This window comes from Tenacibaculum salmonis (assembly GCF_041053065.1).
Lineage (GTDB): Bacteria > Bacteroidota > Bacteroidia > Flavobacteriales > Flavobacteriaceae > Polaribacter > Polaribacter pacificus_A.
Genome location: NZ_JBFCVV010000001.1, coordinates 173015 through 230685, shown reverse-complemented (window position 1 = coordinate 230685; position 57671 = coordinate 173015). Strand labels below are relative to the sequence as shown.

Sequence of the window (57671 nt, the reverse complement as noted above, 5' to 3'; positions counted from 1 at the left end):
TAAATTTTTCTAAAAAAAATGTTAAAATAATGAGTATAATATTTTACTTCCTTCCTTATTAATATATAACCAATGATTTTAATGTATAAAATCAAAGCTATTATTAATCAAATATAATTTTATGAAAAAAATTACACTTTTATTATTCGCTACACTATGTAGTGGTATTATGTGGTCTCAATCTAAAATATCAGGAACAATTGTAGATACCAGCAATCAACCACTACCAGGAGCTAATATTATTGAATTAGGAACGGAAAATGGAACAAACTCTGATTTTAATGGGAAATTTAATTTAACTATAAAAAAAGGAGCAGCACTAACTATTAGTTTTTCAGGATTTGAAACACAAAAAATAGCAACAAACGGAAAAACAAAATTTAATATTATATTAAAAGAAGGGTTAGAATTGGATGAAGTAGTTATTACAGGGTCTAGAACTCCTGCCAGATCTAATACAAAAAGTGCTTTACCTATAGATGTAGTATCTTCAAAAGATTTACAATCTACAGGACAAGCTACTTTTGATAAAGCTTTACAATATAAAATTCCTTCTTTCAATACCGTACAAACTCCTGTTAACGATGCTACTTCGTTATTAGATCCGTATGAAATTAGAAATATGGGACCTAGTAGAACGTTAGTATTAATTAACGGTAAACGTAAAAACTTAAGTTCATTATTATATACACAAACTTCTCCGGGACGTGGAGAAACAGGTTCTGATATCTCTGGAATCCCTACAGATGCTATTAAATCCGTAGAAGTATTAAGAGATGGAGCTTCCGCTCAATATGGTTCTGATGCTATTGCTGGAGTTATTAATATCATTTTAAAAGACAGTCCTAAATCTGGTTCTGCTACTTTTAGATCGGGTATTACTGCCGAAGGAGATGGTGAAATGTTAGGTGTAAGTGTTAATAATGGTTCTACAATTGGTGATAATAAAGGTTTTATTAATTATACAATAGATTTTTCTAAAACAGCTTTATCAAACAGACCTGGTACGGTAAATGCTGAAGGTGAAGCTGATCCAGATACTGGTTTTGGAGACAAAGAAAATACACTAGCAGAACAAGCTGCTTTATTATCAAATGTTAAAGAATTTTTAGCTAGAAACCCTGATGCTAATAATATTAATGGATCTCCTAAAACAGCAGCTTCAAAATTTAATGTGAATTTTGGTTTTGATTTAGCAGAAAACACACAACTTTATGCTAATGCTGCATATGTATTTAAAAAAGTACATTCTTTTGCTAATTATAGAACTCCATATTGGAGAACTGTAGAAAGCATGCCTTATTTAGCTAATTTTTTCCCTGGAAACAATCCAAACAACGCTGGTGGATACGATGGTTATGCACCAACTTTTGAAGGTGATTTAAATGATTATAATGGTACTATTGGTATCAAAACTAAAGTTAACGACTGGAATGTTGATTTAAGTTTTACCACAGGAGGAAACAGCCAAACATATAAAGTTAACAATTCTCATAACAGAAATGATATCGCTTCTGACCCTGTTTGGACAGATACTAACAAAAACCATACTGTTGATGATGGTGAAATAAGCTTCACCTCTCTTTACAGAGAAAATAGTCCTAGATCATTTGACCCAGGAGGAACTAGTTTTTCTCATAATGTAGGTAACATTGATATTAGTAGAATTTTATCTGAAAAAGTTAGTATTGGTTTTGGAGCAGAATTCAGAAATGAATTATTCGAAGTTATTGAAGGTACAAAAGCATCTTACGCAGGTGGTGGAGCAGATTCATTTGCTGGAAATCAACCTGAAAACTCTGGTAGCTGGAGCCGTTATAATCTTGGAGGTTATTTTAGTTTAGATTACGATGTTAGTGAAGCTTTTTTATTAAGTGGAACTGTTAGAGCTGAAAACTATTCTGATTTTGGTAGTACTTTTATTTATAAATTAAGTTCTCGTTTAAATTTAAACGACAATTTAACAGCAAGAGGTTCTGTTTCTTCAGGATTCAGAGCTCCAACTTTACATCAAATCTACACACAAAAAGCACAATACAGTTTTAGTGGTGGAGGTATTGTTGTTGGTGGTTTAGTTAATAATGTTTCTCCTGAAGCACATGCATTAGGTATAAAAAAATTAGATGCTGAAACATCTACTAACTTTACATTTGGTTTAGGTGGTAAATTAGATAATGGCATTACTTTTACCCTAGATTATTATAATATTGCTGTAAAAGATAGAATTATTTTAAGTACAGAAATAACAGGAACTGATTTTGATGATGATGGTAATAATATTGGTACAACAGCTTTAGATGATGTTTTAAGAGATGGAGGTATAAAAGACCTTAGTTTCTTTGCCAATGCTATTGACACAAGAACTTCTGGATTAGACGTTGTTGTTAGTAAAAAGAACATCAAATTAGGTTCAGGAAAATTAGGTTTAAATTTATCAGGAAACTACACTATTGAAAACAAGCGTACAGGAAGTGTAAAAAATCCTTCTTTAATTCAAAATGCTGGTCAATCTGTAGTTAATGCTACTCAAGAAGCTTTATTTTTTACGTCACGTCCTCAAACAAAATGGATTTTAGGTGCTAATTATGATATTGGTAAGTTTGGTTTATCTTTAAACAATACTTATTTCGGAAAAACAAAATTTCAACAAGATGGTTTAAACTCTAATATTAGCACTGAATTTACACCGAAAGTTGTTACAGATTTAGGAATAAACTTTAGCGCAACTGATAAAATCACTATTGCTTTAAATGTAAATAATATATTAAATGTATTACCTGAATGGAAGTTTAAAGCAAACAATGCTACTGGACAAGCAATTATGGATGATACTACAATTACCGCATCTGGATTAACACAAATTGAAAATGAATCTAATGCTATAACTTTCAACCAACGTTATTCACAAATGACGTATGATGGATATCACTTTAGCCAATTAGGTACAATGTTTAATTTATCTGTAAATTACCAATTTTAAATAATTAAAAATAAACTATTAATTCTCATTAATCGTTTGTAATTATTTTTATAGAAAGTCGAAATCAATATGATTTCGGCTTTCTTATTTTTAAAAAAGATTATTTTGAAGCAATTTCCCGCTTTCCGCACTCGCTTTTTTTTGAAGAAAAATCAAAAAAAGAGCTCAAACAATTGCTTCAATCGGGGCTAGGAATTTGTACTATTATTTAAATTCATTACACTTATCATAATTAAAACTGCTATTATTAGGTACAAAAAAAATCCTAAGTAAAAACTCAGGATTATATATATCGTTAAAATATATTATTCGTTATGCATAAAGCGTTGTTTTGCTAACAACTCTTCTTCAGTTTCTACATTATCATCATCAGGAACACAACAATCTACTGGGCAAACTGCCGCACATTGAGGTTCTTCATGGAAACCTTTACATTCTGTACACTTATCAGCAACGATAAAATATATTTCATCAGAAATTGGCTCTTGATCCTCTTCTGCATTTGCTTTTGTTCCGTTAGGTAAAACTAAATCTCCCTTCAAATCAGTACCTTCTGAATATTTCCAATCATCTGCACCTTCATAAATTGCTGTGTTAGGACATTCTGGTTCACAAGCCCCACAATTTATACACTCATCTGTTATAATAATTGCCATAATTAATCTGTTTCAGTTTTGTAACTTTGCTTGCAAAAATAGTTCCAAATTAATTTAGAAACAATATAAATGGGTGTAATACAAAACAGAATCAATGCTTTTATAAAGTTAGGAGTTTTTTTAGAGCAATTTTCTCAAAAGAAAATTGAAAAGAAGGAAAACATTGCACATAACGATTTGTTTTTTGATGGTTTTAAGCATCAATTAAAAATAGCTGGCGAAAACAATAAATGGTTTACCAATGAAAACTTATTGTTTGCCATTGAAAGTTGGACAAAAGCCTTATCCGAAGAAAATATTCAAAAATGGATTTCCAAAGAAAACTTAGGAACCAATAACCCTAAAAAAGTTGCCATTATTATGGCAGGTAATATTCCATTAGTTGGGTTTCATGATTTTTTATCTGTTTTAATTTCTGGGCATAGTGCGTTAGTAAAACAATCATCAAACGATAAACATTTATTGCCTTTTTTAGCAAAATATTTAGAGTATGTTGAACCTCAATTAAAAGGAAAAATAACCTTCACTGAAGAAAAATTAACCGATTTTGATGCAGTTATTGCTACAGGAAGTAATAATACTGCACGTTATTTTGAATATTATTTTAAAAACAAACCGAGTATTATTCGAAAAAGCAGAAACTCTGCAGCTGTTTTAACAGGAAAGGAAACTAAAGAAGATTTTGAAAATTTGAGTGATGATATATTTCGTTATTTTGGATTAGGATGTCGTTCAGTTTCAAAATTATTTGTTCCTAGAAATTATGATTTCGAATCGTTTTTTAAAGGAATGTACAATAAACATGAAATAATTAACAACGCCAAATACGCTAATAATTACGATTATAACAAAACAGTCTATTTAATGAGCGAGTTCGATATTTTAGAAAATGGCTTTTTAATGATAAAAGAAGACGAAAGTTACACCTCGCCTATCGCTACTATTTTTTATGAATATTATGATAATGCCGAAGATTTAAAAATAAAACTTTGGGAAGAAAGAGAAAAAATACAATGCATTGTTGCCAATAATTTTATCGAAAATGAAATTTCTTTCGGTCAAACACAGCATCCTGAATTATGGGATTATGCCGATGGCGTAAATACTTTAACTTTTTTATCAGAAATTTAAAGATGAACTTCCTATAAATTTTGCACCTTTGTTATCTATAAAACAACATCAGTAATGAAAAAACATAACTTTAGCGCAGGTCCTTGTATTTTACCTGAAGAAGTTTTACAAAAAGCTTCACAAGCAATTATCAATTTTAATGATGATAATTTATCATTAATTGAAATTTCTCACAGAAGTAAACCTTTTGTTGATGTTATTGAAAATGCGCGTAGTTTAGCATTAGAATTACTAGGTTTAGAAAACAAAGGTTACACCGCTTTATTTTTACAAGGTGGTGCAAGTAATCAATTTTTAATGACTGCTTATAATTTATTAAACAAAAAAGCAGCCTATTTAAATACAGGAACTTGGAGTTCTAAAGCAATAAAAGAAGCAAAATTATTTGGAGAATTAATTGAAGTTGCTTCTTCAAAAGATAAAGACTTTAATTATATTCCTAAAGAATATCAAATTCCTACAGATGTAGATTATTTTCATTGTACAAGTAATAACACCATTTACGGAACACAAATGAACAGTTTTCCTGAAATAGATGTTCCTTTAATATGCGATATGAGTTCTGATATTTTTTCACGTCAGTTAGATTTTTCAAAATTTGATTTAATTTATGCAGGCGCACAAAAAAATATGGGTCCTGCAGGAACAACGCTTGTTATTATCAAAGATGAAATTTTAGGAAAAGTAGAACGCGCTATTCCTTCTATGTTAAGTTATCAAGCTTTTATCGATAAAGAAAGTATGTTTAATACGCCGCCTGTTTTTGCGGTTTATACCTCGATGTTAACATTAGAATGGTTAAAAAACTTAGGCGGAATTCCATTTATTGAAAAAGTAAACAAACAAAAATCAACACTTTTATATGCTGAAATCGATAGAAATTCTCTTTTTAAAGGAAGCGTTATAAAAGAAGATCGTAGCCATATGAATGCTACTTTTAACATTACATCCGAAGCTTTAAAAAACAAATTTGATACGCTTTGGAAACAAGCAGCTATTAATGGTTTAGACGGTCATAGAAGTATTGGCGGATATCGCGCTAGTATGTACAACGCCTTACCTTTGTACAGTGTACAGGCTTTGGTGGATGTGATGCAAGAATTAGAAAGAACAAGTTAATTAGTTACGTACAAAATTATCAATTGAAATTACCAACTAAAAGAATACACTTTTAAATGAAAATATTAGTAAACGACGGAATCTTAGACGGTGGTAAAGCTACCCTAGAAAATGCAGGATTTGAAGTAATAACAACAAAAGTTGCTCAAGAACAATTAGACAATTTTATTAATGAAGAAGAAATTAATGTAATTGTCATCAAAAATAATACAGAAATTCATTCTGAACTTATCGATAATTGTCCTACTTTAAAACTGATTGCAAATGCAAGTACAAGTAATGATAATATCGATGTTATTTATGCTGAAGAATGCGGTGTACAAATAGTTAATGTTTCTGAAGCTAGTTCAAATGCTGTTGCAGAATTGGTTTTTGCTCATTTATTAGGAATGGCTCGTTTTTTACACCAAGCTAATAGAGAAATGCCTTTAGAAGGTGATATGAGTTTTAATGCCTTAAAAAAACAATTTTCTGCAGGTACAGAAGTACGTGGAAAAACTTTAGGTATTATCGGAATGAATATTGAAGGGCAACAAGTAGCAAAAATCGCCTTAGGTTTGGGTATGAAAGTAATTGCTTACGATCTTGAATTTGGTGATTCGATAACAATTCCTGTTGAATTTTACAACGGACAAGTTATTGATATTGAAATAGATTTTACAACTGCTGATGATTTATTAAAAGAATCAGATTTTATTACGGTACATTTAGCATCCGAAGAAAATCATGTAATTGGCGTTAAAGAATTTGAAAAAATGAAAGATGGTGTTGGTTTTATCAACGTTGCTCAGAGTGGTTTAGTTGATGAAATTGCTTTAATAAATGCCATCGAAAGCGGAAAAGTACAATGTGCTGGTTTAGATACTTTTGAAAATCAACCAAGACCTGAAATTCAACTATTAATGAATGCTGAATTATCTTTAAGCCCTAATATTGCTTCTTATACCGTAGAATCACAACATAAAATTGGTACGGAATTAGCAAATAAAATTATTAATTCTTTACAAGCATAAATTAAGTTATTAATGGCAATTGTACAACCGTTTAAAGCTGTTAGAGCTACCAGAGATAAAGTTACATTAGTGTCTTCTAAATCTTATGAAATTTATAGTTCAGAAATGTTAAATGCTAAATTAGCCTTTAATCCATATACTTTTTTGCATGTTATTAACCCTGGTTATAAATATCAGAAACAAGATATTGCAGAAGAACAACGTTTTAAATTGGTTCACAATCGTTATTTAGAATTTAAAGATGATGGAATTTTTAAAAAAGATACGGTAGCTAGTTTTTATATTTATCAAAAAATAACAGATACCGAATCTTTTTGTGGAATTATAGCCACAACATCAGTAGATGACTATCATAATAATGTTATAAAAAAACACGAAGGAACACTTCAAGAAAGAGAATTATTATTTGAAAATTATTTAAAAAATACTGGTTTTAACATTGAGCCTGTACTACTTACTTATCCTGATAATAATATTATTAATTCGATTATTAAAAAATATCAAACAAAAAGAGCAGAATATGAATTTTCAACAACAGATAAAGATAAACACCTATTGTGGGTTGTTGATAATGAAAATGATATACAAAAAATAACAAATGCTTTTTCTGAAATAAGTACCTTATATATTGCTGATGGACATCATCGGTCTACTTCTGCTTGTTTGTTAGCTAAAAACTTAGCTAAAGAAAACCCTGAGCATACAGGAAAAGAAAACTATAATTTCTTTATGAGCTACTTATTACCTGAAAGCCAATTAAGTATTTATGAATTTAATCGATTTATAAAAGATTTAAACGGCTTAACTCCTGAAGAGTTTTTAATAGAATTAGATACTTTTTTCAGAATAGAAAACAGAGGTCAGGAACTATACAGACCTAAGCAAAAGCATCAATTTAGTATGTATTTAAATGGGCAATTTTATGCATTGCATTTACGAATATCAAGATATGAATTTACCAATGCGCTAAGTAAATTAGATGCTCAAATTTTATATTCTACCGTTTTAAAACCTATTTTAGGAATAGAAAATATTCGAAATGCATCTAAAATTTTATATTCACAAGATAAATCGGATGGTTTAGAATTAAAAACAAAAGTTGATCTTGGTGATTTTAAAGTTTCTTTTGGGATGTTACCAACTTCAATTAATGAACTGAAAGAAATTGTAGATGCCGATATGCTTATGCCTCCAAAAACAACGTATATAGAGCCGAAATTAAGAAGTGCTTTAACTATTTATGAATTTTAAGACAAAGAAACAATGACAGGAATTAAAGAAAATCTTGACAAAATAAAAATAACAATTCCAGAAAATGTAACTTTAGTTGCTGTTTCTAAAACAAAACCAATTACTGATATTCAAGAAGCATACGATGCAGGACAACGTGTATTTGGCGAAAATAAAATTCAGGAAATGGTTACCAAATTTGATGCTTTACCAAAAGATATCGAATGGCATATGATTGGGCATTTACAAAGTAATAAAGTGAAATATATGGCTCATTTTGTTGATTTAATTCATGGTGTTGATAGTTTTAAAACCCTGAAAGAAATTAATAAACAAGCTAAAAAACACAATCGTGTAATTAACTGTTTATTACAAGCACGTATTGCAAAAGAAGAAACTAAATTTGGTTTGTCATTTTTAGATATTGATACAATTATTTCATCCGAAGAAATTTTAGCACTACAAAACATAAAAATTGTAGGTTTTATGGGGATGGCTACTTTTACTGATAATCAAACACAATTACAAGATGAATTTACATCTTTAGCTGATTTCTTCAAAAATAAACAAGAAACAGCACTAAAACCAACAATCCTTTCAATGGGAATGAGTGGTGATTATCAATTAGCTATAAAAAATGGTAGTAATATGGTAAGAATTGGTAGCGCTATTTTTGGAGTTCGAAATTATATTGTTTAAATTTACATTAATCACCGCTAAATAGAAAATATTTGTACGCAATTTTAGACATTGAAACAACAGGAGGTAAATTTAATGAAGAAGGTATTACAGAAATTGCGATTCATAAATTTGATGGGCATCAAGTTGTAGACCAATTTATTAGTTTGGTCAACCCTGAACGAGAAATTCAAGAGTTTGTTGTTAAATTAACAGGAATTAATAGTAATATGCTTCGTAATGCACCCAAATTTCATGAGGTAGCAAAACGAATTCTTGAAATTACAGAAGACTGTATTATTATAGCACACAATGCGAGTTTCGATTATCGAATTTTACGTACAGAATTTGACCGATTAGGTTATGATTATCAAAGAAATACACTTTGTACCGTAGCACTTAGTAAAAAACTAATTTCCGAAGCACCTTCTCATAGTTTAGGAAAATTATGTCGATTTATTGGCATACCAATGTCAGACAGACACAGAGCCAATGGAGATGCTTTAGCAACCATACAATTATTCAAATTATTATTAGAAAAAGATGTTGATAAAAATATTATTCAGCAATCAATAAAATACGCAGATAACAGACACGTAAAGCAACGTTATTTAAAAATATTAGATAAATTACCCGAAAAAGAAGGTGTTTTTTATGTACATAATGAACAAGGTAATATTATCTTTATAGGTAGAGGTCAAAATCTTAAAAAAGAAGTTAATAAACTGTTTTTAAAAGAGACTCCAAAAGGATTGAGTATCATTAAAAGAGTACATGATATTACTTATCAAGAAACAGGAAACCTACTTTTTACACGAGTAAAATATCATTTAGAGTTACTTAAATTAAGACCTAAATATAATGTTATTCGTAAGCCAAAAATATCTAATAAAAATTTTAATCACGATAACTTATTAATTATTGATAAAGGAAGAACTCCTGAAGAACATGCTGTTATTTTAATCGAAAACAATATTGTTATTGGCTATACTTATACAAGTTTAGCATTTCAAGAAAATCAATTAGCTATTTTAAAACCGATGTTAACTCCTATTGAAAACAAAGAATTAGCAAAAACAATTATTAAAAACTATTTACTTAGAAATAAAGTAGCAAAAATAGTACGATTACCTCTTGAAAACTAACAAGTAAAATCGACTAAAAAAAAATTTCACTTGAATAAAAACATTAAAAACTGGAAAGATAACCTTCATGAAATAATTTATGAAGCCGATACTCCTGCTGGGAAATTATTTGATATTGTTTTATTAATTGCCATACTTGCCAGTATTTTATTGGTAATGTTAGAAAGTGTAGAAAGTATTAATTCAAAACATGGAGCTCTTTTAAATATTTCAGAATGGGTAATTACAATACTTTTTTCAATAGAATATGTTGTTAGAATTATATCTATAAAAAAACCAACAAAATATATTTTTAGTTTTTATGGAATTATAGACCTCCTTTCTACGCTTCCTAAATACCTTGCTATTTTCTTTACAGGAACTCACAGTTTAGTTGCTTTAAGAGCATTGCGTTTATTACGTGTTTTTAGAATTTTAAAACTAGCTCGTTTTGTTGGAGAATCGAATAATTTTATGAAAGCATTAAAAGCAAGTAGAACTAAAATTACTGTTTTTTTGTTTTTTGTATTGATTTTATGCGTTATTTTAGGAACAATAATGTACTTAATTGAAGGCGGTGAAAACGGCTTTACAAGTATTCCAAGAAGCGTTTATTGGGCAATTGTAACCTTAACAACTGTTGGTTACGGAGATATTGCACCGCATACACCTTTTGGACAATTTGTTGCTAGTATTATTATGATTTTAGGATATGGAATTATTGCTGTTCCTACAGGAATTGTAAGTTCTGAAATGGTAAAAGTAAACGATATTAATTTAAACACACAAGCATGCTTAAACTGTTCTTCTGAAGGACATGATGACAATGCGCTTTTTTGTAATCACTGTGGAAGTAAATTACACAATTAAAATGAAAAATACACTAATAACTATTGTAGGTGCAACCGCTATTGGAAAAACTGCACTAAGCATAAAACTAGCGCAACATTTTGGTTGTGATATTATTTCTTGTGATTCTCGTCAATTTTTTAAAGAAACAACCATCGGAACAGCAGTTCCTGATACTGATGAACTTGCTGCTGCACCACATCATTTTATTCAAAATAGAAGTGTTTTTGAAGAATATTCAGTCGGACAATTTGAAAAAGATGCACTCGCTAAATTAGATGAACTTTTTATTAAAAACCCTGTTCAAATTATGGTTGGCGGTAGCGGATTATATGTTGATGCCGTTTTAAAAGGTTTAGATTATTTTCCTAAAGTAGATGCTTCAATAAGAACAACACTAACAAAGGAATTAGAAGAAAACGGAATTGAACCACTTCAAAAGAAACTAAAAGAATTAGATATTGAAACCTATAACACTATTGCAATTGATAATCCACATAGAATAATGCGTGCATTAGAAATTTGTATTGGTACAGGTAAAACATATGCTTCTTTTAAAAATAAACCTAAAGCACCTCGTAATTTTCAGTCGATAAAAATTGGATTAACTGCCGATAGAGAAATTATGTACAATCGTATTAATAAACGAGTAGGTATTATGATGGAAAACGGCTTGTTAGAAGAAGCTAAAAATATGTATCCTCATAAAGATTTAACAGCATTAAAAACTGTTGGATATCGTGAATTATTCGAATATTTTGACAATAATTTTACCAAAGAATTTGCTATTGAAGAAATTAAAAAGAATACGCGTCGTTTTGCTAAAAGACAAGGAACTTGGTTTCGAAAAGATAAAGAAATAATTTGGTTCGATTTTCAAGAAAATACACAAAAAATTATAGAAACTTTAGACGCTAAAATTTAATATATTTTTATTGATGGATGTTTATTCTAAAGATTTACAATTACAATACGAAGGATTTTTAAAAACACCTTTTCTATGGAATGGAAAAGGTGTTTTTGATTTATATCAATTTGATATAAATACAATTAAAACTAGTATTTTTTCTACTGAAATTACAAAAACACCTCGCTTAGGAAAATTAGTAGAACGTTTTGTTTCTTTTGAACTTCAACAAAATTCAACTATTAAAATACTTACTGAAAACATACAAATTCAAGAAGAAAAAATAACACTTGGCGAACTAGATTGTTTACTTCTAAAAGATGAAAAACCGATTCATTTAGAAATTATTTATAAGTTTTATTTATATGATAATTCAGCAAGTAAAATAGAAATTGAACGCTGGATTGGTCCTAATAAAAAAGATTCTTTAGTTCAAAAATTAACAAAACTAAAAGAAAAACAATTACCACTACTCCATTCTAAACAATGTATTCCTTATTTAAAAAATCTAAATTTAGATGCTGAAAAAATAGCACAACAACTCTATTTTAAAGCACAATTATTTGTTCCGTTAAAAGATTATGGAAAAGAATTTCCTTTAATAAATAACAATTGTATTATCGGTTTTTATGTTACTTTACTTGAATTAAATCAATTTAAAGAATGTAAATTTTATATTCCTAATAAACATAATTGGCTAGTACAACCTCACACCAATATTAATTGGTTGAATTTTAATGATTTCACAACAAACCTTCAACAGTTTTTAAGTGAAGAAAGAACTCCGCTTTGTTGGTTGAAAAAAACAAACGGAGAGCTCATTAAAATTTTTGTAATTTGGTGGTAAATTATTCTTTAAAATATAAAAATATTATTTCTTGCAAAAAAGCCTAGCCCCGATTGAAGCAATTGTTTGAGCTCTTTTTTTGATTTTTCTTCAAAAAAAAGCGAGTGCGGAAAGCGGGAAATTGCTTCAAAAAATATATAATTAGGCTTTTCTAGAAACTGTTTTTACAGATCTTTTTCGTGATGTTATAAAATAAACTCCTGTCAATAAAACGATAGAGGCTATTACAGATTGTTCGGTTAATTGCTCGTTTAACAAACTCCATCCTAAAAACATAGCTATAACAGGGTTTACATAAGCCGATGTAGCTACTTTTTCTGGAGAAACATTTTTTAATAAATAATTAAATGCTGTAAAAGCTACAATACTTCCAAAAATTATTAAAAATAACATAGATCCTTGTGTTTTGTATGACCATTTTAATGGTGATATCCACGTTTCATTAAACACAAAACTTGCTACCGCTAGTAAAAAACCCGCTATTAACATTTGATAACCTGTACTAACTAAATGATTTTTAGGTAAATTTGCCTTAGACACAAAAACACTACCGTAACTCCAACTAAGTACACAGGTTAAAATCATAAAAATACCTAAAACGCTACCTTCTGAAGTAGTAATTTTTTGCTGACTAACCAATAAATACATTCCAAACAAACCTAATAAAACACCTATAATCGATTTTTTCTGCAATCTTTTACCATCTATTAAACGCAATAAAAATAATACAAATAAAGGTTGTGTTGATGCCAATAAAGCAGCAAAACCACTATCAACATATTTTAAAGCCCATACAAAAACACCATTTCCGTAAACTAAAAATAAAAAACCTGCAATAGCTGAATTTATAAACTGATTTTTAGTTATTTTTAAAGGTAACTTCATCAATTTAGCTATTATAATAATTATTAAACCCGCGCTAAAAAAACGAATTGAACCTAAAAATAAAGGTGGAATTTCGGTAACGGCTATTTTATTAAATAAATAAGTTGAACCCCATATTATGTATATCGAAAAAAAAGCTCCGATAACCAATAGTTTAGCATTTTTCATTTCCGTATAATTTTAAAAGTAAATGTACTATAATTAAAATTTATAAATTATTTATAAATTAACCTTTTATAGAACAACTTTTATAAATTTCTTCATACATCGGTAATATTTTTTCCAAAGAAAAAACTTTAATATGTTTTTTTGCATTCTCTTTAAATTCAGCTAAAATAGCTTCGTTTTTTAAAATTTTGATAGCATTTACAGCCATATCATTTATATCTCCAAGATTACTTAAATAACCTGTTTTACCATGAATATTTACCTCAGGTAATCCTCCACAATTTGTAGAAATAACAGCCGTACTAGCTGCCATTGCTTCCAAAGCTGCTAAACCAAAACTTTCTGTTTCTGAAGGCAATAAAAAAACATCTGAATAACATAATATTTTAGCTACTTCATTACTATTTCCTAAAAACAATACTTTATCTTCAATATTTAACTTTTTCGATAAATTTTCTGCTTTTAAACGCTCAGGTCCATCGCCTACCATTAATAATTTTGAAGGAACTTCTTTTTGAATTTTATTGAAAATTTCAATAACATCTTCTGTACGTTTTACAGGACGAAAATTACTAACATGTGTTACTATTTTTTCTTCAGGTGTTGCTAAAGCGATACGTTTACAATCTCCTTGATGCGCTTGATTATACTTTTCACCATCAATAAAATTATAAACTACTTTGATATCTTTTTCAATATTAAACAAACGTAAGGTATCTTCTTTTAAACTATTAGATACTGTAGTTACCTCATCGGATTGATTAATACTAAATTCAACAGCTGTTTTATATGTTGGATGACTTCCTACTAAAGTAATATCAGTACCGTGTAAAGTTGTTACTACTTTTACGTTAATATTTTTTTCTTCCAACATTTTTTTAGCCATATACGCAGCATATGCGTGTGGAATAGCATAATGTACATGTAAAACTTCCAGTTGATGCTTTTCTACAACCTCAACCATTTTACTTGATAAAGCTAATTCATAAGGTTGATATTGAAATAATGGATACTCTTCTAAAACAACTTCATGAAAATGTAATCGATGTGAAAAAAAATCTAATCGAACAGGTTGATTATACGTTATAAAGTGTACTTCATGTCCTTTATCTGCCAAAGCCATTCCTAGCTCTGTCGCTACAACTCCACTTCCTCCAAAAGTCGGATAACATACAATTCCTATTCTCATAATTAAGTTTGATTTAAAAATATTTATCAATGTAAATTTACAATATTACACACGCTTTATTATTAAAAGCATAAAAAAATCCTGCTATAAAGCAGGATTTTAATTTTATATAAAAAAGAAAGATTTAGTAATCTCCTAATGTTTCAGGGTTTTGAGCTAATGATTCTGCTAATTGCTCATCATTAGGTGCTTTACCATGCCAAGCATGTGTGTGCATCATAAAATCAATTCCGTTACCCATTTCTGTATATAATAATACACAAACTGGTTTTCCTTTACCTGTACGAGATTTTGCATCAGCCATTCCACTTAAAATAGCTTCAACATTATTTCCTTCTCTTATTTCTAATACATCCCAACCAAAAGCTTCAAATTTAGCTTTTAAGCTTCCCATTGCTAATACTTGGTCTGTTGTACCGTCAATTTGCTTTTCGTTAACATCAATAGTTGAAATTAAATTATCAACTTTTTTTCCTGATGCATACATTGCAGCTTCCCAGTTCTGACCTTCTTGTAATTCACCATCACCATGTAATGTATATACAATTTTGTCATCTCCGTTTAACTTTTTAGCCTCTGCTGCTCCAATAGCAACACTCATACCTTGTCCTAAAGAACCCGAAGCAATACGAATACCTGGTAAATGGTCATGAGTTGTTGGATGCCCTTGTAAACGTGTGTTTAATTTTCTAAAAGTAGCTAATTCTGCTACTGGAAAAAAACCACTATGTGCTAAAACACTATAGTAAACTGGCGATATATGCCCATTTGATAAAAAGAATAAATCTTCTTTATTACCATCCATCTTAAAATCAGTAGAATAATCCATGATTTCTTGATACAAACATGTTATAAATTCTGCACATCCTAATGAACCACCTGGGTGTCCTGAACTTACTGCATGTACCATTCGAACGATGTCTCTACGAACCTGTTGTGTAAAATCTTGAAGTTGTTGTGTTGTTGGCATTGTTGTTTTGTTTTGTCTTGGCAAAAGTAACGGTTTATAAAACAATTGCCAATTACTTTTTTTAAGTTTTTTTCTTTTTCTTTTTTGCAGCAGGAAAAAGCACATTATTTAAAATTAAACGATATCCAGGTGATGTTGGATGTAAATCTAATTCTGTTTTCGGATCGCCTATTCTATGTTGATAATCTTCAGGATCATGACCTCCATAAAAAGTAAACATTCCTTTTCCTTTTGTGCCGTGTATATATTTTCCTTCTCCATTTGTCGGATTTTCTCCTAAAATCATCACTGTTGATTTTATCGTATTTTCATCAAAAGATGTTGTTTGCCCCATAAACCCTTTGACTAATTGTGTATGATTTTGGGTTAACATAGTAGGAACTTGATCCCATTTTGCAGAAAATTCTTTCAATGTAAAATAATCAACTTCTTTTTTAATTTTACGTTTTCGAGTCATATCAATAGAAGAAAACTCATAAATTGTAGGATTACGAAATAATTCAAAATCTTTAAAAGCAAATGTTTTATTAAAATCTATTTTTGATTGATAATTAACTTCTGAAGCATCTCCATCAAACATTCCTTCACAAATATCAACACCATCGGCGGCTAAAGAAATATCAAAACTATCAGTTGCCGAACACATTGCAAACATAAAACCTCCTCCAATTACATAGTCTCTAATTTTTTTAGCAACAGCACTTTTTTCTTCGGATACTTTAGCATATCCTAATTTTGTTGCCAATGCTTCTGCGTCTTTTTTCTGTTGAATATACCAAGGAGCAGTTCTAAAAGCTCCATAAAAACGTCCATATTGTCCTGTAAAATCTTCGTGATGTAAGTGTAACCACTCGTATAACAACAATTTATCATTTAGTACCTCTTCATCATAAATTACATCAAACGGAATTTCAGCATACGTTAATACCATTGTTACGGCATCATCCCAAGGCATTTTTCCTTTTGGAGAATACACCGCTATTTTAGGTGCTTTTTCAAGCGTAACCGCTTCTTGATTTTTAGAAGGTGATGAAATTTCTTCTAATATTAATTGAGCTTTAGCATCTGAAATAATTTGATAAGAAACTCCTCGAATTTTACATTCTTTTTCTAGCGAATTATTATTTTCTAATAAAAAAGCACCGCCATCATAATTTAATAACCACTTTGATTTTAAACCGTTTTCTAAGGCATAATAAACAATTCCGTAGGCTTTTAAATGGTTTTTCTGATTTTCATTATTCATAGGCACGTAAATAAACGATGCCCAAATAGAATTTGAAATTAATAAAAATAGGACTATGTGTAGTGTTTTTTTCATACTAAAAACTAAAATACACAATTACTAAGTAGCAATTGTGTATTTTATATATTTTTATAAAAAATTATTAGTTCGAATTATTTTTTCTTCAATATCAAGAAAAATAGGAAAGCGAATCCGTCAAACTGAATTTATTTCAGTTTCACATCCTGATTTGCCAAAGTTCTTCGCTTTATGCGATGCTGAAATAAATTCAGCATGTGATGCTAGAAAACTCACTAAAACGGAACATCATCATCACTAGGACCAAAAGCATCTTCAGGTGAAGCAAAACCATTTGAAGGTACTTCATTATTAAACCCATCGGTAATACTAGCATTCATACTCGATTCAAATTCACTGCTAATTCCTTCTTCTAAATCTGAAAACAACGCTAAATGTCCTGTAAATTTTAAACGAATATTATCCATTCCACCGTTACGATGTTTTGCTACAATAAATTCTCCTTGTCCTTCACATGGCGTATGATCATCATCATCCCATTCGGTCATTCCGTAATATTCTGGTCTAAAAATAAACGAAACAATATCGGCATCTTGCTCAATTGCTCCAGATTCACGTAAATCAGAAAGTAATGGACGTTTTGAACCTCCACGAGTTTCCACGGCACGTGATAACTGAGATAAAGCAATTACAGGAATACTTAATTCTTTTGCTAATGCCTTTAAATTTCGTGAAATAGTTGATATTTCTTGTTCTCGATTTCCTCCAGAACCTCCTGCAGTCATTAATTGTAAATAATCGATTACAATTATTTTAACATCGTGTTGCGATACTAAACGTCGTGCTTTTGCACGTAAATCAAAAATTGAAAGTGCTGGTGTATCATCAATAAAAATAGGTGCATCAGAAAGTTTTTTAACCTTTACATTTAACTGTTCCCATTCATGAGGTTCTAAATCTCCTTTACGTAATTTTTCAGATGTTAAGCCTGTTTCCGAAGAAATCATACGGGTAATTAACTGTACTGATGACATTTCTAATGAAAAAATAGCAACGGCATTATTAAACTGAATTGCCATATTTTTAGCCATCGAAATTACAAAAGCCGTTTTTCCCATACCAGGACGCGCTGCAATAATAATTAAATCGGAAGGTTGCCAACCAGATGTTAAAGCATCTAATTTTGTAAATCCTGTTTGCAAACCACTCATTCCTTCTTTACCAGAAATTTCTTGTATTCTGTTAATAGATTGCTGTACTAATGAGTCGGCTTTTTCTGCTCCTTTTTTAAGATTCCCTTGTGTTACTTCAAATAATTTCCCTTCGGCTTCGTCTAATAAATCAAAAACATCAACAGTTTCGTTATAAGAGTTTTCTATTATTTCTGAAGAAATAGTAATTAATCGACGTTGAATATATTTTTCTAAAATAATACGTGAGTGAAACTCAATATGTGCCGAAGAAGCTACTTTTTGAGTTAAACCTATTAAGAAAAAATCACCTCCAGCTACATCTAACTTTCCGCTTTTCTTTAATTGATTAGATACAGAAAGTAAATCAATCGGCTCAGAATTTTGAAAAAGTGTATAAATAGCTTGATATACCTCTTGATGTCTTTTATCATAAAAAGATTCAGGTGTAAGAATATCGATTACCTCATCAATTCCTTTTTTATCAATCATCATAGCACCCAAAACAGCCTCCTCTAGCTCTAAAGCTTGTGGTGGTAATTTTCCTTTTTCAAGACTAACAGTTCTAGCACTATTAGTTTTTGTTCCTCTGAATGATTGAGTTCGTTCCATGGTGCAAAGATAATTTTTTAAGATGAAACTTTTAGTAGCTCTCTTTAACTTTATTTATCGAAAATTTCAACAAATAAAATAGTCATTTTTTTGATGAAAACCTAGTAATTTTAATAGTAACTTGCTTATTTTTGAGGCTATGCAACAGTATAAAAAACAATTCATTTTAGCTCTTAGCTTACCTATTCAATTTTTTATTGTACATTTTATAAGTCAAAAACCACAATGGATAGAACATTATTATAGTAATGGATTTTATCCGTATATTTCAAAAACACTTCGATTTTCTTTAGGATGGATTCCTTTTTCTGTGGGCGATGCATTGGGTTTAGTTTTAATATTTTTACTGATAAAAGGCTGTTACTCTTTAATTAAAAATAAATTTAAAAATAGTCTTTCGAAATTTTTACAGTTTACAAGCGTTTTATCGTTGATTTATTTTTGCTTTTATGCCTTTTGGGGATTGAATTATTTTAGAGAATCATTAGCAAAAAATTTGAATTTACAACAAGCAAATTATACTACAAAACAGCTAGTTGAAACTACCGAAAAAATTGTTTTCGAATTAAATAAAATTCATTTACAAATTACAAATAACGATACCATTAGAGTTCAAGTTCCGTATAGTCAAAAAGAAATTTATGGTTTAGCAACAAACGGTTATCAGAATATATCGAAAAAATATCCGCAGTTAACTTATAAAAATCCATCAATAAAAAACTCTTTGGTAAGTTTATTTCAATCTTATAACGGAACTTCAGGATACATAAATCCGATTACTGGCGAGGCGCAAATAAACGATATGATTCCTAAAACAGGATATCCAGCAACAACTTGTCATGAAATGGCGCATCAAATTGGTTGGGCTGCCGAAAATGATGCGAATTTTGTAGGGTTTTTAGCAGCCGTAGCAAATAACGATTTATATTTTCAATATTCAGGATATAGAATGGCATATATCTATTGTATTAATCAAGTTTATAAACGAGATAAAAAAATAGCTGAATCAATAAAAAACACTGTAAATAAAGGAGTTTATAAAGATTTCGGCAATAGTCGTTTACATTGGAAACAATTTAAAAACCCTATTGAGCCATATTTTAAAAAAGGATATAACTCTTATTTAAAGGCAAACAATCAATCAAAAGGAATAAAATCTTACAGTTATGTAGTAGATTTGTTAATTGCTTACTTTGATCAAAACAAATAAAATTAACAGCTTATCTATGAAATATTTTTCATCAATTTTAGTACTATTTTTAATAATTTCTTGCAATTCATCATCAGAATTAGCTAATGATTTTTCTTGTGAAAATTCTAATTCTTATATCGATTTACAGAAAAACAAAGATGTTAGGAATCTGTTTAGCGTTAAATTTCCAAAAAAATGGAAAGTCAATTTATATTATGATGATGCAAAAACATCTATTTACGCTGCCGATACTACCGTAAGCGTTACTAAAACAATCCTTATTGATGTTACTTTAGTACATAATACTATTTTTATTGATAAAATATTTGCTCAAAAAATTACAGATGATAATAAAAAAATGGGCTTAACAGAACTTAAAACCAAAAACATACAGCTATTTAAAAAACCTTCTTATTACAGTTACGCCGAAGGAAAAAAAGGCAAGTATCCATATCATATTTTAAATACCTTTACAAAAATAAATTCTGATAACTTTTTACACGTTAAAACAGAAATTTATGGTGATTCTTTAGTTGAGCAACGAATTTGTAACGCCATTGAATTAATAGAAAAAATACAACTGAATTAGTTTTTTCAAAAATCCTTAAAACAACAACAAAAATGAACAAACAACACATTATCAACCGATTTATAAAATATGTAACTATTGATACCGAAAGTGATCCTAACAATCCTGCTTTTCCTAGTTCAGAAAATCAATGGGATTTAGCTAAAGTTCTTGAAAAAGAATTGAAAGAAATAGGAATGGAAGACGTTGAATTAGACGAAAACTGTTACATAATGGCTACTTTACCTAGTAATATTGATTACGAAGTGCCAACAATCGGTTTTGTTGCTCATATTGATACAAGTCCTGATTTTACAGGTAAAAATGTAAAACCTCAAATTCATGAGAATTACGACGGAAAAGATATTCTTTTAAATAAAGAAGAGAATATTGTATTATCTCCAGATTATTTTGAAAACTTACTTATATATAAAGGAGATACAATTATTACTACTGATGGAACAACACTTTTAGGTGCTGATGATAAAGCTGGTGTTACAGAAATAGTTTCAGCAATGGAATATTTAATTCAAAATCCTCAAATTAAACATGGTAAAATAAGAATTTGCTTTACTCCTGATGAAGAAGTTGGTAAAGGAGCTCATATGTTTGATGTTGAAAAATTTGGCGCAAAGTGGGCATATACTATGGATGGAAGTCAAATTGGAGAACTTGAATATGAAAGCTTTAATGCTGCAAGTGCTGTAATTACTGTAAACGGTCGTATGGTACACCCTGGTTACGCTAAAGGTAAAATGGTAAACAGTATGTATATTGCTCAAGATATTATTAACTCTTTTCCTAAACAAGAAACTCCTGAAACTACTAGCGGTAGAGAAGGTTTTTATCACCTTAATAGTGTTACTGGTGAAGTTGAAAAAACAGTGTTACAATATATTATTCGTGATTTTGAAAAAGAAGAATTTCAAACTAGAAAAAAATATGTTGCTGATTTAATTAAAGAATTAAATGAAAAACATGGCGGTGGTGATAGAATTACTGTTGAAATAAAAGATCAATATTATAATATGGGTGAAAAAATTAAGCCTATTATGCACATTGTTGATATTGCTGAAGAAGTAATGAATGACATCGGTATAACACCTATAATTAAAGCTATTAGAGGTGGTACTGATGGTTCTCAATTATCTTACAAAGGATTACCATGTCCTAATATTTTTGCTGGTGGACATAATTTTCATGGACGTTATGAATTTGTATCTGCTGAAACAATTATAAAAGCAACAGAAGTTATTGTTGGTATTGCTGAAAAAGTAACTGTAAACTTTAAATAATATTACACATTTATAATTTTAAAAACGCTAGTTAATAACTAGCGTTTTTTTGATTATTATCATAATCAAACTAAAAAAAACAATAAATTATTAGTAACTTATATTTAAAGGAGAAAATCACTAAAAAACACTTTAAAAAATTAAGAATACTATAAATCAACTTTTTTTCACAAAAAAACTTGATTTGTCTATTTCTTATAAATAATTTGTAAAAGTCACTTGCTTTGCTACATTTGTGGCTTATAAACTATATTAAAATGAATAGAGAAGAGTTATTAAATTTAGCGAACAAATACGGTGCACCACTTTATGTATATGATACTGAAAAAATAATAGAACAGTATAAAAGTATTACAGGTGCCTTTTCTAAAGTTAAAAGCTTAAAGATAAACTATGCAGTTAAATCTTTATCTAACATTAATATTTTAAAGGTTTTTAAAACATTAAATAGTGGTTTAGATACTGTTTCTATTCAAGAAGTAAGACTTGGTTTACTTGCAGGATTCGCTCCTAAAGATATCATTTATACTCCAAACGGTGTTTCTTTACAAGAAATTGAAGAAGTTTCAAAATTAGGAATTCAAATTAATATTGATAACTTATCTATATTAGAATTATTTGGACAAAAACACCCTAAAACACCTGTTTGTATTCGTATAAATCCGCATATTATGGCGGGTGGAAATAGTAATATTTCTGTTGGACATATCGATTCTAAATTTGGAATTTCAATTCATCAAGTACCACATATAAAAAGAGTTGTTGAAAATACAGGAATGCGTATTAACGGTATTCACATGCATACTGGTTCTGATATTTTAGATATTGACACTTTTATTAGAGCTTCAGATATTTTATTTGATGTTGCAAGACAATTTGAAGATATTGATTTTATTGATTTTGGAAGTGGATTTAAAGTCCCTTACAAATCGGATGATATTTCTACTGATATTGTTGAATTAGGAGAAAAATTATCTGATAGATTTAATACTTTCTGTAAAAACTATGGTAAAAATGTAACTTTAATGTTTGAACCTGGTAAATTTTTAGTGAGTGAATCAGGAAAGTTTTTAGCTAAAGTTAATGTAATTAAGCAAACTACATCAACTGTTTTTGCTGGTATTGATAGTGGAATGAATCATTTAATTCGTCCAATGCTTTACAATTCGTACCATACGATTGAAAACTTATCAAACCCAAAAGGAAGAGAACGTTTTTATAGTATTGTTGGATATATTTGTGAAACCGATACTTTTGGTTCTAACAGACGTATTAATGAAATATCTGAAGAAGATGTTTTATGTTTCAGTAATGCTGGAGCTTATTGTTACTCAATGGCATCGAACTACAATTCGAGATATAAGCCTGCAGAAGTAATGATTTACAAAGGAAAAGATTACTTAATTAGAAAAAGAGAAACAATGGATGATATTCTTAGAAATCAAGAGAATATTAAAATTGATTAATCTGATATAACTAATACCGATTAAAAATACTTAAACCTGAGCAATATTGTTCAGGTTTTTTTATGCTTGTATTTAATTAAACTTAACACCTCACAGGTCTATTTATTTCAGCATCGCATAAAGCGAAAAATTAAGATAAAATTAGGATGCGAAACTGAAATAAATTCAGTTTGACGGATTCTATTTTTTAGCTATAAAACGTTTTTAAATTAAATTTAAACAGGCTTTTAATAAATATAAAATACATCTAAAATTATAAAAACAAACTAAAACCCTAGCCCCGATTGAAGCAATTGTTTGAGCTCTTTTTTTGATTTTTCTTCAAAAAAAAGCGAGTGCGGAAAGCGGGAAATTGCTTCAAATAAATCTAAAAAAACTTAATTTAAAAGACAAAAAAAATCCTACTCAAATAAATGAGTAGGATTTTTATATAGTTTTTAATTTAAAATTCTTACTTTTCAGCAACAACCTCAAATACGATATCAGCAACAACAACTCTGTGTAAACGTACAGCAGCGTTATATTTACCTAATCTTTTTACACTACCTCCAGTAACTTTGATAAATTTCTTATCAAGAACAGTACCAGCTTTAGCTAAAGCTTCAGCAACATCAATGTTGTTTACTGAACCAAATAACTTATCACCAGAACCTACTTTAGAAGTAATTTTGATTTCGTATCCTTTAATAGCTTCAGCAACCGCAGTAGCTTCTTCTATTAATTTAGCTTCTTTAAAAGCACGTTGCTTTAAGTTTTCAGCTAATACTTTTTTAGCTGAAGAAGTAGCTAATATTGCATATCCTTTAGGAATTAGGCTATTACGACCATAACCATTCTTAACAGTTACAACATCGTCTTTAAAACCTAAATTTTCTACGTCTTGTCTTAGTATCAATTCCATGTTTCTACTTCTTTATTATTTTAATAAATCACCAACGTATGGCATTAAAGCTAAGTGACGAGATCTCTTGATAGCTTGAGCCACTTTACGTTGATACTTTAATGATGTTCCTGTTAAACGTCTTGGTAAAATTTTACCTTGCTCGTTTACTAAATACATTAAGAAGTCAGCATCTTTATAATCGATGTATTTAAAACCGTTCTTTTTAAAACGACAGTATTTTGCTTCTTTTTTTGTTTCAATATCAAGAGGAGTTAAGTAACGTACCTCACCTTGCTTACTTCCTTTTGCTTGTTGATCTATAGTTGTTGACGCCATTTCTTACTTTTTTGCAGATTTAACACGTTCTCTTCTCTTTTCAGCCCACGCTTCAGCATGCTTGTCTAACCTTACAGTTAAATAACGCATAACACTATCATCTCTTCTGAATTCTAATTCAAAAGGAGCGATTGCATCTCCAGCTACTTTGTAGTCTAATAAGTGGTAAAATCCACTTTTTTTCTTTTCAATTGGGTAAGCTAATTTTTTTAAGCCCCAATCTTCTTTAGAAATCATTTCTGCACCTTTAGAAAGTAAATAGTCCTCAAACTTTTTTACTGTCTCCTTTATCTGAGTTTCAGATAAAACGGGATTCAAAATGAAAACAGTTTCGTAATGATTCATAATTGAATTGTTTAAATTTTTATAAGTCTGCAAATGTAGTGTTTTTTAATCGCCTTAACAAACTCTTACTCATAAAAATAAAAGCTGTTTTTATGTAAATTTAGCGTTACCTTTTTATTATTCTTATTTACTAGCTGTAAAACAAGCTTTTTTTTCAATTTTAAATTGATGTGAAACATTTGTTATGAAAATTTGCTCAGTAAAATTCTTTAGACTATTTTTATTATGAAACAGCAAAATAAAGATATAAGTATATGAGTTATAATGCAACGATAGAAGAAGAAAATAAAGAAATAGCCCACAGATATAAAAATTTATTAAAAGGAACATATCAAACATTATCCGAAGAAGATAAAAAACTGATTCGTAAAGCTTTTGACATTGCTGTTGAAGCACATTCCAAGCAACGCCGAAAAACAGGAGAACCTTATATTTTTCATCCAATAGCAGTTGCAAAAATTGTTGCCGATGAAATTGGACTAGGTGCTACCTCTATTGCCGCAGCACTTCTTCATGATGTTGTTGAAGATACGCACTATACTATTGATGATATGGAACGCCTATTTGGTGAAAACATAGCCCGTATTGTTAGTGGACTTACTAAAATATCAAACCTAAAAAAAGAACAAGACTATTCTATACAGGCTGAAAATTTCAGGAAAATGTTACTTACTTTACATGATGATGTACGAGTAATTCTGATAAAAATAGCCGACCGTTTACATAATATGCAAACAATGGATGCAATGCCTGGCTATAAACAAGTTAAAATTGCTTCTGAAACTTTATATATTTATGCTCCTTTAGCACATCGCTTAGGTTTATATAATATTAAAACAGAATTAGAAGATTTAGGTTTAAAATATACCGAACCTGAAGTTTATAATGATATTTTAATCAAAATTAAAGACAGCAAAGAAGAACAACAAAAATATATTGACAGCTTTACAGGTACTTTAAAAGAAGCTTTAGATAAAGAAGGTTTTAAATATAACATTAAAGGACGTTTTAAATCCATTTATTCTATCCGAAGAAAAATGAGAAAACAAAACGTAACTTTTGAAGAGGTATATGATAAGTTTGCTATTCGAATTATTTATGAACCAACTTCTACGGATGAAAAATTTGATGCTTGGAAAATATATTCGATTGCAACTGATTTCTTTAAACCAAATCCTGCTCGTTTGCGCGATTGGATTTCGCAACCAAAATCAACAGGATACGAAGCCTTGCACATTACAGTTATGGGACCGCAAGCAAAATGGGTAGAAGTACAAGTTCGTTCTGAAAGAATGGATGAAATTGCTGAAAAAGGATACGCAGCACATTTTAAATATAAACAAGGTGCAATAAAAGAAAATGGGCTTGAAGGCTGGTTAAATCGTTTAAAAGAAACACTGGAAAATCAAAGTATCAATGCTGTAGATTTTGTAGAAGATTTTAAACTTAATTTATATGCCAAAGAAATATATGTATTCACACCTAAAGGAGATTTAAAATCACTTCCTAAAGAAGCATCAGCATTAGATTTTGCTTTTGCTGTACATACAGATGTGGGTTTAAAATGCCGAGGCGCAAAGGTAAACGGAAAATTAGTTCCTTTAAGTTACACTCTTAAAAGCGGTGATCAAGTAGCAGTACTTACTGCAACAAATAATAAACCAAATATACGTTGGCTTGATTTTGTTATTACAGCAAGAGCACGTACTAAAATTAAGTCAGCCTTAAAAGCCGAAGAAAAAATTATTGCTGAAGAAGGAAAAGCTATTTTAATTAGAAAACTACGTCACTTAAAACTTGGGTCTGATGAAAAAATAATTAATGAACTTGCTAATTATTTCGAATTAAAAACAAGCTTTGATTTATTTTTTAGAGTTGGTAATGGTGCTATTGATAACACAAAATTAAAAGAATTTGTTGCACAAAGAAGTGGGCTTATTATGGGCTTTATCAAAAATACTTTTCGCCGTTCTTCTTCCAAAGATGTATCAGAAAAGGAAGAAGTTAACCACAAATACGATGCAATTGTATTTGGAAAAGACGAACAAACACTCGATTATAAGTTATCAAAATGCTGTACTCCTATTGCTGGTGATAAAATTTTTGGATTTACAACTATTGGAGAAGGTATTAAAATACATAAAAATAATTGTCCTAATGCCATTTCATTACAATCTAATTATGCATACAGAATTATGCCTGCAAAATGGATTGATTCTACCAAACAAGAATTTACTGCTATTTTACACTTATCAGGTATTGATAATAAAGGGATTATAAATAACCTTACACGTATTATTTCTAATAGTATGGATGTTTTCATACATAGTATAAATATTGCAGGGTCTGAAGGTGTTTTTGATGGTAAAATATCTTTAAGTATTAAAAATAAAGTACAGCTAAATAAAATAATTGATGCTATGAAAAAAATAGAAGGAATACAAAAAGTAGAACGTGTTAACACATTATAAATATCATTTTAATGATACTTCTTTTTTTATCAATAAATAACTGTAAATTTGTCCGTCCGTAAATTTTTAAATCATAATGAGTAATTCAGTCGAAAATCAAGAAATTGTAAAAAAAGTTTTTACTACTTTTTTAGAAGAAAACAAGCATCGTAAAACACCTGAGCGATATGCTATTTTACAAGAAATATATGTAGCTGAGGAGCATTTTGATATAGAATCATTATATATTAAAATGAAAAACAAGAATTATCGTGTAAGTAGAGCAACACTTTATAATACGATAGACTTGCTTTTAGACTGTGGATTGGTTCGTAAACATCAATTTGATGGACAATCAATGGCGCGCTATGAAAAAAGTTATTTCGATAAGAATCATGATCATTTAATAATGACAGACTCTGGAGAAGTAAAAGAATTTTGCGACCCAAGAATTCAAATTATCAAAAAAACAATAGAAGAAGTTTTTGATATTGATATTCACAACCACTCTCTTTATTTCTACGGAACAAAAAGAAAAACAAAATAACAACACAAATACACTTAATAACACACTAAATGGCAGTAGATTTATTACTCGGATTACAATGGGGAGACGAGGGAAAAGGTAAAATCGTAGATGTTTTAACAGGAGATTACGATATTATTGCAAGATTTCAAGGAGGACCAAACGCAGGTCATACATTAATTTTTGACGGTACCAAACATGTTTTACACACAATTCCTTCTGGAATTTTTCATAAAACCGCTTTAAATGTAGTTGGTAATGGTGTAGTAATCGACCCTGTTATCTTTAAAAAAGAATTAGAAAATTTAGATACTCATAAAGTTGATTATACTTCTAAATTATTAATTTCTAGAAAAGCTCACTTAATATTACCTACTCACAGGTTATTAGATGCGGCTTCTGAAACTTCAAAAGGAAAAGCTAAAATTGGTTCTACTTTAAAAGGAATTGGTCCTACTTACATGGACAAAACCGGTAGAAACGGAATGCGTGTTGGAGATTTAGAGTTAGATAACTGGAAAGATAAGTACAGAGCTTTAACTGAAAAGCATTTAAGTATGCTTAGCTTTTTTGATGTTCAAGTAGAATATGATTTAGACGAATTAGAGGCTGAATTTGACTTAGGTATCGAAAAATTAAGAACACTTCAATTTATAGATTCTGAAGAATTTTTAAACAGCGCAATAAAAGAAGGAAAAACAATATTAGCTGAAGGAGCTCAAGGTTCTTTATTAGATATTGATTTTGGAACGTATCCGTTTGTAACATCTTCTAATACAACTGCCGCTGGTGCTTGTACTGGTTTAGGTATTGCTCCTAACAGAATTGGAGATGTATTCGGAATATTCAAAGCTTATACTACTCGTGTTGGTTCTGGTCCTTTTCCTACTGAATTATTTGATGAAGATGGTGCTGAAATGGCTAAAGTTGGTCATGAATTTGGAGCAACAACTGGTCGTGCAAGAAGATGCGGATGGTTAGATTTAGTTGCTTTAAAATATGCAGTTGATGTAAACGGAGTTACTAAGTTAATGATGATGAAAGGAGATGTTCTTTCAGGATTTGACACTTTAAAAATCTGTACTTCTTACAATTATAAAGGAGAAGAAATTACACATTTACCTTATAACATTGAACCTGAAAATGTAACTGTAAACTATACAGAGTTTAAAGGATGGGAAGATGATTTAACTAAAATGACTACTGCTGATCAGTTACCTCAAAACTTATTGGACTATGTTGCTTTTATTGAAAAAGAAACTGGTGTTCCTGTAACAGTTGTATCTGTAGGTCCAGATAGATTACAAACAATTAATAGATAAATTTATTTCTATTTTATATAAAAAGCCTTCATCTTTGATGAAGGCTTTTTTGTTTTTATATATTTTCTTTAGAGCATTTAAATTTTGATATACCTTATCTATTAAAGTCATGCTGAATTTATTTCAGCATCGCATCAATAGTAGAACTGCGGAAAATCAGGATGCGAACCTGAAATAAATTCAGGTTGACGAATTCCATGTTTTATTTTTTAACAAGAGGTTCCCCCCCTTGACTTCTTCCTTTTAAAAGTCTAAATTATTTAAACAATCACTAATATAAAAATTTTTCTGATAAAATTTCTTGCCCAAATTTATGACATAATGCTAATGTTTCATTTATGTGATCAATCGTTGTTTTCGGGTTGATTAAACACATTCGTAAAACTACTTGTTTATTCAAAATAGTGGTTACTAAAAATGCTTCTTTAGAATCCATTATTTTTTTAGAAATCTGATTATTTAACGCATCAATTTCTTTTTCTGATAAATTTACTCCAATCGGATTATATCTAAAATTGATAATAGCTAAGGTTGCAGGAGAAACAATTTCCCAATCTCTACTTTTACGCAGAACTTTTTCAACGGTATCAGCTAAATCAATATTATAAGTTACAGCAGCTTTAAAAGTATCTAATCCGTATGTTTTTATCGACATATAAAACTTTAAAGCTCTAAAACGACGTGTTAATTGAATTCCATAATCATAAAAATTTATTTCAGATTCATTTCCTTCAATATCACGTAAATATTCAGGTTTTTCACTAAAAGTTCCGCTTAACCAAGAAGAATCTTTCACTAACAAACAGCCTATTTCGTAAGGTTGATAAAACCATTTATGCGGATCTACTGTTAACGAATCGGCTCTTTCGATTCCTCGTAATGCTTTTGCGCCTTTTTTTGATAAAATAGCAGCACCACCATAAGCTCCATCAATATGAAACCATAAGTTTTCTTGCTCACAAATATCTGCAATTTCATCTAAAGGATCGACTGTTCCTGTATTTGTTGTTCCTGCAGATGCAATAAAACAAAAAGGTTGTAAACCTTCTAAGCGATCTTTAGCAATGGCATTTTTTAATTTATTGATACTTATTCTAAATTCAATATCCGTAGGTAAAATTCGAATTTGTTCTTTTTTAAAACCTAAAACACGAATCGCTTTAATATTAGAAGAATGCGCTTGATCTGATAAATAAATAACAGCTTTTGAAAAATCATCACCACATTTTATACGTCGAGCTGTTGCTAAGGCTGTTAAATTTGCCATAGAACCACCACTTGTAAAAATCCCTCCTCCTTTTTCAACAGGGAAATCATACATTTTTAACAACCAATTCATTGTTACTATTTCTAATTCCGCAGCAGCAGGAGAAACTACCCATCCACCTGAAAAAATATTGAATCCTGTTGCTAAACTATCCGCCATTGTACTGATAAAATTACTTGGTCCAGGTACAAAAGAATATGCTTTTGGATGAGAAATAACCGTACTATTCGGAATAACGTTATCGACCACAAAATCTAAAACATCGTTTGCTTTCATACCTTTATCAGGTGCTTCTTGCAAAAATAAATGATCCATTTCTTTACGTGTAGCTGAAGTTACTGGTTTTTTATCTTCTAAAGTATCCCAATGTTCAGCTATTAGATCTACTATCTTATAACCATAAGATTTCATTTCTTCTAAGGATAAATCAAAATGAGCGCTCATATATGTGTATTTTTTGTTATTTCCACAAAATTAACCTTTAAATATATTTTTTCTTCGTTTTTCTTCGGATAATTTTATTAGATAATTTTATTGATTTATTAAGAAAAATAGCCCGTTCTTTTCATTATTTTTGCTAGCTAAATATTATCAATTTGAAAAAATTATTTCTTTTAAGTTTTTTATTAGTATCAGTCGGATGTTTTTCTCAATCAAAAAAGATTAAAATACTTTCTACGCAGTTAAGTACTGCTGATGAAGAAAAATATCCTGGTGCCACCATCCTTATAGGAAACGTAAAAATGGAGCATGAAGGTGCTACTTTAGATTGTAAAAGAGCATTACTTTATCAAAAAGAAAACATATTTAAAGCCTTAGGAGAAGTTGTTATTGAGCAAGGCGATAGTATTATTCAATACAGCGATTTCACTCTTTATAACGGTAATACTAAAAAAGCCACCTCTTGGGGAAATGTAGAAATTAATGATAAAGAAATGAAACTTAGTACTGATACACTTCATTTTGATAGAAAAGAACAAGTTTTATATTACCCTAACGGAGGAACTATTCGTGATAAAAAAAATGTACTAAAAAGTATTAGAGGTTCTTATTTTTTAAAGGATAAAAAATTTACTGCAAAATCAAAAGTAACAGTTGTTAATCCTGAAAGTAATTTAGAATCCAATCATTTAGATTATTATACAAATTCAAATTTAGCCTACTTATACGGAGCAAGTACCATCACTAATTTAAAAGATAGTACAAAAGTATATTGCGAAAAAGGGTTTTATAATACCAATACTGATGTCGCTTATTTTGTAAAAAATGCCAAGTTATTTTTAAAAGAACGCACCATTTCTGCTGATAGTTTATACTATGATAAACGTAAAGGTTTTGCTTCTGCAACCAACAATATTAAAGTAATTGATACAATTCAGAAAATGATTACTAAAGGTAATTATGCCGAATTATATGAAAAGAAAGATTCGCTTTTTATCATTGATAAAGCTGTTGCTATTACTTTATTAGACAAAGATTCGATGTATGTTGCTGGTGATAAAATTCTATTGACAGGTAAAACAGATAAAAGAATTGCTAGAATTTTTAATAATGTAAAAATTTTTAAAACTGATTTACAAGGAAAATGTGATTCTATTCATACAAGTCAAACTACAGGAGTTACCAGAATGTTTAAAAATCCTATTTTATGGTCGGGGAAAAATCAAATTACTGGCGATAGTATTCAAATATTGACAGATATAAAAACAAGTAAACTTGATTCTTTAAAAATATTAAAAAATGCCTTTATGATTCAAAAAGATTCTTTATCCGAAGATGATTTTAATCAAATTAAAGGAAGAAATATTTATGGTAAATTCGAAAATAATGATTTAAGAACTATGCTCGTTAAAGGAAATGCAGAATCTTTATATTATAATAGAAATGAAGATTCTAAGAAAATGGAGACTGTTACCAAAGAAATTGCTAGTGATATTGAGTTTACCTTAGTCAAAAATAATATTACGGAAACAAAATATTTTAAACAATCTGAAGGAACAACGTTTCCTCCTTCTGAGTTTCCTTCCGAAGAAAAAAAATTTAAAGGTTTTATTTGGAGAAGTGATGAACAACCTTTAACTGTTGAAGATATTTTCAAAAAAGATAATATTAAAAGCCTTCCTCCTATCAAAAAAAATAATGAAGCCGTAAAAAAAGTAAGAAAAAAATATCTAAAAGAAAGCTTAAAAAACAGAACTGATAGACCTGAAAAAAACACAAAATCAAGAAAAAGAAACTCTAAAGGCGGAGATAGATAATATATATATAAAGTGATAAACGATTTTTTAAAATACCAAGGACAAACGACACCACATCCTTTAGCTATTGAAATTTCTCATGCTAGTGGTAGCTATATTTACGATAGCAAAGGTAAAAAAATGTTGGATTTTGTAGCAGGAGTTTCTGCAAATAGCCTTGGGCATAATCACCCAAAAGTTACTGAAGCTATAAAAAAACAATTAGATAATTACACACATGTTATGGTTTATGGTGAATTTATTCAAAAACCACAACTAGAATTATGTAAAGCTTTAGCAAATACACTTCCTGAAAATTTATCTGCTGTTTATTTAGTCAATTCTGGTACTGAAGCTACCGAAGGAGCTTTAAAATTAGCAAAACGTTTTACTGATAGATTTGAAATTATTGCTGCAAAAAATGGCTATCACGGAAATACACAAGGGGCTATGAGCGTTTGTGGCGCTGAGGAACAAAATCGTGCTTTTCGTCCTTTAATTCCTGGCGTTAAATTTATTGAATTTAATAATGAAATAGATTTAGAAAAAATCACTACAAAAACCGCAGGTGTTATTTTAGAAACTATTCAAGGTGGCGCTGGTTTTATCGAACCTAAAAATAATTATTTATCCAAAGTAAAAAAACGTTGTAAAGAAGTTGGAGCATTGTTAATTTTAGATGAAATTCAAACAGGTGTTGGACGTACTGGAAAATTTTGGGGATTTGAAAACTATAATATGACTCCTGATATCATCATAACAGGAAAAGGTTTAGGCGGAGGAATGCCTATTGGCGCTTTTATTGCTTCTTTTGATGTAATGAGCTGTTTAAAAGAAAATCCTAAATTAGGTCATATTACTACTTTTGGTGGGCATCCAATAATTGCTAGTGCAGGATTAGCAACTGTAACAGAAATTACAACAACAAATATTATTGAAGAAACTATAAGAAAAGAAAAGCTTATTAGGAATAATTTTAAAAATCAAAAAGCGATTAAAGAAATACGAGGAAGAGGTTTAATGCTTGCTTTAATTGTTGATTCTCCTGAAATAGCTTCAAAAATAATTCTTAACTGTTTGGATAAAGGCTTGATTTTATTTTGGTTACTTTTTGAAGGAAGTGCTATAAGAATCACACCTCCATTAACAATTTCAGATAAAGAAATTAATGAAGGATGTGCTCTTATTATAAATGAACTTAATAATCTTTAAATTAAAAATTCAAACAAATTAGGTTTATCATTTAAATATTCACCGTAAAAATTAAGTGACTTCATTCTAGCTATTAAAGGAGCTAAATCTTCACTTTTTACAAGTTCAATACCTACTACAGCGGGTCCGTTTTCTCTACTTGTTTTCTTAGAATATTCAAAGTAAGTAATGTCATCATTCTCACCTAAAACATCTATAACAAATTCTTTTAACGCACCTGCTCGTTGTGGAAAACGAATAATAAAATAATGCTTTAATTGACCATACAATAATGCACGTTCTTTAATTTCGGCAGTTCTTGTAATATCATTATTACTTCCACTAATTACGCAAACAACATTTTTACCTTTAATTTCATCAGCAAAAAAATCTAAAGCAGTTATCGTTAAAGCCCCTGCAGGCTCTACAACAATCGCTTCTTTGTTATATAAATCTAAAATAGTTTGACATACTTTTCCTTCTGGAACTGTAATCATATCGTGTAAATTTTCTTTACAGATATCAAAAGTTAAATGTCCTACTTGTTGTACAGCAGCTCCATCAATAAACTTATCAATTTTAGCTAGCTTTACATTTTTATTTTTAGAAATAGAAGTTTTCATAGACGCAGCACCTTCTGGCTCTACACCTATTACTTTTGTATTTGGTGATAATAATTTAAAAACACTTGATACTCCAGAGGCTAATCCTCCTCCACCTACAGGTACAAATACGTAATCTATAGTTTCTTCTGATTGCTTAATTATTTCTAAACCAACTGTTGCTTGTCCTTCTATAATTTTTTTATCATCAAAAGGATGTACAAATGTTTTACCTAATGTATCACATATATTTTTTGCAAAAGTATAAGCATCATCAAAAGTATCACCAGATAATTTAATATCAACATAATCTCCACCAAACATTTTAACTTGTTCTACTTTTTGTTTTGGTGTAGGTGCTGGCATTACAATAGTACCATGAATTTTTAACTTCTTACAAGCAAAAGCAACTCCCTGAGCATGATTACCTGCACTTGCACAAACAATTCCATTACGGCGTTGTTCTTCAGTAATCGAGCTAATTTTATTATATGCTCCTCTAATTTTATAAGATCTAACTTGTTGTAAGTCTTCTCTTTTTAAAAAGATATTTGCATCAAATTTTTCTGAATAAATATAATTTCTTAATAGCGGAGTTTCTATAGCTACACCTTTCAGTGTAGCTACAGCCTCCTCTATTGCTTTTATTGTTGGTGAATATGTGGTTTTTATTTGCATATTTCTAATGGAAAACTACTTCTTCTTTTTGATCTTGCTCAATTACTTTCATTGCCGTCATTGAAGTTCTTAATGTTTTACCAATAGCTTCAATTGGGTGATTTTGAATAGCGTTATTTACAGCAATTAATTCTAAATTATCTACTTCGTTAGATCCTGTACCAAAAGCTTTACCGATAATAGAAGTATCAACTTTTTTCATGAAATCAACTAACATTGGTTTAGCTGCATGATCAAATAAATAACATCCGTATTCAGCTGTATCAGAAATAATACGGTTCATTTCAAATAATTTCTTTCTTGCTACAGTGTTAGCAATTAAAGGTAATTCATGTAATGATTCGTAATAAGCAGATTCTTCTTTAATTCCTGCTGCTACCATGTTATCGTAAGCTAATTCTACACCAGCTCTTACAAAAGCAACCATTAATACTCCGTTATCAAAGTACTCTTGATCACTAATTTCTTCTGAAGTAGCTGCTGTTTTTTCAAAAGAAGTTTCTCCTGTTGCTGCTCTCCAAGATAATAAGTTAACATCATCGTTTGCCCAATCTTCCATCATTGTTGTTGAGAAGTGACCTGACATAATATCATCCATATGCTTCTCAAATAATGGAGCTAAAATAGTTTTTAATTCTTCTGAAATTTCAAAAGCTTTAATTTTAGCTGGGTTCGATAAACGATCCATCATATTCGTAATACCTCCATGCTTTAAAGCTTCAGTAATTACTTCCCATCCGTATTGGATTAATTTAGATGCATATGCTGGCTCAATTCCTTCTTCTACCATTCTTTCAAAAGACAAGATAGATCCAGTTTGTAATAAACCACATAAAATAGTTTGCTCTCCCATTAAGTCAGACTTAACTTCTGCAACAAATGAAGATTGTAATACTCCTGCTTTATGACCACCAGTTGCAACTGCATATGCTTTTGCTTGTGCCCATCCTTTATTTTCAGGATCATTTTCTGGGTGTACAGCAATTAATGTTGGTACACCAAAACCTCTTTTATATTCTTCTCTAACCTCAGTACCAGGGCACTTAGGCGCAACCATAATTACAGTTAAATCTTCACGAATTTGCATTCCTTCTTCTACGATGTTAAAACCGTGAGAATAAGATAATGTAGCTCCTTTTTTCATTAAAGGCATTACTGTATTAACAACTCTTGTATGTTGTTTATCTGGCGTTAAGTTTAAAACTAAATCAGCCGTAGGAATTAATGCTTCAAAAGTATCAACATTAAAATTATTTTCAGATGCATTTTTAAATGAAGCTCTTTTTTCTTCAATTGCAGCACCACGTAAAGCATAAGAAACATCTAAACCAGAATCTCTCATATTTAAACCTTGGTTTAAACCTTGTGCTCCACAACCAATAATAACTACTTTTTTACCTTTTAAAGCGCTAACTCCTTCAGAAAATTCTGAAGCGTCCATGAATCTACATTTTGCTAGTTGTTCTAACTTTCCTGCTAATGATAATGTATTAAAATAATTTGTTGCCATCTTTTTAGTATGTTGTTATTGTTGTTTGTTAGTTGTTTTCTAATAATAATGTTGAAATTTTCATTTCGTCTTTAGTAATTGCAATTCGTCCTGAACGTACAAATTGCATTATACCATGTTTATCTAAAGTGTGGTATAAATCTTCTATTTCTTCTTTAGTTCCTGATTTTTCAAGTACAAAAAAGTCTTTATTTATATTTATAATTCTCGATTTGCTACTATTAATTATAGTTTGAATTTCATCATTAGCTATTAATGATTGAGAACTTAACTTAAATAAACAAGATTCTTGGTATATAGTATCTTCATCTGTATGATAATATGCTTTTATTACCTCGACTTGCTTTTCTATTTGACCTATAATTTTTTTAATCTGTTCTTCAGTTACTTTTACAAGTAATGTAAATCTTGAAACACTTTTTATTTCTGATTTAGAAATATTCATGCTTTCAATATTAATATGTCTTCTTAAAAAAATCCCTGAAATTCTATTCAATATACCTAGTTTATTTTCGGTATAAATTGAAACAGTATATGTTTGTCTATTTTCCATAATTATTCTAATCTTATATCTGAAACTGATGCTCCTGTTGGTATCATTGGAAATACATTGTTTTCTTTTTCAACACAAACTTCTAAAAAGTATGCATCTTTAGAATCCATCATTTCTTTAACACTACTTGCTAAATCTTCTCTTTTAGTTACTTTTTTAGCATCTATACTATATCCTTTTGCAATAGCTACAAAATCAGGATTAGTCATTTCAGTTGAAGCATATCTTCTATCAAAAAACAATTGTTGCCATTGACGTACCATACCTAAAAACTCATTATTAAGTACCACTATTTTTACAGCTGCTTTAGTTTGTAAAATAGTACCTAATTCTTGAATATTCATTTGGTAACCACCATCACCAGCAATCATAACTACTTCTCTATCTGGCATTCCCATTTTAGCTCCAATTGAAGCTGGTAAAGCAAATCCCATTGTACCTAAACCACCAGAAGTAATGTTACTTTTGGTTTTATTAAACTTTGCATAACGACAAGCGAACATTTGATGCTGACCAACATCAGAAACAATAATAGCATCACCACCTGAAGCTATATTTATTTCTTTTAAAACCTCAGCCATTGTTAACCCATCTTTGGTTGGATACAAGTCTTCTTTTTGTACTTTTTCGTACTCTACTTTATCTAACTCAGCAAACTCGTTTAACCAAGCTTCATGTGAGTTTTTATTGATTAAAGGTAAAATTTCAGCTAAAGTTTGTTTAACATCACCTAAAACAGCAACATCAGCTTTTACATTTTTATCAATTTCAGCTGGGTCTATTTCAAAATGAACAACCTTAGCTTGTTTTGCGTATCTACTTAAATCACCTGTTACACGGTCATCAAAACGCATACCTACTGCAATTAACAAATCACATTGATTTGTTAAAACATTAGGAGCATAATTACCATGCATACCAACCATACCTACATTTAACTCATGTACTGTTGGTAATGCTGATAAACCTAAAATTGTCCAAGCCGATGGTATATTTGCTTTTTCTATAAAAGCTTTAAACTCTTCTTCTGCTTGTCCTAAAATAACACCTTGACCAAAAACAATCATTGGTTTTTTAGCGCTATTTATTAATTCCGATGCTTCTTTTATTTTATCTAAAGAAATATCTGGTTTCGCTTTATAACTACGTACAGATGTGCATTTTTCATATTCAAAATCGAACATTTCAAACTGAGCATCTTTAGTTATATCAATTAAAACTGGTCCTGGTCTTCCTGATTTTGCAAGGTAAAAAGCCTTTGCAAAAATTTCTGGAATTTCAGAAGCTTTTGTAATTTGATAATTCCATTTAGTTACAGGAGTCGAAATACCAACAATATCAGTTTCTTGAAAAGCATCAGAACCTAATAAATGAGATGCTACTTGACCTGTAATACAAACCAATGGTGTAGAATCTATTTGAGCATCAGCAATACCTGTAATTAAATTTGTAGCTCCAGGTCCTGAAGTTGCAATTGCTACACCTACTTTACCAGTTGCTCTGGCAAAACCTTGTGCTGCATGTGTTGCACCTTGTTCATGACGCGTTAATACATGGTTTATTTTATCTTCGTACTTATATAATTCATCATAAACTGGCATAATTGCTCCACCAGGATATCCGTAAATTAAATCTACTCCTTCTTCAAGTAAGCATTTTACTACAGCTTCTGCACCAGAAATATGCAATTTTTGTTTAGAATCTGCTTCAGATTGTGTTTGATTTTTTGTTGTCATAAATTTTGGTATTAAATTCCATCAGTTACACATCCTTTAGATGCTGATGCAACAGTTTTTGCATATTTATATAAAATCCCTTTTTTATGCTTTAATTCTGGAGCAACCCATTTCGATTTTCTTTCTGCTAATTCTTCATCAGAAAGTAATACGTTTATAGAGTTGTCTTCAGCACTAATTCTAATTTTATCTCCTGTTTCAAGTATACCTATTGTTCCTCCTGATTGAGCTTCAGGTGTAATATGTCCTACTACAAAACCATGAGTTCCTCCTGAAAAACGACCATCAGTAATTAATGCTACAGATTTTCCTAAACCTGCTCCCATAATTAATGAAGTTGGTTTTAACATTTCTGGCATACCAGGTCCTCCTCTTGGTCCAACATATCTAATAACTACAACATCACCTCTTTCAACTTCTCCGTTAGAGATACCTGTATTTGCTGCTTGTTCTCCATCATAAACAACTGCTTTCCCTTCGAAAAGTAATCCTTCATTTCCTGAAATTTTAGCAACAGCTCCTTCTGTAGCTAAGTTTCCATAAATTATCTGAATATTCCCAGATGATTTTAAAGCTTTATCTGTTGGATGAATTACATCTTGCTCTTCAAACTCCATTGCTTCAACATTTGCTAAATTCTCAGCTAATGTTTTTCCAGTAACAGTTAAACAGTCACCATGTAAATATCCATTATCTAGTAAATATTTCATAACAGCAGGTGTTCCTCCTATCGAGTGAACATCTTCCATTAAATATTTTCCTGATGGTTTTAAATCAGCAATTAATGGCGTTCTATCACTTACTTTTTGAATATCATCTAAAGTAAACTCAATATCTGCAGCATGTGCAATTGCTATAAAGTGTAACACTGCATTTGTAGATCCTCCTAAAGCGTTAACTATTGCAATAGCATTTTCTAATGATTTTTTAGATATAATATCTAAAGGCTTTAAATCTAACTCTAATAAATTTCTAATAGCTAAAGCTGTTCTTTCTGCTTCAGATAATTTATTAGGATTTTCAGCAGGTATCGATGAGTTATAAGGTAATGCAAACCCCATACATTCTATTGCAGAAGCCATTGTGTTTGCAGTGTACATACCACCACATGCACCTGCACCAGGAATTGCTCTTTTGATAATCTCTCTATACTCTTCTTCTTCTATCTCTCCTGCTACTTTCTGACCTAAAGCCTCAAATGCCGAAACGATATTTAATTTTCTTCCTTTATAATTTCCTGAAGCAATTGTTCCTCCGTACATCATAATAGATGGACGATTTAAACGTAACATTGCTATTACTGCTCCTGGCATATTTTTATCACAACCAACTACAGATACTAATGCATCATAACTTTGTGCATTCATTACTGTTTCTATTGAATCAGCAATAATATCTCTAGAAGCTAAAGAATAATTCATACCTGATGTTCCCATAGAAATACCATCAGAAACACCAATTGTATTAAAACCTAAACCAACTAAACCAGCAATTTTTGTTTCAATTTTTACTTCGGCAGCCAAATTATTTAAATGCATGTTACACGGATTTCCGTCATAACCTGTACTTGCAATACCTATTTGGGCTTTGCTCATGTCTTCATCAGTTAAACCGACTGCATACAACATCGCTTGTGATGCTGGTTGAGATTCGTCTTGTGTTAACCTGCTACTGTGTTTGTTTAATTTCATTTTAAGTTCTTTTCTTTTTAATCTAATTGTGCTTTTTATTTATATAATTTTATTAATTGATATATCATTTATTCTTTTTTAAAACTACTAAAAATTGATTTTTCAATTAATTATTATTAATATTTAAAACACTTATATATTCAAAATTATTTTATTGTGTTATAACAGTTATTATTCATGAACCTATTTAACGATATCTAATACGCAAATAAAAGACGTAAACAATTAAAAAACAATGACTTAAAGTTTTATTTCTACCCTATTCAATAATTAAAATTCTTATAAAAAAAAGCTTCCTAAAAATTTAGGAAGCTTTTTTAATTTATAATTATAAAATACGCTTCCTACCTATGCGAAATAACCACAAGGACAATAATAGAAATAATATTTAAAATTTGTTTTTTCATTTGATTCTGCAAATATCAGTGTTTTTTATTAAACTATCTTAACTAAATTGAAATATTTAAAACAAAATGCATAATTCTATATTTTATGATATTCTTAATTTAAGGAGTAATAATAAGCTCTTTTTTTACATAAATTAAACAGATATCTAGAATCACAAATTATCTTACAATTTCAATACATTTTTTTCAATTTAATAAAATAAAACATCGTAAAATAAAACTTTTTATCATAAAAAAGCTTCCTAAACAGGAAGCTTTTTTATTTATAATTATAAAATACACTTCCTTATCATTGTGAAATAATCACAATAACAATAATAGAAATAATATTTAAAATTTGTTTTTTCATTTGATTAAGCAAATATGAGTATTTTTTATGAAACTTCTTACATTTAATTATTTAAATTTATAATCTGTACTTTCTCCTTCACTTTTCGCTTTATGTAATATTTTTTTGATATCGATTTTTCGTTTCAAGTAAAATTCGTTAAATTATCTTTTTAATGTATGTAAATTTTATTTCCCGCATAATTTGCGATAAAAAAACGAAACTAAAACTAGGGCAGAATCTGTATATTTCAAAAATTAAATTTACAAAAACTTAGTTACTAAAAATGCTAGTGCTTCTGCAATTCCAGATTTAAACTTAGCTATTATCTTCCTATCTTTATTAATTTTAATAAATCTTTATCTAAAAAAAACCGTACTAAATAGCACGGTATTTTATATATTAAATTAACAACTATATAATAGTACTCTGTCCTGTATGAATATTTTGAAAATTAATATTACTATCTTCTTTATTATAAATATAATCAGCAATAAAATCTCCTACTTTACGTGTTCCAAAATTCTTATCAGAATTAATATCTTCAGTAGTTATTCCTAATTCTAATGATTTTTCAACAGCAGCTTCTATAGTAAAAGCTTCTTCGTGTAAACCTAAATGTTTTAATAACATTGCTGCAGATAAAATAGCTGCTAATGGATTAGCAATATCTTTTCCTTTTGCTTGTGGAAATGAACCATGAATAGGCTCAAATAATCCATTTTCTTTTCCGATAGATGAAGATGCTAATAAACCAATAGAACCACCGATTACACTTGCTTCATCAGATAAAATATCTCCAAATAAGTTTTCAGTTAAAATTACATCAAACTGCTTTGGATTTAAAATTAATTGCATTGCTGCATTATCTACAAAAATAAAATCAAGAGCAACATCAGGATATTGTTTTGCTAAAGCTGTTACTGTTTTACGCCACAATCTTGAAGTTTCTAACACATTTGCTTTATCAACCAATGTTAATTTTTTTCTTCTATTTTGTGCTGCTTTAAAAGCTAAATGCGCAATACGTTCTATTTCTATTACAGAATAAGTACAACCATCTGAAGCTACTTGCTTATCTTCACTAAGTTCTTTTGTTCCAAAGTAAATACCTCCAGTTAACTCTCTATAAATAGTAATATCAGTTCCTTGAATAATTTCTTTTTTCAAAGGAGAATTTTCAATTAATTGCTGATATGCTTTTACAGGACGTTCGTTACAGAAAAGACCTAATTCTTTTCTTAACTTTAATAAACCTTGTTCTGGACGAACTGTTGCCGTAGGATCATTATCATATTTAGGATCTCCGATAGCTCCAAATAAAATAGCATCACTTTTTCTACAGATATCAATTGTTTCATCTGGTAACGGGTTACCTGTTTTATCAATAGCACAAGCACCCATCAATGCTTCATTAAATATAAAGGTATGATCATACACATTTGCCACTGCTTTTAAAACTTTTTGAGCTTGTGCAGTTACTTCTGGTCCAATACCGTCTCCTGGAATTACAGCTATATTAAATTTCATTTTTTATATTTTATAATGAAGCTTCAAAAGCTTCTATTTTATCTTTTTTACTTACTAAGAAATCGATGTCATCATAACCATTAATCATACAAACTTTTTTATATGGATTAATTTCAAAACTACTAGTACCTACAGCTGTTATAATTTCCTGATTTTCTAAATCAACAGTAACAATAGTATTTGGTTCTTCTGTAACTTTCTTTAATAATTTTTTTAAATATTCTTCGGATACTTGTATTGGTAAAATACCATTATTAAGTGCATTTCCTTTAAAAATATCAGCAAAAAAACTACTAACAACAACTTTAAATCCGTAACCAGCTAAAGCCCAAGCTGCGTGTTCTCTACTAGAACCACATCCAAAATTATCTCCAGCAACTAAAATACTTCCTTTAAAACTTTTATTATTTAAAACAAAATCTTCGTTTACACTTCCATCTTTATTAAAACGCCAATCTCTAAAAACATTATCTCCAAAACCTTTTTTATCGGTAGCTTTTAAAAAACGTGCTGGTATAATTTGATCGGTATCTACATTTTCGGTTATTAATGGAACCGCGGTATCAATTAATTTTACAAACTTTTCCATCTTAATTTAACTGTTTTGTGATATCAATAATTTTTCCTTCTACTGCTGTTGCTGCTGCCATTAAAGGACTTGCTAAAATAGTTCTAGATCCTTGTCCTTGACGTCCTTCAAAATTTCTGTTAGATGTAGACACACAGTATTCTCCTTCTGGTATCTTATCATCATTCATAGCTAAACAAGCTGAACAACCTGGCTGACGTAATTGAAAACCTGCAGCTTCAAAAACTGTTTTTAATCCTTCTTCCTCAATTTGTTTTGCAACTTTTTGAGACCCTGGAACTAACCACGCATTTACATTTTGTGCTTTCTGTTTTCCTTTTACGTAATTTGCTACTTCTCTAAAATCTTCAATTCTAGAATTAGTACAACTACCTATAAACACATAGTTTATTTTCTTATCAATTAAACTCTCACCTTTTTGAAAGTTCATGTAAGATAATGACTTTTCTAAAGAAACGTCATTATCTTCTGGAATATTTTCTGAAATTTTAATTCCCATCCCAGGGTTTGTTCCAAAAGTAAGCATTGGCTCAATATCTTCGGCATTGAAAGTATATTCTTGGTCAAAGGTAGCATCAGTATCAGATGGTAATGTTTTCCAGTAAGCTACTTTCTTATCAAAATCAACTCCTTTTGGAGCAAATTCTTTTCCTTCTACATAATCAAAAGTAGTTTGATCTGGTGCAATCATTCCTCCTCTTGCTCCCATTTCAATACTCATGTTACAAACCGTCATACGACCTTCCATAGACATTTCTTCAAATACATTTCCTGCGTATTCACAAAAATAACCTGTACCTGAATTCGTTCCTAATTGAGCGATAATATAAAGTATAACATCTTTAGGTAAAACGCCATTTCTTAATTTTCCATTAACAGAAACACGTAAACTTTTAGGTTTTTGAAGCAATAAACATTGACTTGCAAACACCTGTGCAACCTGACTTGTACCAATACCAAAAGCGATTGTTCCAAAAGCTCCGTGAGTTGATGTGTGAGAATCTCCACAAACCATAGTCATACCTGGTTGCGTAATTCCTAGTTCAGGTGCTATAACGTGTACAATTCCGTTATTTTCGTGCCCTAATTCGTATAAAGTAATATTATTTTCTTTACAATTTTTTGTTAATTGCTCTAATTGATTTCTAGATAAATCATCTTTAATAGGTAAATGTTGATTTACAGTTGGCGTGTTATGATCTGCCGTTGCAACAATTTTATCAGGACGCGCTACTGAAATACCACGTTCTTTCAATTCATTAAAAGCCTGTGGACTTGTAACCTCATGAATTAAATGTTTATCTATATATAAAACTTGTGGTCCGTTTTCAATTGAATCTACCACATGGGCATCCCATACTTTATCAAATAATGTTTTTCCCATTATGCAATTATTATTTTTGATATTTTATTTACTTGTTCCATAATTACATGAAGATCTTCATCAATTACTTCTTTTTGCTTATCAGCTACATTTAAAAATAATTGATATGCTGAATCTAATTGTATTTTGGTTAATTCATAACCTATATTTTTAGCTCTATAAGCTAATGCAGCTCTACCACTTCTGGCAGTTAAAACGATTGCACTTTCTGTAACACCAACATCTAATGGATTCATTATTTCGTAAGTTTCACGATTTTTGATGACTCCATCTTGATGTATTCCTGAACTGTGTGCAAATGCATTTGCTCCAACAATTGCTTTATTAGGTTGCACAGGCATTCCCATACTTTCACGAACCATTATACTTGTATCATATAATAATTGTGTATTAATATCGGTTTGTAAGTTTAAATATGGATGCTGTTTTAACACCATAACAACTTCTTCTAATGCTGTATTTCCTGCACGTTCACCTATTCCGTTAATTGTACATTCTATTTGTCTTGCACCGTTAATTACACCTGCAATAGAATTTGCTGTTGCCATTCCTAAATCATTATGACAATGACAAGATATGATTACATTTTCAATTCCTTTTACGTTTTCTTTTAAATACTTAATTTTTGCTCCGTATTCATCAGGTAAACAATATCCTGTTGTATCAGGAATATTTAAAACTGTTGCTCCCGATTTTATCATTTCTTCACAAACCTTTGCTAAAAAAGCATTATCTGTTCTACCTGCATCTTCTGCGTAAAACTCAACATCATCAACAAAATTTTTAGCATAAGAAACAGCTTCCTTACCTCTTCTGATTACCTCATCTTGCGATGAATTAAATTTATATCTAATATGAGAATCACTAGTACCAATTCCTGTATGAATTCGAGGTTTAACTGCATATTTCAAAGCTTCTGCAGCTACTTCAATATCTTTTTTAACCGCTCTTGTTAATCCACAAACAGTTGCATTTTTAACAATCTTTGCAATTTCATTTACCGAAGCAAAATCTCCAGGACTAGAAACAGGAAAACCCGCCTCTATAACATCAACGCCTAAAAAATCAAGTCTTTCTGCAATAATTAGTTTTTGTGTTGTGTCTAGCTTGCATCCAGGCACTTGCTCTCCATCACGAAGTGTTGTATCAAAAATTTGGACTTTATCGTTTTGCATCTCTATTAATTTATTTACCTTTAATTAACTCAAATTTATATATTAGATTTTTTAAAAAACAACTTATCAACTTATTAGTTACGATATTTAAGCTACACAACAACAATGCAAACAACTAAAAAACAATAACTTATGTACAAAATCATTACACCATCCAACCAACAAAACGATATGCTATTTGTTTTAATAAAGTCTTTATCTAAGTCTGAAAAACGTCAGTTTAATCTTTATGTTGGTCGTTTAGATGGGAATAATGATGCTAAATTTTTATCTCTTTTTAAGTTTTTAGATAAACAAAAAAAGTACGATGAAAAAACAATTATAAAAAGTGGTATTGTAAGTAAGCAGCAATTATCTAACTTAAAAGCGCACTTATATAAGCAAATATTAATTAGCTTACGTATGAATCCTGCTCATAAAAATATTCGAATTCAGATACGAGAATTATTAGATTTTGCGACTATTTTATATCAAAAAGGATTATATAAACAAAGCTTAAAACTATTAGATAAAGCTAAAAATACAGCTATTGATAATGAAGAAAAAAATATAGCTTATGAAATTGTTGAACTTGAAAAAGTTATTGAAAGTCAATATATAACTAGAAGTATTAGTACCAGAGCTGATGAATTAACTATTCAAGCTAAAGAGTTAAGCCAACAAAATGTAATTGCGAGTAAACTTTCTAATTTATCGCTACAATTATATGGTACTTTATTAAAAACAGGCTATGTAAGAAATGATACTGAACTTAAAAAAGTAAACTCTTATTTTGAATCTAAATTACCCAATTATCAATATGATCGTTTAGGTTTTAGAGAAAAATTATGGTTATATAAAGCTAATTTATGGCATAGTTTTTTAACTCAAGATTTTCTTCAGAGCTATAAATACGCTAATAAATGGGTAGATTTATTTAAAAATAATTCTAAAAATATTGCTATTCATCCTGTTTTTTATCTGAAAGGAAAAAACTATTTATTAGAAAGTTTATTTTTCATAAAACACTTTTCTAAATTTAAAGAGGAACTTACTTTTTTTGAAAAAGAAATTGAAAATAATTTAATCCCAATAAATAGCAATACCGAAATTCTTATTTTTCAATATTACTACGCAAATAAACTGCATTTTCATTTTTTAGAAGGAAGTTTTGATGAAGGAGAATATTTAGTAGCAACAATCAATACTAAAATTGAAGCCTATAGAAACAGATTAGACAATCATCATATTGTAGTTTTATACTATAAAATAGCTAGTTTATACTTTGGTATGAATAAAAATAAGGAATGTATTTTTTACTTAAATAAAATTATTAAGTCGAAAAAAATTCATGTAGCAGAAGATTTGCAATGTTTTGCCAGAATTTTAAGCCTAATTGCACATTATGAATGTGGCTTAGATTATGATTTTGAATTACAATTTAAAGACACCTACCGCTTTTTATTAAAAATGGAAAATCTTCAAGAGGTTCAAAAAGAATTCATTTCGTCAATAAAAGCGCTAGGTGATGTATTCCCTCATCAAATAAAAAAGGAATTTAAAAACATATATAATCGTTTAAAAATTTATGAAAATCATCCTTATGAAAAAAGAGCATTTTTATATTTAGATATTCTTTCATGGTTAGAATCTAAAATAGAAAATAAATCTGTTTCAGAAATCATAAAAAATAAACTCATTCAAAATAAACGATAAAACGATATTTTTTTTAAAATAATGCTTTAGCTATTGCTTTAATATTATCACTTTTACCCATAGAATAATAATGTAATAAAGGTACACCTGCATTTAACAATTCTTTAGATTGTTCAATACACCATTCAATACCAATCTGCCTTACTTCTTTATTATTCTTACAATCATCTATCGATTTTATAAATGCTTCTGGTAAATCAATTTTAAAAACCTGTGGTAATAATTGTAAATGACGCTTTACAGCAACAGGTTTTATTCCTGGAATAATAGGTACTGTAATACCTATTTCTCTTGCAGCGTTAACAAACTCGAAATATTTTTGATTATCAAAAAACATTTGAGTTACTACATAATCAGCTCCTGCATCTACCTTTTCTTTTAAACGTTTTAAATCTGTTTGTAAAGAAGGAGATTCTAAATGTTTTTCAGGATACCCAGCAACACCTATACAAAAATCTGTTTTATGACTTGCATCAACAACATTATGTAAATACTTACCTTTATTTAAATCATTAATTTGTGATACTAACTCTGTTGCATAGGTATGACCTCCTTTACTAGGTTCAAAATACCTTTGATGACTCATTGCATCTCCTCGCAAAGCCATTACATTTTGAATACCTAAATAATGGCAATCAACCAATAAATACTCTGTTTCTTCTTTAGTAAAACCTCCACATAAAACATGCGGAACAGTATCTACATCATATTTATGTTTTATTGCTGCACAAATACCAACCGTTCCTGGTCGCATTCTGGTAATTTTTCTATCTAATAAACCATTTCCTTTATCGATATACAAATGTTCTTCTCTCGAAGTGGTAACATCTATAAAAGGTGGATTAAATTCCATTAACGGATTTATATTATTATATAAATCTTGAATATTATTTCCTTTTTTTGGTGGAATAATTTCAAACGAAAATAATGTTTTTCCGTTTGCTTTTTTAATATGTTCTGTTACTTTCATGGCTAAATAATTTAATGCAATATTTTACAATACCCTACTTTATATCATTAATTTGGGCGTTACCACAAGGGTCGCGCTTTACGCTATATCTTTTTAAAGAACCACTAAAAAGGTGGTTCTTTAAAAAGGATGCCGCTTCAATCGCTAACGCAACCTACATATCGGCAATTGCAGGATGTAACCACTTTCTTGCTTTATCTAAAGTGATACCTTTTCTATCAGCAAAATCACGAACCTGATCATCAGTAATTTTACCTAATCCGAAGTATTTTGCTTCTTCATTAGCAAAGTAATAACCAGAAACTGCTGCTGCTGGCCACATAGCTAAACTTTCAGTTAATGTTACACCTATTTTTTCTTCAACCTGTAAAACATCCCAAATAGTTTCTTTTTCTAAATGATCAGGACATGCAGGATAACCAGGTGCAGGACGAATTCCTTTATAAGTTTCCTTTATCAATTCATCATTAGATAATGTTTCATCAGAAGCATATCCCCAATGTTTAGTTCTTACTCTATGATGTAAATATTCTGCAAAAGCTTCAGCAAAACGATCAGCAATTGCTTGTACCATAATTGCATTATAATCATCTTCTTTATCTTTATACTTTTTTGCTAATTCATCAGCACCATAAATTGCAGTACAAAAAGCTCCCATATAATCTTTTTTGTTAGATTCTTTTGGCGCTATAAAATCAGATAAAGCAATACTTGGTTTTCCTTCTCGTTTTTTAAGTTGCTGACGTAAAGTTCTAAAAACAGCTATTTCTTCTCCTTTTTTCTGAATAGAAATATCATCATCATTAATTGAATTAGCTTCAAACAATCCAAAAATTCCTTTTGGTTTTAATAATTGTTTGGTAATAATTTCATCTAAAATAACTTTAGAATCTTCAAGTAACTGAGTTGCTTGTTCACCAACAACTTCATCAGTTAAAATATCTGGATATCTTCCATGTAAATCCCAACTTCTAAAAAATGGACTCCAATCAATAAAAGGTAATAAGTCTTTTAAACGAACTTGCTCTATCGTTTGAATACCTAATTCATTTGGTTTTATAATTGATGATGTTTCCCAATCAATTTTAAACTTACGTTTTCTAGCTTCTTCAATTGAAGTATATGCTTTTTGTTTTCCTCGTTTTAAAAACTTCTCACGAAATTCATCGTAATCTTGTTTTAACTTAGCGACATAAGCATTACTTGTTTCTTTGTTTAGTAAGTCACTAACAACAGTTACAGCTCTTGATGCATCATTTACATGTACAACTGCATTTTTATATTGTGGATCTATTTTTACAGCCGTATGTGCTTTTGAAGTTGTTGCACCTCCAATTAACAACGGAACCGTAAAATTTTGACGCTCCATTTCTTTTGCCAAATACACCATTTCATCTAAAGAAGGCGTTATTAATCCTGATAAACCAATAATATCAACATTTTCTTTTTTAGCAGCTTCAATAATTTTTTCAGGAGCTACCATTACTCCTAAATCAACAATTTCGTAATTATTACAACCTAAAACAACACTTACAATATTTTTACCAATATCATGAACATCACCTTTTACGGTTGCCATTAATACTTTTCCTAATGCTTGTTGTTTTTCACCTTTTTCGGCTTCAATAAACGGATTTAAATAAGCAACTGCTTTTTTCATTACACGGGCAGATTTTACCACTTGAGGCAAAAACATTTTCCCTGCTCCAAATAAATCTCCAACAACGTTCATTCCAATCATTAAATGACCTTCAATTACTTCAATCGGTTTTTTAGCAGCTAACCTTGCTTCTTCTGAATCTTCAATAATAAAAGCATCGATTCCTTTTACTAATGAATGTGTAATTCTTTCTTGTAAAGGCAAACTTCGCCATTCTAAGACTTTAGTTTCATCTTGTTTTACAACACCTTTTACAGTTTCTGCAAAATCTAATAAACGCTCGGTAGCATCTTCTCTTCTATCTAAAATAACATCTTCAATATGCTCTAATAAATCTTTAGGAATATCATCATAAATTTCCAACATTGCTGGGTTTACAATACCTATATTCATACCCGCCTGAATAGCATAATATAAGAAAACCGAATGCATTGCTTCTCGTACCGTGTTATTTCCTCTAAACGAAAATGACACATTACTAACACCACCACTTACACTTACGTTTGGTAAATTTTGACGAACCCAACGAGTTGCTTCTATAAAATCGATAGCATTTCTTCGGTGTTCATCCATTCCTGTAGCAACAGGAAAAATATTTAAATCGAAAATAATATCTTCGGATGCAAAACCTACTTTATCAACTAATACACGATACGATCTTTCAGCTATTTCAATTCTTCTTTGATAATTATCTGCTTGTCCAACTTCATCAAAAGCCATAACAATAACAGCAGCTCCATATCTTTTAATTTGAGTTGCTTCCCAAATAAATTTTTCTTCTCCTTCTTTTAAAGAAATAGAATTCACAACACTTTTACCTTGTACAACTTGTAATCCTGCCTCGATTATTTCCCATTTCGAGCTATCAATCATTAACGGAACTCTACAAATATCTGGTTCAGCAGCAATTAGATTTAAAAATCGAACCATAGCTTCTTTACCATCAATCAAACCATCATCCATATTAATGTCGATAATTTGCGCACCACCTTCAACCTGATGTCTAGCAATCGCTAGTGCTTCATCAAATTTTTCTTCTTTAATTAATCGTAAAAACTTACGAGATCCTGCTACATTTGTGCGTTCACCAACATTAATAAAGTTGCTATTCTCATTTAAAACCAACGGCTCTAAACCAGATAAGCGCATGTACTTGTCTTGTTTTATTTGCATTTTCTTGGTTGGTATTTATTTGCCAATTCGGCAATTGCAGTAATATGTTCTGGAGTAGTACCACAACATCCACCAATAATATTAATCAAGTTTTTTTCTAGATACTCTTCTATTTGATCTGCCATTTCTTCAGCAGTTTCATCATACTCTCCAAAAGCATTAGGTAAACCAGCATTAGGATGTGCTGAAATTGCAAAATCTGTTTTAGATGCAATAGCTTCTAAGTGAGGTTGCAATAAATTAGCTCCTAAAGCACAATTAAATCCTACAGATAATAATGGAATATGAGATACCGAAATTAAAAAAGCTTCTGCTGTTTGACCAGATAAAGTTCTACCACTTGCATCAGTAATAGTACCGCTTAACATTACTGGTATTTCAATTTTTCTTTCCTCTTTTACCTCTTCAATAGCGAACAATGCAGCTTTAGCATTTAAAGTATCGAAAACTGTTTCTACTAATAAAAGGTCAGATCCACCATCTAATAAAGCTTCTACTTGTTGCTTATAAGCGATTCTTAATTCATCAAAAGTAACAGCTCTATACCCAGGATCATTTACATCAGGAGACATACTCGCTGTTCTGTTTGTTGGTCCTATAGAACCTGCAACAAACCTTGGTTTATGTGGTTCTTTTGCTGTAAATTCATCAGCTACTTCTTTTGCTATTTTTGCAGATTGATAATTCAATTCATATACCAAATTTTCCATTTGATAATCAGCCATAGCGATAGTAGTTCCTGAAAAAGTATTTGTTTCTACAATATCAGCTCCTGCTGCAAAATATTTAGCATGTATTTCTTTAATTGCAGATGGTTGTGTGATAGATAACAAATCGTTATTTCCTTGCAATGGTGTTGGATAGTCCTTAAAGCGTTCTCCACGAAAGTCTTCTTCCGTAAATTTATATGCTTGAAGCATCGTTCCCATTGCTCCATCGAGCACTAGAATTCGTTTTTGTATTTCTTTATATATGTTTGACATTCCTGATTTTTATTGTAGAAGTTATCAGGAAAAGAGTAGAGGTTTTCCGTTATCTCTCTTTAATACTGATTATTAGCATAAAAGTAGAATTTAGCACCTTCTTTGTTTTGCACATAGGGTTGCTAAGGTTTCAAAGGGTCTAATTCCCTCCACCTTTCTTGATAACATTCGTATTAAGTTAATGAACTAAAGTGCAAATAAACAAAAAAATATATTATTTGCACCTCTATTTTTTAATAATTATATAAATTAGAAGATAAATATCTATCACCTATATCACAAATAATTGCTACAATAATACCTTCTTCTATTTTTTCTGCAATTTCAAGTGCTACATGTACAGCACCTCCACTACTCATACCACCAAAAACACCTTCTTGACTAGCTAACTTACGAGTCATATTTCGTGCTTGGTTTTCACTTACCTCAATAACTTCATCAACTTTTGAACGATCAAAAATCTTTGGTAAATATTCTTTTGACCATTTTCTGATTCCAGGTATACTTGAACCATCTGTTGGTTGTGCTCCAATAATTTGAACATTAGGATTTTGTTCTTTTAAATATGTAGAAACTCCCATAATAGTTCCTGTAGTACCCATTGCCGATACAAAATGAGTTACCTCACCTTCTGTATCTTTCCAAATTTCAGGACCTGTTGTTTTATAATGCGCTTTCCAATTATCATTATTTTCAAATTGATTCAACATAAAATACCCTTTTTTATAGCGTAATTTCTGAGCTAAATCTCTTGAACCTTCAATACCCTCTTCTTTAGGTGTTAACAACACTTCAGCTCCGTAAGCTTTCATTGTTTTTACACGTTCTTCAGTAGCATTTTCAGGCATTACTAAAGTCATGTTTAAGCCTAATACTTTGGCGATAAAAGCTAATGCTATTCCTGTATTTCCACTAGTAGCTTCTACTAAATGATCTCCTTTTTTTATGTTTCTTCGGTTTAAAGCCTCAAAAATCATATTGTAAGCAGCTCTATCTTTAACGCTTCCACCAGGATTCTGTCCTTCCAATTTCAAAAAAAGACGTACACCTTTTTTATCAAGAATATTACTAACCTCTACTAAAGGTGTATTTCCAACAAAGTCGGTTATTTTTTTTGCTTTCATAATTTATCCTTTATCTAATGAAACAATCTTATTTTCTGTTTGATAAATAACCAATGATTTTGGTGGAACAGATTCTGTAACACACACATTAGCACCAATCACACTTCCTTCACCTATTATTACGTCTCCACCTAAAATAGTAGCATTAGCATAAATAGTTACATTGTTATCTATTGTAGGATGTCTTTTTGTTTCTGCTAAACTTTTTTTAACTTGAATACCACCTAAAGTAACTCCTTGATAAATTTTAACATTTTCTCTTATCAATGTAGTTTCTCCAATAACAATTCCAGTAGCATGATCTATAAAAAAGGAATCTCCTATTGTTGCTCCTGGATGTATATCTGTACCTGTTAATCCGTGCGCATATTCGCTCATCATTCTAGGTAAGGTAGGTACTTTTAAACTATACAATTCATGACTTAAACGATATACAGCTATAGCATGAAACCCTGGATATGCCAAGTAAATTTCTTCTAAACTTTTGGCTGCAGGGTCTGTTTTTTCAAAAGCAAGCGCATCTAAATCAAGACGCTGTCTTATTTCTGGTAATTTATTTTGAAATAATGACCAAATTTCAGTAGCGTTTTCAATCTTTAATCGCTTTGCTATCGTAAAAAAATTATGTTCTATACTTTGCTTGTTGTTTTCTTTAAATTCTTCATCAAACAAAGCATAAAACATATTTTTTGTAAAAAGCTCAACAGTGTCTTTTAAACAAATATTATAATTTTTAAAAGTTGTTGTTGTTGCTAATATTTTACTCATTACATCTCTGGTGCTAATTCTACTTCTAATCCATTTAATTCAGGTGACATTTGAATTTGACAACCTAAACGGCTGTTATCTTCTACATGAAATGCTTCTGCCAACATTGCGTCTTCATCATCAGTTAACTCGGGTAACTTATGTTCTGATTTCACATAACACTGACAAGATGCACACATTGCCATACCACCGCAAACACCAATAGTACCTTCTTCTGCTAATTCGTATGAACGAACAATTTCCATTAGGTTCATGGCCATATCAGTAGGTGCAATAACTTCGTGTTTTACACCTTCTCTATCTGTTATATTTATGGTAATATCTGACATTATATTTTTAAAGTAAAATTAATATTTTATTTTGAGATTCAATGAAATTAATTGATAGCTTTTACAACAGCTTTTGGTGCTTCTTTTTTAGTACCGTCAAAACCTTCAACTCCACCAACTGTAGTATATTTCATTACATACTTTTTGTCTGGGTGAATTAATTGATAAGCACTTTGACACATTAAAGTAGCTTCGTGGAAACCACATAAAATTAACTTTAATTTACCAGGATATGTATTTACATCACCAATAGCATAAATACCAGGTATGTTTGTTTGGTAATCTAAAGCATTATTTACTTTAATTGCATTTTTTTCTATCTCTAATCCCCAATTTCCAATAGGACCTAATTTAGGTGATAAACCAAATAAAGGAATAAAATGATCTGCTTCAACAGTAAAAGGCTCTTCTCCTTTTCTTTCTACAGATACACCTGTAACTTTATCCGTACCTAAAATTCCTTTAATTTCAGCTGGTGTAATTAAGTTAATTTTTCCGGCATCTTTTAATTCTTGTACTTTATCTACAGAATCTAAAGCTCCTCTAAATTCATTTCTTCTATGAACTAATGTTACTTCTGAAGCTACATCTGATAAGAAAATAGACCAATCTAAAGCAGAATCTCCTCCACCTGCAATTACTACTTTTTTATCTCTATATAATTCTGGGTCACGTATAATATACTCAACTCCTTTATCTTCAAAATCAGCAATGTTAGGTAAAGGTGGCTTACGTGGTTCAAAACTTCCTAATCCACCTGCAATTGCTACAACTGGCGCTTGATGTTTTGTACCTTTATTTGTTGTTACAATAAACGATCCGTCTTCTTGTTTTTCAATAGTATCAGCACGTTCACCTAAAGTAAATCCTGGTTCAAATTGTTTAATTTGTTCCATTAATTTATCTGTTAAGTCTCCTGCTAAAATTTCAGGGTATGCTGGAATATCATAAATTGGTTTTTTAGGATAAATTTCCGAACATTGCCCTCCTTGTTGTGGTAGTGCATCAATTAAATGACAACGTAATTTTAACAATCCTGCTTCAAAAACAGTGAACAACCCTGTTGGTCCTGCTCCAATAATTAATATATCTGTCTGTATCATTTTACTTTATTTTTTCTACTAAACTTTTAGTAAATTCATTTAATGTTTCAACTTTGTATTCAAAGTCTCCTTTTATTGTTTTCCTGTACTCATTTAGGTTTTTCACTAAATCATCAATATTATCGGGAATTACTTCTTCGAAAAATTGACGTAATCTTTTAGCTGCTGTAGGTGATTTTCCGTTTGTAGAAATTGCTATTTTAACATTTCCTTTTGTTACAATTCCTCCCATATAAAAATCGCAATATGGTGGATTATCAGCTACGTTTACTAAAATATTTTTCTCTTTACAGCTTTTATATACACTTATATTAACTGGTACATTATCTGTTGTGGCAATAACAATATGTTTATTTTCTAGATATTCTTCTTGATAAACATCATTAATCATTTCTATTGCATACTTATTTGCAAATGCTATTGTTTCTTCTCTAAAAAAAGGAGCAACCATTTTCACTTTTGCATTTGGACTAGACTTTAATAAAAAAGTTAGTTTTTCTAAAGCTACATTTCCACCACCTACGATTAAAACATTAAGCTGATCCATTTTTAAAAAAATAGGATACAGATTATTTCTTTCTTCACCAATCATATTATAATGCAGTTGTTATTACTTGTGCCTGTACTTGCTGTAATTCTTGTCTGTGTTTAACAACCTCTCCTAATACTATAATAGCAGGGTTTGCTAATTCATTTTCTAATACAACTTGTTCAATAGTGTCTACAGTACCTATTCCAATTTTTTCATTTTTGGTAGTACCATTTTGAATAATAGCTACTGGTAAATTGTTTTTATTTTCTTTTTGAAAAATTTTAACGATTTCCGATAACTTACCCATTCCCATTAAAATAACAATTGTTGCGCTAGATTTTGCAGCTAACGCAACATCATTTGAAATTAAATGTTGTTTTGTTGTACCTGTTATTACCCAAAAGCTTTCTGAATATCCACGTTTTGTTAACGGTATATTTTGAGATGCTGGCACGGCTAATGATGACGAAATTCCAGGAACAAGAGCTACTTCTAAACCAAATTGAGCTGCATACTCCATTTCTTCAGATCCTCGTCCGAAAATAAAAGGATCACCTCCTTTTAAACGCACCACATGACCATGTGATTTTGCTCGAGCCACAATTAATTCATTAATTTGCTCTTGCTGATAACTATAACATCCTCTTCGTTTTCCTACGAAAATAACTTCTGCCTTAGGGTTTATGTATGATAACAATTCGTCATTTACCAAAGCGTCATATAAAACAACATCTGCTTGTTTCAATACTTTAACCGCTTTTAAAGTTATTAAATCAACATCTCCAGGTCCTGCACCAACTACGGTTAATTTTGGTAAATTTATCATTGTTACTTTTAGTTTTCTAATGCTAATTTTCTGTAAGAATCTACTGCTTTATAAAAAGCTTTTGTATTTGCTAAATATTCGCTAGCAAATGCTTCAGTAGGTTCGTTTTCTTTTAATTGATATATAAACTCAGTAAAAGAAGTTGATACAGGTAAAGATATTTTGTTTGTTTCAACAAATACTTTATCAAAATTAGTTATAATTCCTGCTTGTGTATTTGTTTTTTCTCCTTCAGCAGTTAATAAAGCTTTTGCTGTATTAACAATTGCTGAATATGAATGATAAATACTATCTGACCATTGTTTTTCATCGAAAGCTGCACCTGCATTTTCAATTTTCTCTTCACTTTCAAATAAAAGTGTAGCGATTAAATCGATAACAACACCAGCACATTCACCAACTCCAATAGCTTTTACATAATTTTTATCATGTCCC

General features: G+C 30.0%; 49 protein-coding genes and 1 riboswitch (1 of these 50 cut by a window edge). Of the genes, 20 read left to right on the top strand and 29 right to left on the bottom strand.

The features are described from left to right. Positions 1 to 121: 121 nt before the first annotated feature. A complete protein-coding gene (locus AB0T67_RS01005; protein ID WP_369218757.1) occupies positions 122 to 2980 on the top strand; it encodes a TonB-dependent receptor in 2859 nt (952 codons plus the stop codon). Positions 2981 to 3285: 305 nt separating this feature from the next. On the opposite strand, the gene AB0T67_RS01000 is transcribed toward AB0T67_RS01005, so the two are convergent. Further along, the gene (locus AB0T67_RS01000) at positions 3286 to 3636 is read right to left on the bottom strand and encodes a 4Fe-4S binding protein (RefSeq protein WP_369218756.1); all 351 of its coding nucleotides are present in this window, start codon (positions 3634 to 3636) and stop codon (positions 3286 to 3288) included. A gap of 69 nt (positions 3637 to 3705) precedes the next feature. Between AB0T67_RS01000 and AB0T67_RS00995 the strand changes: the two genes are divergently transcribed. Genes AB0T67_RS00995 through AB0T67_RS00955 form a run of 9 tightly spaced genes read left to right on the top strand, consistent with a single transcriptional unit; the run spans position 3706 to position 12534 of the window. Further along, entirely contained in the window at positions 3706 to 4767 is a 1062-nt protein-coding gene (locus AB0T67_RS00995) for an acyl-CoA reductase (RefSeq protein ID WP_369218755.1), read from the top strand. A gap of 54 nt (positions 4768 to 4821) precedes the next feature. Next, on the top strand, positions 4822 to 5886 hold the full coding sequence (gene serC / locus AB0T67_RS00990) for a 3-phosphoserine/phosphohydroxythreonine transaminase (protein ID WP_369218754.1): 1065 nt from the start codon (positions 4822 to 4824) through the stop codon (positions 5884 to 5886). Positions 5887 to 5942: 56 nt separating this feature from the next. Beyond that, positions 5943 to 6899, top strand: a complete 957-nt coding sequence (locus AB0T67_RS00985) for an NAD(P)-dependent oxidoreductase (RefSeq protein WP_369218753.1) — start codon at positions 5943 to 5945, stop codon at positions 6897 to 6899. Positions 6900 to 6911: 12 nt separating this feature from the next. Continuing rightward, positions 6912 to 8150: a DUF1015 domain-containing protein gene (locus AB0T67_RS00980; protein ID WP_369218752.1), complete on the top strand. Its 1239-nt coding sequence runs from the start codon at positions 6912 to 6914 to the stop codon at positions 8148 to 8150. Between the two features lie 12 nt (positions 8151 to 8162). Further along, positions 8163 to 8828 carry a YggS family pyridoxal phosphate-dependent enzyme gene (locus AB0T67_RS00975; RefSeq protein WP_369218751.1) on the top strand — a complete coding sequence of 222 codons (666 nt, stop codon included), beginning with the start codon at positions 8163 to 8165 and terminating at the stop codon, positions 8826 to 8828. A gap of 32 nt (positions 8829 to 8860) precedes the next feature. Further along, the gene (locus AB0T67_RS00970; protein ID WP_271230104.1) at positions 8861 to 9952 is read left to right on the top strand and encodes an exonuclease domain-containing protein; all 1092 of its coding nucleotides are present in this window, start codon (positions 8861 to 8863) and stop codon (positions 9950 to 9952) included. A 30-nt stretch (positions 9953 to 9982) separates the two neighbouring features. Next, positions 9983 to 10801 (top strand): ion transporter, encoded by an 819-nt coding sequence (locus AB0T67_RS00965; protein WP_369218750.1) that lies wholly within the window; start codon positions 9983 to 9985, stop codon positions 10799 to 10801. Position 10802: 1 nt separating this feature from the next. Next, complete coding sequence (gene miaA / locus AB0T67_RS00960) at positions 10803 to 11705, top strand: tRNA (adenosine(37)-N6)-dimethylallyltransferase MiaA (RefSeq protein ID WP_369218749.1); 903 nt, start codon at positions 10803 to 10805, stop codon at positions 11703 to 11705. Positions 11706 to 11718: 13 nt separating this feature from the next. Continuing rightward, positions 11719 to 12534, top strand: a complete 816-nt coding sequence (locus tag AB0T67_RS00955; protein WP_369218748.1) for a DUF1853 family protein — start codon at positions 11719 to 11721, stop codon at positions 12532 to 12534. A gap of 141 nt (positions 12535 to 12675) precedes the next feature. On the opposite strand, the gene AB0T67_RS00950 is transcribed toward AB0T67_RS00955, so the two are convergent. The 5 genes from AB0T67_RS00950 to dnaB all read right to left on the bottom strand — a co-directional run bounded on the left by AB0T67_RS00950 (position 12676) and on the right by dnaB (position 18812). Then, the gene (locus tag AB0T67_RS00950) at positions 12676 to 13587 is read right to left on the bottom strand and encodes an EamA family transporter (protein ID WP_369218747.1); all 912 of its coding nucleotides are present in this window, start codon (positions 13585 to 13587) and stop codon (positions 12676 to 12678) included. A gap of 58 nt (positions 13588 to 13645) precedes the next feature. Continuing rightward, positions 13646 to 14776: an N-acetyl-alpha-D-glucosaminyl L-malate synthase BshA gene (bshA, locus tag AB0T67_RS00945; RefSeq protein ID WP_369218746.1), complete on the bottom strand. Its 1131-nt coding sequence runs from the start codon at positions 14774 to 14776 to the stop codon at positions 13646 to 13648. Positions 14777 to 14900: 124 nt separating this feature from the next. After that, entirely contained in the window at positions 14901 to 15746 is an 846-nt protein-coding gene (locus tag AB0T67_RS00940) for a transketolase (protein WP_369220480.1), read from the bottom strand. A 61-nt stretch (positions 15747 to 15807) separates the two neighbouring features. Beyond that, on the bottom strand, positions 15808 to 16992 hold the full coding sequence (locus AB0T67_RS00935) for an asparagine synthetase B (protein WP_455432249.1): 1185 nt from the start codon (positions 16990 to 16992) through the stop codon (positions 15808 to 15810). A gap of 293 nt (positions 16993 to 17285) precedes the next feature. Next, positions 17286 to 18812, bottom strand: coding sequence for a replicative DNA helicase (gene dnaB, locus AB0T67_RS00930; protein WP_369218744.1), 1527 nt, complete (start codon positions 18810 to 18812; stop codon positions 17286 to 17288). A gap of 139 nt (positions 18813 to 18951) precedes the next feature. Here dnaB and AB0T67_RS00925 point away from each other — a divergent pair, with 139 nt between their 5' ends. The 4 genes from AB0T67_RS00925 (at position 18952) to lysA (ending at position 23333) form a co-directional block, all read left to right on the top strand. Further along, positions 18952 to 20022, top strand: a complete 1071-nt coding sequence (locus AB0T67_RS00925) for a DUF3810 domain-containing protein (protein WP_369218743.1) — start codon at positions 18952 to 18954, stop codon at positions 20020 to 20022. Positions 20023 to 20038: 16 nt separating this feature from the next. Then, entirely contained in the window at positions 20039 to 20593 is a 555-nt protein-coding gene (locus AB0T67_RS00920; protein WP_369218742.1) for a hypothetical protein, read from the top strand. A 32-nt stretch (positions 20594 to 20625) separates the two neighbouring features. After that, positions 20626 to 21867 carry a peptidase T gene (pepT, locus tag AB0T67_RS00915; RefSeq protein WP_369218741.1) on the top strand — a complete coding sequence of 414 codons (1242 nt, stop codon included), beginning with the start codon at positions 20626 to 20628 and terminating at the stop codon, positions 21865 to 21867. 257 nt (positions 21868 to 22124) lie between these two features. After that, a complete protein-coding gene (lysA, locus tag AB0T67_RS00910) occupies positions 22125 to 23333 on the top strand; it encodes a diaminopimelate decarboxylase (protein ID WP_369218740.1) in 1209 nt (402 codons plus the stop codon). A gap of 451 nt (positions 23334 to 23784) precedes the next feature. Here lysA and rplI read toward each other — a convergent pair whose 3' ends face one another. The 3 genes from rplI to rpsF are packed head-to-tail and all read right to left on the bottom strand — an operon-like array spanning position 23785 to position 24897. After that, the gene (gene rplI, locus AB0T67_RS00905; protein WP_369218739.1) at positions 23785 to 24234 is read right to left on the bottom strand and encodes a 50S ribosomal protein L9; all 450 of its coding nucleotides are present in this window, start codon (positions 24232 to 24234) and stop codon (positions 23785 to 23787) included. A 15-nt stretch (positions 24235 to 24249) separates the two neighbouring features. Continuing rightward, the gene (gene rpsR / locus AB0T67_RS00900; protein WP_058884950.1) at positions 24250 to 24552 is read right to left on the bottom strand and encodes a 30S ribosomal protein S18; all 303 of its coding nucleotides are present in this window, start codon (positions 24550 to 24552) and stop codon (positions 24250 to 24252) included. 3 nt (positions 24553 to 24555) lie between these two features. Next, complete coding sequence (gene rpsF / locus AB0T67_RS00895) at positions 24556 to 24897, bottom strand: 30S ribosomal protein S6 (protein WP_101917415.1); 342 nt, start codon at positions 24895 to 24897, stop codon at positions 24556 to 24558. A 254-nt stretch (positions 24898 to 25151) separates the two neighbouring features. Here rpsF and AB0T67_RS00890 point away from each other — a divergent pair, with 254 nt between their 5' ends. The 3 genes from AB0T67_RS00890 (at position 25152) to AB0T67_RS00880 (ending at position 29195) form a co-directional block, all read left to right on the top strand. Next, positions 25152 to 27368 (top strand): RelA/SpoT family protein, encoded by a 2217-nt coding sequence (locus tag AB0T67_RS00890; RefSeq protein ID WP_271230118.1) that lies wholly within the window; start codon positions 25152 to 25154, stop codon positions 27366 to 27368. Between the two features lie 76 nt (positions 27369 to 27444). Continuing rightward, a complete protein-coding gene (locus tag AB0T67_RS00885) occupies positions 27445 to 27894 on the top strand; it encodes a Fur family transcriptional regulator (protein ID WP_271230119.1) in 450 nt (149 codons plus the stop codon). A gap of 29 nt (positions 27895 to 27923) precedes the next feature. Continuing rightward, on the top strand, positions 27924 to 29195 hold the full coding sequence (locus tag AB0T67_RS00880) for an adenylosuccinate synthase (protein ID WP_271230120.1): 1272 nt from the start codon (positions 27924 to 27926) through the stop codon (positions 29193 to 29195). 271 nt (positions 29196 to 29466) lie between these two features. On the opposite strand, the gene AB0T67_RS00875 is transcribed toward AB0T67_RS00880, so the two are convergent. Continuing rightward, on the bottom strand, positions 29467 to 30906 hold the full coding sequence (locus AB0T67_RS00875; RefSeq protein WP_369218738.1) for a pyridoxal phosphate-dependent decarboxylase family protein: 1440 nt from the start codon (positions 30904 to 30906) through the stop codon (positions 29467 to 29469). Between the two features lie 152 nt (positions 30907 to 31058). Between AB0T67_RS00875 and AB0T67_RS00870 the strand changes: the two genes are divergently transcribed. After that, the gene (locus tag AB0T67_RS00870; RefSeq protein ID WP_369218737.1) at positions 31059 to 32720 is read left to right on the top strand and encodes an OstA-like protein; all 1662 of its coding nucleotides are present in this window, start codon (positions 31059 to 31061) and stop codon (positions 32718 to 32720) included. Between the two features lie 12 nt (positions 32721 to 32732). Further along, entirely contained in the window at positions 32733 to 33911 is a 1179-nt protein-coding gene (locus AB0T67_RS00865; RefSeq protein ID WP_369218736.1) for an aspartate aminotransferase family protein, read from the top strand. Here the strand turns inward: AB0T67_RS00865 and ilvA are convergent. From ilvA to AB0T67_RS00820, 9 genes are all read right to left on the bottom strand, one after another. Further along, on the bottom strand, positions 33908 to 35170 hold the full coding sequence (gene ilvA / locus AB0T67_RS00860; protein WP_369218735.1) for a threonine ammonia-lyase IlvA: 1263 nt from the start codon (positions 35168 to 35170) through the stop codon (positions 33908 to 33910). The genes AB0T67_RS00865 and ilvA overlap by 4 nt on opposite strands. A 4-nt stretch (positions 35171 to 35174) precedes the next feature. After that, positions 35175 to 36680: a ketol-acid reductoisomerase gene (gene ilvC, locus AB0T67_RS00855; RefSeq protein WP_369218734.1), complete on the bottom strand. Its 1506-nt coding sequence runs from the start codon at positions 36678 to 36680 to the stop codon at positions 35175 to 35177. Positions 36681 to 36708: 28 nt separating this feature from the next. Next, the gene (gene ilvN, locus AB0T67_RS00850) at positions 36709 to 37233 is read right to left on the bottom strand and encodes an acetolactate synthase small subunit (protein WP_369218733.1); all 525 of its coding nucleotides are present in this window, start codon (positions 37231 to 37233) and stop codon (positions 36709 to 36711) included. 2 nt (positions 37234 to 37235) lie between these two features. After that, complete coding sequence (ilvB, locus tag AB0T67_RS00845; protein ID WP_369218732.1) at positions 37236 to 38969, bottom strand: biosynthetic-type acetolactate synthase large subunit; 1734 nt, start codon at positions 38967 to 38969, stop codon at positions 37236 to 37238. Positions 38970 to 38980: 11 nt separating this feature from the next. Further along, positions 38981 to 40660, bottom strand: coding sequence for a dihydroxy-acid dehydratase (gene ilvD / locus AB0T67_RS00840; protein ID WP_271230128.1), 1680 nt, complete (start codon positions 40658 to 40660; stop codon positions 38981 to 38983). A 1149-nt stretch (positions 40661 to 41809) separates the two neighbouring features. After that, complete coding sequence (gene leuB / locus AB0T67_RS00835; protein WP_369218731.1) at positions 41810 to 42925, bottom strand: 3-isopropylmalate dehydrogenase; 1116 nt, start codon at positions 42923 to 42925, stop codon at positions 41810 to 41812. Between the two features lie 10 nt (positions 42926 to 42935). Next, positions 42936 to 43514, bottom strand: coding sequence for a 3-isopropylmalate dehydratase small subunit (gene leuD, locus AB0T67_RS00830; protein WP_271230130.1), 579 nt, complete (start codon positions 43512 to 43514; stop codon positions 42936 to 42938). Position 43515: 1 nt separating this feature from the next. Next, positions 43516 to 44898 carry a 3-isopropylmalate dehydratase large subunit gene (leuC, locus tag AB0T67_RS00825; protein WP_369218730.1) on the bottom strand — a complete coding sequence of 461 codons (1383 nt, stop codon included), beginning with the start codon at positions 44896 to 44898 and terminating at the stop codon, positions 43516 to 43518. Continuing rightward, a complete protein-coding gene (locus AB0T67_RS00820; protein WP_369218729.1) occupies positions 44898 to 46073 on the bottom strand; it encodes a 2-isopropylmalate synthase in 1176 nt (391 codons plus the stop codon). Before AB0T67_RS00820 ends, leuC begins: the two co-directional genes overlap by 1 nt. 132 nt (positions 46074 to 46205) lie before the next feature. On the opposite strand from AB0T67_RS00820, the gene AB0T67_RS00815 reads away from it, so the two are divergent. After that, entirely contained in the window at positions 46206 to 47768 is a 1563-nt protein-coding gene (locus AB0T67_RS00815) for a hypothetical protein (RefSeq protein ID WP_369218728.1), read from the top strand. A 13-nt stretch (positions 47769 to 47781) separates the two neighbouring features. Here AB0T67_RS00815 and metF read toward each other — a convergent pair whose 3' ends face one another. The 10 genes from metF to AB0T67_RS00765 all read right to left on the bottom strand — a co-directional run. Then, positions 47782 to 48738, bottom strand: coding sequence for a methylenetetrahydrofolate reductase [NAD(P)H] (gene metF, locus AB0T67_RS00810; RefSeq protein WP_369218727.1), 957 nt, complete (start codon positions 48736 to 48738; stop codon positions 47782 to 47784). Between the two features lie 154 nt (positions 48739 to 48892). After that, entirely contained in the window at positions 48893 to 51571 is a 2679-nt protein-coding gene (gene metH / locus AB0T67_RS00805; protein ID WP_369218726.1) for a methionine synthase, read from the bottom strand. Next, on the bottom strand, positions 51562 to 52554 hold the full coding sequence (locus tag AB0T67_RS00800) for a homocysteine S-methyltransferase family protein (protein ID WP_271230134.1): 993 nt from the start codon (positions 52552 to 52554) through the stop codon (positions 51562 to 51564). The genes metH and AB0T67_RS00800 overlap by 10 nt, the downstream gene beginning before the upstream one ends. 46 nt (positions 52555 to 52600) lie before the next feature. Next, a riboswitch (SAM riboswitch) is annotated at positions 52601 to 52722 on the bottom strand. 65 nt (positions 52723 to 52787) lie between these two features. Then, positions 52788 to 53678, bottom strand: coding sequence for a cysteine synthase CysM (cysM, locus tag AB0T67_RS00795; protein WP_271230135.1), 891 nt, complete (start codon positions 53676 to 53678; stop codon positions 52788 to 52790). Positions 53679 to 53681: 3 nt separating this feature from the next. Continuing rightward, positions 53682 to 54446 carry a serine O-acetyltransferase EpsC gene (gene epsC / locus AB0T67_RS00790; protein WP_369218725.1) on the bottom strand — a complete coding sequence of 255 codons (765 nt, stop codon included), beginning with the start codon at positions 54444 to 54446 and terminating at the stop codon, positions 53682 to 53684. After that, positions 54446 to 54775 (bottom strand): 2Fe-2S iron-sulfur cluster-binding protein, encoded by a 330-nt coding sequence (locus AB0T67_RS00785; RefSeq protein WP_369218724.1) that lies wholly within the window; start codon positions 54773 to 54775, stop codon positions 54446 to 54448. The genes epsC and AB0T67_RS00785 overlap by 1 nt, the downstream gene beginning before the upstream one ends. A 47-nt stretch (positions 54776 to 54822) precedes the next feature. Beyond that, on the bottom strand, positions 54823 to 55878 hold the full coding sequence (locus AB0T67_RS00780) for an NAD(P)/FAD-dependent oxidoreductase (protein ID WP_369218723.1): 1056 nt from the start codon (positions 55876 to 55878) through the stop codon (positions 54823 to 54825). A 1-nt stretch (position 55879) separates the two neighbouring features. Further along, entirely contained in the window at positions 55880 to 56425 is a 546-nt protein-coding gene (locus AB0T67_RS00775) for a precorrin-2 dehydrogenase/sirohydrochlorin ferrochelatase family protein (protein ID WP_455432234.1), read from the bottom strand. Between the two features lie 46 nt (positions 56426 to 56471). Continuing rightward, entirely contained in the window at positions 56472 to 57236 is a 765-nt protein-coding gene (gene cobA, locus AB0T67_RS00770) for a uroporphyrinogen-III C-methyltransferase (protein ID WP_369218721.1), read from the bottom strand. Positions 57237 to 57244: 8 nt separating this feature from the next. Beyond that, a protein-coding gene (locus AB0T67_RS00765; protein WP_369218720.1) for a nitrite reductase crosses the window boundary here: on the bottom strand, positions 57245 to 57671 show its end. The gene runs 1682 nt beyond the window's last position; only the last 427 of its 2109 coding nucleotides appear in the window; its start codon lies beyond the right edge, outside the window; the stop codon is at positions 57245 to 57247.

Excerpts from the sequence above, each read along its gene's own strand:
- AB0T67_RS01005 (WP_369218757.1), top strand. The coding sequence starts at position 122 with ATGAAAAAAATTACACTTTTATTATTCGCTACACTATGTAGTGGTATT.
- AB0T67_RS01000 (WP_369218756.1), bottom strand. The coding sequence starts at position 3,636 with ATGGCAATTATTATAACAGATGAGTGTATAAATTGTGGGGCTTGTGAA.
- AB0T67_RS00995 (WP_369218755.1), top strand. The coding sequence starts at position 3,706 with ATGGGTGTAATACAAAACAGAATCAATGCTTTTATAAAGTTAGGAGTT.
- serC (WP_369218754.1), top strand. The coding sequence starts at position 4,822 with ATGAAAAAACATAACTTTAGCGCAGGTCCTTGTATTTTACCTGAAGAA.
- AB0T67_RS00985 (WP_369218753.1), top strand. The coding sequence starts at position 5,943 with ATGAAAATATTAGTAAACGACGGAATCTTAGACGGTGGTAAAGCTACC.
- AB0T67_RS00980 (WP_369218752.1), top strand. The coding sequence starts at position 6,912 with ATGGCAATTGTACAACCGTTTAAAGCTGTTAGAGCTACCAGAGATAAA.
- AB0T67_RS00975 (WP_369218751.1), top strand. The coding sequence starts at position 8,163 with ATGACAGGAATTAAAGAAAATCTTGACAAAATAAAAATAACAATTCCA.
- miaA (WP_369218749.1), top strand. The coding sequence starts at position 10,803 with ATGAAAAATACACTAATAACTATTGTAGGTGCAACCGCTATTGGAAAA.
- AB0T67_RS00955 (WP_369218748.1), top strand. The coding sequence starts at position 11,719 with ATGGATGTTTATTCTAAAGATTTACAATTACAATACGAAGGATTTTTA.
- AB0T67_RS00950 (WP_369218747.1), bottom strand. The coding sequence starts at position 13,587 with ATGAAAAATGCTAAACTATTGGTTATCGGAGCTTTTTTTTCGATATAC.
- bshA (WP_369218746.1), bottom strand. The coding sequence starts at position 14,776 with ATGAGAATAGGAATTGTATGTTATCCGACTTTTGGAGGAAGTGGAGTT.
- AB0T67_RS00940 (WP_369220480.1), bottom strand. The coding sequence starts at position 15,746 with ATGCCAACAACACAACAACTTCAAGATTTTACACAACAGGTTCGTAGA.
- AB0T67_RS00935 (WP_455432249.1), bottom strand. The coding sequence starts at position 16,992 with ATGAATAATGAAAATCAGAAAAACCATTTAAAAGCCTACGGAATTGTT.
- dnaB (WP_369218744.1), bottom strand. The coding sequence starts at position 18,812 with ATGGAACGAACTCAATCATTCAGAGGAACAAAAACTAATAGTGCTAGA.
- AB0T67_RS00925 (WP_369218743.1), top strand. The coding sequence starts at position 18,952 with ATGCAACAGTATAAAAAACAATTCATTTTAGCTCTTAGCTTACCTATT.
- AB0T67_RS00920 (WP_369218742.1), top strand. The coding sequence starts at position 20,039 with ATGAAATATTTTTCATCAATTTTAGTACTATTTTTAATAATTTCTTGC.
- pepT (WP_369218741.1), top strand. The coding sequence starts at position 20,626 with ATGAACAAACAACACATTATCAACCGATTTATAAAATATGTAACTATT.
- lysA (WP_369218740.1), top strand. The coding sequence starts at position 22,125 with ATGAATAGAGAAGAGTTATTAAATTTAGCGAACAAATACGGTGCACCA.
- rplI (WP_369218739.1), bottom strand. The coding sequence starts at position 24,234 with ATGGAATTGATACTAAGACAAGACGTAGAAAATTTAGGTTTTAAAGAC.
- rpsR (WP_058884950.1), bottom strand. The coding sequence starts at position 24,552 with ATGGCGTCAACAACTATAGATCAACAAGCAAAAGGAAGTAAGCAAGGT.
- rpsF (WP_101917415.1), bottom strand. The coding sequence starts at position 24,897 with ATGAATCATTACGAAACTGTTTTCATTTTGAATCCCGTTTTATCTGAA.
- AB0T67_RS00890 (WP_271230118.1), top strand. The coding sequence starts at position 25,152 with ATGAGTTATAATGCAACGATAGAAGAAGAAAATAAAGAAATAGCCCAC.
- AB0T67_RS00885 (WP_271230119.1), top strand. The coding sequence starts at position 27,445 with ATGAGTAATTCAGTCGAAAATCAAGAAATTGTAAAAAAAGTTTTTACT.
- AB0T67_RS00880 (WP_271230120.1), top strand. The coding sequence starts at position 27,924 with ATGGCAGTAGATTTATTACTCGGATTACAATGGGGAGACGAGGGAAAA.
- AB0T67_RS00875 (WP_369218738.1), bottom strand. The coding sequence starts at position 30,906 with ATGAGCGCTCATTTTGATTTATCCTTAGAAGAAATGAAATCTTATGGT.
- ilvA (WP_369218735.1), bottom strand. The coding sequence starts at position 35,170 with ATGCAAATAAAAACCACATATTCACCAACAATAAAAGCAATAGAGGAG.
- ilvC (WP_369218734.1), bottom strand. The coding sequence starts at position 36,680 with ATGGCAACAAATTATTTTAATACATTATCATTAGCAGGAAAGTTAGAA.
- ilvN (WP_369218733.1), bottom strand. The coding sequence starts at position 37,233 with ATGGAAAATAGACAAACATATACTGTTTCAATTTATACCGAAAATAAA.
- ilvB (WP_369218732.1), bottom strand. The coding sequence starts at position 38,969 with ATGACAACAAAAAATCAAACACAATCTGAAGCAGATTCTAAACAAAAA.
- ilvD (WP_271230128.1), bottom strand. The coding sequence starts at position 40,660 with ATGAAATTAAACAAACACAGTAGCAGGTTAACACAAGACGAATCTCAA.
- leuB (WP_369218731.1), bottom strand. The coding sequence starts at position 42,925 with ATGAAATTTAATATAGCTGTAATTCCAGGAGACGGTATTGGACCAGAA.
- leuD (WP_271230130.1), bottom strand. The coding sequence starts at position 43,514 with ATGGAAAAGTTTGTAAAATTAATTGATACCGCGGTTCCATTAATAACC.
- leuC (WP_369218730.1), bottom strand. The coding sequence starts at position 44,898 with ATGGGAAAAACATTATTTGATAAAGTATGGGATGCCCATGTGGTAGAT.
- AB0T67_RS00820 (WP_369218729.1), bottom strand. The coding sequence starts at position 46,073 with ATGCAAAACGATAAAGTCCAAATTTTTGATACAACACTTCGTGATGGA.
- AB0T67_RS00815 (WP_369218728.1), top strand. The coding sequence starts at position 46,206 with ATGTACAAAATCATTACACCATCCAACCAACAAAACGATATGCTATTT.
- metF (WP_369218727.1), bottom strand. The coding sequence starts at position 48,738 with ATGAAAGTAACAGAACATATTAAAAAAGCAAACGGAAAAACATTATTT.
- metH (WP_369218726.1), bottom strand. The coding sequence starts at position 51,571 with ATGCAAATAAAACAAGACAAGTACATGCGCTTATCTGGTTTAGAGCCG.
- AB0T67_RS00800 (WP_271230134.1), bottom strand. The coding sequence starts at position 52,554 with ATGTCAAACATATATAAAGAAATACAAAAACGAATTCTAGTGCTCGAT.
- cysM (WP_271230135.1), bottom strand. The coding sequence starts at position 53,678 with ATGAAAGCAAAAAAAATAACCGACTTTGTTGGAAATACACCTTTAGTA.
- epsC (WP_369218725.1), bottom strand. The coding sequence starts at position 54,446 with ATGAGTAAAATATTAGCAACAACAACAACTTTTAAAAATTATAATATT.
- AB0T67_RS00785 (WP_369218724.1), bottom strand. The coding sequence starts at position 54,775 with ATGTCAGATATTACCATAAATATAACAGATAGAGAAGGTGTAAAACAC.
- AB0T67_RS00780 (WP_369218723.1), bottom strand. The coding sequence starts at position 55,878 with ATGATACAGACAGATATATTAATTATTGGAGCAGGACCAACAGGGTTG.
- AB0T67_RS00775 (WP_455432234.1), bottom strand. The coding sequence starts at position 56,425 with ATGGATCAGCTTAATGTTTTAATCGTAGGTGGTGGAAATGTAGCTTTA.
- cobA (WP_369218721.1), bottom strand. The coding sequence starts at position 57,236 with ATGATAAATTTACCAAAATTAACCGTAGTTGGTGCAGGACCTGGAGAT.